Source organism: Streptomyces sp. NBC_01498, from assembly GCF_036327775.1.
Taxonomy (GTDB): domain Bacteria; phylum Actinomycetota; class Actinomycetes; order Streptomycetales; family Streptomycetaceae; genus Streptomyces.
In genome coordinates this window covers 6,092,280-6,148,408 of sequence record NZ_CP109598.1, presented here as the reverse complement: position 1 = coordinate 6,148,408, position 56,129 = coordinate 6,092,280, and the positions used below count along the sequence as shown (strand labels likewise).

Annotated in this window: 54 protein-coding genes and 1 pseudogene (1 of these 55 only partly in view); 16 read left to right on the top strand and 39 right to left on the bottom strand. The window is 72.5% G+C overall.

The features are described 5' to 3' along the window. The 7 genes from pheS to OG875_RS26220 all read right to left on the bottom strand — a co-directional run. A protein-coding gene (gene pheS / locus OG875_RS26250) for a phenylalanine--tRNA ligase subunit alpha (RefSeq protein WP_330176699.1) crosses the window boundary here: on the bottom strand, positions 1-199 show its 5' portion. Its footprint begins 932 nt before the window's first position; only the first 199 of its 1,131 coding nucleotides appear in the window; it begins with the start codon at positions 197-199; its stop codon lies beyond the left edge, outside the window. Between the two features lie 118 nt (positions 200-317). Further along, complete coding sequence (locus tag OG875_RS26245; RefSeq protein WP_330176698.1) at positions 318-1,475, bottom strand: sensor histidine kinase; 1,158 nt, start codon at positions 1,473-1,475, stop codon at positions 318-320. Between the two features lie 373 nt (positions 1,476-1,848). Then, entirely contained in the window at positions 1,849-2,682 is an 834-nt protein-coding gene (locus tag OG875_RS26240) for a TrmH family RNA methyltransferase (protein WP_330176697.1), read from the bottom strand. A gap of 330 nt (positions 2,683-3,012) precedes the next feature. After that, a complete protein-coding gene (gene rplT, locus OG875_RS26235; RefSeq protein ID WP_330176696.1) occupies positions 3,013-3,399 on the bottom strand; it encodes a 50S ribosomal protein L20 in 387 nt (128 codons plus the stop codon). Positions 3,400-3,517: 118 nt separating this feature from the next. Beyond that, a complete protein-coding gene (rpmI, locus tag OG875_RS26230; RefSeq protein WP_330176695.1) occupies positions 3,518-3,712 on the bottom strand; it encodes a 50S ribosomal protein L35 in 195 nt (64 codons plus the stop codon). 120 nt (positions 3,713-3,832) lie between these two features. Further along, complete coding sequence (gene infC / locus OG875_RS26225) at positions 3,833-4,534, bottom strand: translation initiation factor IF-3 (protein WP_330176694.1); 702 nt, start codon at positions 4,532-4,534, stop codon at positions 3,833-3,835. Positions 4,535-4,814: 280 nt separating this feature from the next. Continuing rightward, positions 4,815-5,006 carry a hypothetical protein gene (locus tag OG875_RS26220; protein WP_330176693.1) on the bottom strand — a complete coding sequence of 64 codons (192 nt, stop codon included), beginning with the start codon at positions 5,004-5,006 and terminating at the stop codon, positions 4,815-4,817. Between the two features lie 151 nt (positions 5,007-5,157). Between OG875_RS26220 and OG875_RS26215 the strand changes: the two genes are divergently transcribed. Then, positions 5,158-5,529 (top strand): DUF1844 domain-containing protein, encoded by a 372-nt coding sequence (locus OG875_RS26215; protein WP_330176692.1) that lies wholly within the window; start codon positions 5,158-5,160, stop codon positions 5,527-5,529. Here OG875_RS26215 and OG875_RS26210 read toward each other — a convergent pair. Continuing rightward, positions 5,520-6,266 (bottom strand): SseB family protein, encoded by a 747-nt coding sequence (locus OG875_RS26210; RefSeq protein WP_330176691.1) that lies wholly within the window; start codon positions 6,264-6,266, stop codon positions 5,520-5,522. The genes OG875_RS26215 and OG875_RS26210 overlap by 10 nt on opposite strands. A gap of 76 nt (positions 6,267-6,342) precedes the next feature. On the opposite strand from OG875_RS26210, the gene OG875_RS26205 reads away from it, so the two are divergent. Further along, a complete protein-coding gene (locus OG875_RS26205; protein ID WP_330176690.1) occupies positions 6,343-7,095 on the top strand; it encodes a serine hydrolase in 753 nt (250 codons plus the stop codon). Here the strand turns inward: OG875_RS26205 and mycP are convergent. Continuing rightward, positions 7,070-8,308 carry a type VII secretion-associated serine protease mycosin gene (gene mycP / locus OG875_RS26200; RefSeq protein WP_330176689.1) on the bottom strand — a complete coding sequence of 413 codons (1,239 nt, stop codon included), beginning with the start codon at positions 8,306-8,308 and terminating at the stop codon, positions 7,070-7,072. The two genes, OG875_RS26205 and mycP, sit on opposite strands and share 26 nt — an antisense overlap. Then, positions 8,305-9,399 carry a hypothetical protein gene (locus tag OG875_RS26195; RefSeq protein ID WP_330176688.1) on the bottom strand — a complete coding sequence of 365 codons (1,095 nt, stop codon included), beginning with the start codon at positions 9,397-9,399 and terminating at the stop codon, positions 8,305-8,307. The genes mycP and OG875_RS26195 overlap by 4 nt, the downstream gene beginning before the upstream one ends. 580 nt (positions 9,400-9,979) lie before the next feature. On the opposite strand from OG875_RS26195, the gene OG875_RS26190 reads away from it, so the two are divergent. Then, positions 9,980-11,182, top strand: coding sequence for an amino acid deaminase/aldolase (locus tag OG875_RS26190; RefSeq protein ID WP_330176687.1), 1,203 nt, complete (start codon positions 9,980-9,982; stop codon positions 11,180-11,182). A 146-nt stretch (positions 11,183-11,328) separates the two neighbouring features. Here OG875_RS26190 and OG875_RS26185 read toward each other — a convergent pair whose 3' ends face one another. From OG875_RS26185 to OG875_RS26175, 3 genes are read right to left on the bottom strand one after another with little or no spacing between them, the layout of a single operon-like run. Further along, positions 11,329-12,132: a 3-oxoacyl-ACP reductase gene (locus OG875_RS26185; RefSeq protein WP_330176686.1), complete on the bottom strand. Its 804-nt coding sequence runs from the start codon at positions 12,130-12,132 to the stop codon at positions 11,329-11,331. 3 nt (positions 12,133-12,135) lie between these two features. Beyond that, entirely contained in the window at positions 12,136-13,509 is a 1,374-nt protein-coding gene (locus tag OG875_RS26180) for an aldehyde dehydrogenase family protein (protein ID WP_330176685.1), read from the bottom strand. An 11-nt stretch (positions 13,510-13,520) separates the two neighbouring features. Next, positions 13,521-14,891 (bottom strand): glutamine synthetase family protein, encoded by a 1,371-nt coding sequence (locus tag OG875_RS26175; RefSeq protein WP_330176684.1) that lies wholly within the window; start codon positions 14,889-14,891, stop codon positions 13,521-13,523. A gap of 78 nt (positions 14,892-14,969) precedes the next feature. Here OG875_RS26175 and OG875_RS26170 point away from each other — a divergent pair, with 78 nt between their 5' ends. The 3 genes from OG875_RS26170 to OG875_RS26160 all read left to right on the top strand — a co-directional run bounded on the left by OG875_RS26170 (position 14,970) and on the right by OG875_RS26160 (position 18,193). Beyond that, positions 14,970-15,725, top strand: a complete 756-nt coding sequence (locus tag OG875_RS26170; RefSeq protein WP_330176683.1) for a FadR/GntR family transcriptional regulator — start codon at positions 14,970-14,972, stop codon at positions 15,723-15,725. Between the two features lie 154 nt (positions 15,726-15,879). Next, a complete protein-coding gene (eat, locus tag OG875_RS26165) occupies positions 15,880-17,385 on the top strand; it encodes an ethanolamine permease (protein ID WP_330176682.1) in 1,506 nt (501 codons plus the stop codon). Between the two features lie 100 nt (positions 17,386-17,485). Next, positions 17,486-18,193: a gamma-glutamyl-gamma-aminobutyrate hydrolase family protein gene (locus OG875_RS26160; RefSeq protein ID WP_330176681.1), complete on the top strand. Its 708-nt coding sequence runs from the start codon at positions 17,486-17,488 to the stop codon at positions 18,191-18,193. A gap of 357 nt (positions 18,194-18,550) precedes the next feature. On the opposite strand, the gene OG875_RS26155 is transcribed toward OG875_RS26160, so the two are convergent. Further along, entirely contained in the window at positions 18,551-19,474 is a 924-nt protein-coding gene (locus tag OG875_RS26155) for a LysR family transcriptional regulator (RefSeq protein WP_330176680.1), read from the bottom strand. 70 nt (positions 19,475-19,544) lie between these two features. Here OG875_RS26155 and OG875_RS26150 point away from each other — a divergent pair, with 70 nt between their 5' ends. Next, positions 19,545-20,735, top strand: a complete 1,191-nt coding sequence (locus OG875_RS26150; protein ID WP_330176679.1) for a TDT family transporter — start codon at positions 19,545-19,547, stop codon at positions 20,733-20,735. On the opposite strand, the gene OG875_RS26145 is transcribed toward OG875_RS26150, so the two are convergent. Together OG875_RS26145 and OG875_RS26140 are read right to left on the bottom strand one after the other, a co-directional pair. After that, positions 20,674-21,456 (bottom strand): helical backbone metal receptor, encoded by a 783-nt coding sequence (locus OG875_RS26145; protein WP_330176678.1) that lies wholly within the window; start codon positions 21,454-21,456, stop codon positions 20,674-20,676. The genes OG875_RS26150 and OG875_RS26145 overlap by 62 nt on opposite strands. Positions 21,457-21,467: 11 nt before the next feature. Continuing rightward, positions 21,468-22,016 carry a helix-turn-helix domain-containing protein gene (locus tag OG875_RS26140; protein ID WP_330176677.1) on the bottom strand — a complete coding sequence of 183 codons (549 nt, stop codon included), beginning with the start codon at positions 22,014-22,016 and terminating at the stop codon, positions 21,468-21,470. Positions 22,017-22,340: 324 nt separating this feature from the next. On the opposite strand from OG875_RS26140, the gene OG875_RS26135 reads away from it, so the two are divergent. The 4 genes from OG875_RS26135 (at position 22,341) to OG875_RS26120 (ending at position 25,970) form a co-directional block, all read left to right on the top strand. After that, positions 22,341-23,246, top strand: coding sequence for a 5'-3' exonuclease (locus tag OG875_RS26135; RefSeq protein WP_330177912.1), 906 nt, complete (start codon positions 22,341-22,343; stop codon positions 23,244-23,246). A 151-nt stretch (positions 23,247-23,397) separates the two neighbouring features. After that, entirely contained in the window at positions 23,398-24,243 is an 846-nt protein-coding gene (locus tag OG875_RS26130; RefSeq protein ID WP_330176676.1) for a siderophore-interacting protein, read from the top strand. Between the two features lie 393 nt (positions 24,244-24,636). Next, positions 24,637-25,221: a sigma-70 family RNA polymerase sigma factor gene (locus OG875_RS26125; RefSeq protein WP_330176675.1), complete on the top strand. Its 585-nt coding sequence runs from the start codon at positions 24,637-24,639 to the stop codon at positions 25,219-25,221. After that, a complete protein-coding gene (locus OG875_RS26120) occupies positions 25,218-25,970 on the top strand; it encodes an anti-sigma factor (protein ID WP_330176674.1) in 753 nt (250 codons plus the stop codon). The genes OG875_RS26125 and OG875_RS26120 overlap by 4 nt, the downstream gene beginning before the upstream one ends. 89 nt (positions 25,971-26,059) lie before the next feature. Here OG875_RS26120 and OG875_RS26115 read toward each other — a convergent pair whose 3' ends face one another. Genes OG875_RS26115 through OG875_RS26095 form a run of 5 tightly spaced genes read right to left on the bottom strand, consistent with a single transcriptional unit; the run spans position 26,060 to position 31,896 of the window. Further along, positions 26,060-26,866 (bottom strand): DUF1295 domain-containing protein, encoded by an 807-nt coding sequence (locus OG875_RS26115; protein WP_330176673.1) that lies wholly within the window; start codon positions 26,864-26,866, stop codon positions 26,060-26,062. Further along, entirely contained in the window at positions 26,863-28,347 is a 1,485-nt protein-coding gene (locus OG875_RS26110; protein WP_330176672.1) for a cyclopropane-fatty-acyl-phospholipid synthase family protein, read from the bottom strand. The genes OG875_RS26115 and OG875_RS26110 overlap by 4 nt, the downstream gene beginning before the upstream one ends. Beyond that, positions 28,344-29,666, bottom strand: a complete 1,323-nt coding sequence (locus tag OG875_RS26105) for a cyclopropane-fatty-acyl-phospholipid synthase family protein (protein ID WP_330176671.1) — start codon at positions 29,664-29,666, stop codon at positions 28,344-28,346. Before OG875_RS26105 ends, OG875_RS26110 begins: the two co-directional genes overlap by 4 nt. Further along, entirely contained in the window at positions 29,663-30,610 is a 948-nt protein-coding gene (locus tag OG875_RS26100) for a DUF1365 domain-containing protein (protein WP_330176670.1), read from the bottom strand. The genes OG875_RS26105 and OG875_RS26100 overlap by 4 nt, the downstream gene beginning before the upstream one ends. Next, complete coding sequence (locus OG875_RS26095; protein WP_330176669.1) at positions 30,604-31,896, bottom strand: NAD(P)/FAD-dependent oxidoreductase; 1,293 nt, start codon at positions 31,894-31,896, stop codon at positions 30,604-30,606. Before OG875_RS26095 ends, OG875_RS26100 begins: the two co-directional genes overlap by 7 nt. Before the next feature lie 154 nt (positions 31,897-32,050). On the opposite strand from OG875_RS26095, the gene OG875_RS26090 reads away from it, so the two are divergent. The 3 genes from OG875_RS26090 (at position 32,051) to OG875_RS26080 (ending at position 35,466) form a co-directional block, all read left to right on the top strand. Then, complete coding sequence (locus tag OG875_RS26090) at positions 32,051-33,730, top strand: molybdopterin-dependent oxidoreductase (RefSeq protein ID WP_443079201.1); 1,680 nt, start codon at positions 32,051-32,053, stop codon at positions 33,728-33,730. Positions 33,731-33,800: 70 nt separating this feature from the next. Further along, on the top strand, positions 33,801-34,451 hold the full coding sequence (locus tag OG875_RS26085; protein WP_330176668.1) for a fasciclin domain-containing protein: 651 nt from the start codon (positions 33,801-33,803) through the stop codon (positions 34,449-34,451). A 58-nt stretch (positions 34,452-34,509) separates the two neighbouring features. Then, the gene (locus tag OG875_RS26080; protein ID WP_330176667.1) at positions 34,510-35,466 is read left to right on the top strand and encodes an ADP-ribosylglycohydrolase family protein; all 957 of its coding nucleotides are present in this window, start codon (positions 34,510-34,512) and stop codon (positions 35,464-35,466) included. Between the two features lie 588 nt (positions 35,467-36,054). On the opposite strand, the gene OG875_RS26075 is transcribed toward OG875_RS26080, so the two are convergent. The 12 genes from OG875_RS26075 to OG875_RS26020 all read right to left on the bottom strand — a co-directional run bounded on the left by OG875_RS26075 (position 36,055) and on the right by OG875_RS26020 (position 48,215). After that, the gene (locus OG875_RS26075) at positions 36,055-38,883 is read right to left on the bottom strand and encodes a DEAD/DEAH box helicase (protein ID WP_330177910.1); all 2,829 of its coding nucleotides are present in this window, start codon (positions 38,881-38,883) and stop codon (positions 36,055-36,057) included. Positions 38,884-38,952: 69 nt separating this feature from the next. Next, positions 38,953-39,849: a diacylglycerol kinase gene (locus OG875_RS26070; RefSeq protein WP_330176666.1), complete on the bottom strand. Its 897-nt coding sequence runs from the start codon at positions 39,847-39,849 to the stop codon at positions 38,953-38,955. Positions 39,850-39,871: 22 nt separating this feature from the next. Further along, complete coding sequence (gene tatC / locus OG875_RS26065) at positions 39,872-40,765, bottom strand: twin-arginine translocase subunit TatC (RefSeq protein WP_330177909.1); 894 nt, start codon at positions 40,763-40,765, stop codon at positions 39,872-39,874. A gap of 113 nt (positions 40,766-40,878) precedes the next feature. After that, entirely contained in the window at positions 40,879-41,172 is a 294-nt protein-coding gene (tatA, locus tag OG875_RS26060) for a Sec-independent protein translocase subunit TatA (protein WP_330176665.1), read from the bottom strand. Between the two features lie 204 nt (positions 41,173-41,376). Beyond that, a complete protein-coding gene (locus OG875_RS26055) occupies positions 41,377-41,574 on the bottom strand; it encodes a hypothetical protein (RefSeq protein ID WP_330176664.1) in 198 nt (65 codons plus the stop codon). Between the two features lie 44 nt (positions 41,575-41,618). Continuing rightward, a complete protein-coding gene (locus OG875_RS26050) occupies positions 41,619-41,873 on the bottom strand; it encodes a hypothetical protein (protein WP_330176663.1) in 255 nt (84 codons plus the stop codon). Beyond that, positions 41,870-42,904 carry a helix-turn-helix transcriptional regulator gene (locus OG875_RS26045; protein WP_330176662.1) on the bottom strand — a complete coding sequence of 345 codons (1,035 nt, stop codon included), beginning with the start codon at positions 42,902-42,904 and terminating at the stop codon, positions 41,870-41,872. Before OG875_RS26045 ends, OG875_RS26050 begins: the two co-directional genes overlap by 4 nt. Before the next feature lie 18 nt (positions 42,905-42,922). Continuing rightward, on the bottom strand, positions 42,923-43,879 hold the full coding sequence (locus tag OG875_RS26040) for a helix-turn-helix transcriptional regulator (RefSeq protein WP_330176661.1): 957 nt from the start codon (positions 43,877-43,879) through the stop codon (positions 42,923-42,925). Positions 43,880-44,082: 203 nt separating this feature from the next. Beyond that, the gene (locus OG875_RS26035) at positions 44,083-44,457 is read right to left on the bottom strand and encodes an FKBP-type peptidyl-prolyl cis-trans isomerase (RefSeq protein ID WP_330176660.1); all 375 of its coding nucleotides are present in this window, start codon (positions 44,455-44,457) and stop codon (positions 44,083-44,085) included. Between the two features lie 43 nt (positions 44,458-44,500). Continuing rightward, entirely contained in the window at positions 44,501-45,436 is a 936-nt protein-coding gene (locus OG875_RS26030; RefSeq protein WP_330176659.1) for an FKBP-type peptidyl-prolyl cis-trans isomerase, read from the bottom strand. 148 nt (positions 45,437-45,584) lie between these two features. Then, positions 45,585-46,946 carry a Pup--protein ligase gene (gene pafA / locus OG875_RS26025; RefSeq protein ID WP_330176658.1) on the bottom strand — a complete coding sequence of 454 codons (1,362 nt, stop codon included), beginning with the start codon at positions 46,944-46,946 and terminating at the stop codon, positions 45,585-45,587. 9 nt (positions 46,947-46,955) lie between these two features. Further along, positions 46,956-48,215: an MFS transporter gene (locus OG875_RS26020; protein ID WP_330176657.1), complete on the bottom strand. Its 1,260-nt coding sequence runs from the start codon at positions 48,213-48,215 to the stop codon at positions 46,956-46,958. A gap of 185 nt (positions 48,216-48,400) precedes the next feature. Between OG875_RS26020 and OG875_RS26015 the strand changes: the two genes are divergently transcribed. After that, a complete protein-coding gene (locus OG875_RS26015) occupies positions 48,401-49,459 on the top strand; it encodes a LacI family DNA-binding transcriptional regulator (RefSeq protein ID WP_330176656.1) in 1,059 nt (352 codons plus the stop codon). A 116-nt stretch (positions 49,460-49,575) separates the two neighbouring features. On the opposite strand, the gene prcA is transcribed toward OG875_RS26015, so the two are convergent. The 6 genes and pseudogenes from prcA to arc form a co-directional block, all read right to left on the bottom strand. Continuing rightward, on the bottom strand, positions 49,576-50,349 hold the full coding sequence (gene prcA, locus OG875_RS26010) for a proteasome subunit alpha (protein ID WP_330176655.1): 774 nt from the start codon (positions 50,347-50,349) through the stop codon (positions 49,576-49,578). Positions 50,350-50,407: 58 nt separating this feature from the next. Continuing rightward, complete coding sequence (gene prcB / locus OG875_RS26005) at positions 50,408-51,253, bottom strand: proteasome subunit beta (RefSeq protein WP_330176654.1); 846 nt, start codon at positions 51,251-51,253, stop codon at positions 50,408-50,410. Further along, positions 51,205-51,408: pseudogene (locus OG875_RS26000) on the bottom strand (endonuclease domain-containing protein); the annotation flags it as partial. The pseudogene OG875_RS26000 and the gene prcB, both read right to left, overlap by 49 nt. 120 nt (positions 51,409-51,528) lie before the next feature. Next, on the bottom strand, positions 51,529-51,747 hold the full coding sequence (locus tag OG875_RS25995; protein ID WP_330176653.1) for a ubiquitin-like protein Pup: 219 nt from the start codon (positions 51,745-51,747) through the stop codon (positions 51,529-51,531). 134 nt (positions 51,748-51,881) lie between these two features. Then, positions 51,882-53,393: a depupylase/deamidase Dop gene (gene dop, locus OG875_RS25990; protein WP_330176652.1), complete on the bottom strand. Its 1,512-nt coding sequence runs from the start codon at positions 53,391-53,393 to the stop codon at positions 51,882-51,884. A gap of 243 nt (positions 53,394-53,636) precedes the next feature. Further along, positions 53,637-55,403, bottom strand: coding sequence for a proteasome ATPase (gene arc / locus OG875_RS25985; RefSeq protein WP_330176651.1), 1,767 nt, complete (start codon positions 55,401-55,403; stop codon positions 53,637-53,639). Between the two features lie 253 nt (positions 55,404-55,656). On the opposite strand from arc, the gene OG875_RS25980 reads away from it, so the two are divergent. Then, on the top strand, positions 55,657-55,977 hold the full coding sequence (locus OG875_RS25980; RefSeq protein ID WP_330176650.1) for a ferredoxin: 321 nt from the start codon (positions 55,657-55,659) through the stop codon (positions 55,975-55,977). The last annotated feature ends 152 nt before the right edge of the window (positions 55,978-56,129 follow it).

Below are 56,129 nucleotides of genomic sequence, written 5' to 3'. Positions count from 1 at the left end.
GCGGCAGGGCGCCGATCTCGCGGTTGGCGAGGGACAGGGGTGAGGTACCACCGGCGTGCGCCGTCTTCGCGTGGGCGAGCGCGTCGAGGTCGCCGGCGGCGGCGAAGGCGGCGAGCGCCTCGTCCCGCATGCGCTCGATCTCTTCCGGTTTCAGCGCCTCGACCTCGACTGGGTCGTACGACTTGTTGGGTGCCGACATCTCTTCCCGTACTTCCGATTGGGTGGGCGGAACGACCCCGCTCGATGTCCGAGGACGCAAAGGTGCCACAGGGGTCGAGTCTAGAGGCCGTACGGAGTGAAGAAGCCCGTGGGCGGTCTCACGCCAGATAGGCGGGGGCGCCGACGGGCAGGACGAAGCGGAACTGGGCGCCGCCGCCGGGCCCCCGGCCGACGGTGATCGTGCCGCCGTGCGCCTCGACGATGCCCTTGACGATGTAGAGGCCCAGGCCGGTGCCGCCGCGCTTGCTGCCCCGCCAGAAGCGGGTGAAGACACGGCTCATCGACTCCTCGGGGATGCCGGGGCCTTCGTCGCTCACGGTGACCGCTGTTCCTTTCGCGCCGCCGTCGGCGTGGGTGTGCTCGGCGTGCGCGTACTCGACATGCTTGACCTGGGCGGGTGCCACTTCGATGGTGACGGTTCCCTCGCCGTGGCGCACCGCGTTTTCCAGCAGGTTGCCCAGTATCTGGTCGATCTTGTCGGGATCGGCCCACAGATCGGGCAGCGGCTGCCGGACCCGTACGAGGAACCGGTCCGGCGACTGGCCGGAGGCGGTGAAGGACTGGATGTGGCGGCCGACGGCGGTGGCGATGTCGACGGGCTGGCGGCGTACCTCCAGGCGCCCGGAGTCGATCCGGGAGATGTCGAGGAGTTCGGCGATCAGCCGGGTCACGCGGTTGGCGTCGGCGTCGACGGTCTCCAGCATGAGGCGCTTCTGGTCGTCGGTGAACCGCTCCCACTTGGCGAGCAGCGTCGCGGTGAAGCCCTTCACGGAGGTGAGCGGGGAGCGCAGTTCGTGCGCGACGGTCGCGATCAGCTCGGCGTGGCTGCGTTCGGTACGGCGGCGGGCCTCGGTGCCGCGGATGCTGATGACGAGTCTGCGGACGGGGCCCTGGGGGCGGGTGCGCACGTAGCGGGCGGAGACCAGGACCTCGCGGCCGTGCAGCAGCAGGTTGCGTTCGGGCTGGCCGTAGCGGGTGAGCAGACCGCCGTACGGGTCGGTCAGCGCCCACCAGCGGCGGCCTTCGAGGTCTTCGAGGGGCAGCGCGCGTTCCAGGGGGCTGCCGACGGCCTCGGCGGCGGCGACGGCGGTGATGCGGGCGGCGGCGGCGTTGAAGCAGATCACGCGGCCGGTCTCGTCGGCGACGACGAGCCCGTCGGGGAGGTCGTCGGGGTCGACGCCGAGGTCCTGGACGGGGTTCGCGGTGGCGAGGGGGCTGCCGGGGTGGTCGGGGCGCGCGGTGGGGACGGGGCTCATGGTGCCTGCGGGGCTCCCGGTCGCGGCGGGGCTCCGGGTGACGGCGGGGCGCGCGACGGCGAGGGGGCTCGGGGTGCTTTCGGGGCCGGGGCCGGCGGGTGTTCCGCTGTTCTCCGGGCCGGGGCCGCCGGGCGATCCGCCGCCTTCGGGTCCTACGCGGCCTCCGTGACCCTCAGGGCCTTCCGCGTCCCCGGCGTCGGATGCGCCGGGTTCGCCCGGGTCCGGCCGGACAGGTCCCCGTGCGGTGGCCGACCCGCTCGCCCCGACCGTCATGCCCGCATCCCACCTCTTCCGAAGAGCACAGTGGGCCCCCGAGTTTCCGGTCACCCTACTCGCTCTCATCGCTCAAGGTGACCGCGCGGACCCCCTCAGCTCATGTGCGGACGCGCTGCGCCCTGGCCGAGGCGTAGAGACATACGGCCGCGGCGGTCGCCAGGTTCAGACTCTCGGCCCGGCCGTGGATCGGGACGCGTACGACGGCGTCCGCCAGCGCCCGTGTCCCGGCGGGCAGCCCCCACGCCTCGTTCCCGAAGATCCAGCCGGTCGGGCCGCCCATGGTGCCCGCGTCCAGCTCGTCGTCCAGGTCGTCGTCGCCCGCCCCGTCGGCGGCCAGCAGCCGGACGCCCGCGTCCCGCAGGCCCGCCACGGCCTCCTCGACGGGGACACCCACGACGACCGGCAGATGGAACAGCGAACCGGCCGACGCCCGGACCGACTTGGGGTTGTAGAGGTCCACGGACGCGTCGGTGAGGACGACGGCGTCCGCGCCCGCCGCGTCGGCGCAGCGCAGGACGGTACCGGCGTTGCCGGGGTCGCGTACGTGCGCGAGGACGGCGACCAGCCGGGGCCGCGCCCGCAGCACCGTCCCGAACGGCACGTCGAGGAAGCGGCAGATACCGAGGAGGCCCTGCGGGGTGACGGTCTGGGAGACGTCGGCGAGCACGGCGGCGTCCGCGTGGTGCACGCGCGCCCCGGCGGCGCGGGCGGCGGCGACGATGTCCGCGTACCGTTCGGCGGCCTCGACCGTCGTGAACAGCTCGGTCAGGGTGGGGACGCCGTCGTCGCCCCGGTGGCCGACGGCCTCGCGCACGGCCTGGGGGCCCTCCGCGACGAAGCGGCGTTCCTTGCCCCGGAAGGCCCGTCGGGCGAGCCGCCGGGCGGCGGTGACGCGCGGGGAACGCGGGGAGATCAGCTCGGGGGTGCCCATGGGCGGCGGCTCGCTTCTGTGGTTCTCGTGCGCTTCTCGTGTCGTCCGGTGCGGACCTACGCGCGTGCCTGTGCGGACCGCGCGTCCGGTGCGTCCCGAGCGTCCGGTGCGTCCCGTGCGGACATACGCGCGCGCGTGGCGCACGCGGGCGGTGTTACGGCCGCGGGACGCGCCCGACCGGGACGGCCGGCGAGGGGCGCGTGGCGTGCGCGGACGCGGGCGCGGCGTACGAATGCCCGTGGCCGTGCGTGGAACGCGCCGGACCCGCAGGCGGGCTGCCTGCGGGTCCGGCGGGACGTGCTGCGATCCGTGCCGCGATCGGGCGACGGCTCAGGCGGCGGCCCTGGGGGCGTTGACGTCGCTCGGCAGCGCCTTCTGCGCGACCTCGACCAGCGCGGCGAAGGCGGGGGCGTCGTTGACCGCGAGCTCGGCCAGGATCTTGCGGTCCACCTCGACGTTGGCGGCGTTGAGACCCTGGATGAGGCGGTTGTACGTCATGCCGTTCTGGCGCGCGGCGGCGTTGATCCGCTGGATCCAGAGCCGGCGGAAGTCGCCCTTGCGCTTCTTGCGGTCGTTGTAGTTGTAGACCAGGGAGTGGGTGACCTGCTCCTTGGCCTTGCGGTACAGGCGCGAACGCTGGCCGCGGTAGCCCTTGGCCTGCTCGAGGATCGCCCGGCGCTTCTTGTGGGCGTTGACTGCCCTCTTGACGCGTGCCACTTGTTAACTCCTTGTAGCGGGGCTGGGTTCGGCGGAATTCACTCGCCGCTCACCCGGCCCGGAAACGGATGGATCCCGGTCCTGGCGTCGCGCGCCCCCGTCACCGGGGGCCGCGACGTCACTTGCCGAGAAGCTTCTTGATCTTCTTGGCGTCGCCCGGGGCCAGCTCCACGGTGCCGGTCAGGCGTCGGGTCACTCGCGACGACTTGTGCTCGAGCAGGTGGCGCTTGCCGGCGCGCTCGCGCATCACCTTGCCGGAGCCGGTGAGCTTGAAGCGCTTGCTGGCACCGCTGTGCGACTTGTTCTTCGGCATGGCGCCGTTCTCTCCTCGTCAGTGGCGCTCCCACCGGACGGACCGGCTGCCGGGAGCGTCAGTTCTCTGTCTGGATATTCCGGGCGGAACCCGGGGGCGCCTGGCGGGCGGCCCCGTGGATCACGCGTCGGAGGACGTTTCGGCCGGGGCCTCGGCGTCTGCCTCGGCTTTGGCCCGAGCCTGCACGGCGTCCGGAGACTCGTCGACATGGTCGTCGGACGCGTGGCTCTGGCGCTCCGCCTTGCGGGCGGCCTGGGCTTCGCGGGCCTCGGCCATGGCTTCGGTCTTCTTCTTGTGCGGGCCCAGAACCATGATCATGTTCCGGCCGTCCTGCTTCGGGTTCGACTCGATGAAGCCGAGCTCCTCGACGTCCGAAGCGAGCCGCTGGAGCAGTCGGAAGCCCAGTTCGGGGCGGGACTGCTCACGACCGCGGAACATGATCGTGATCTTGACCTTGTCGCCCTGCTTGAGGAACCGGACGACGTGACCCTTTTTGGTGTCGTAGTCATGGGGGTCGATCTTCGGCCGGAGCTTCATCTCCTTGATGACCGTGTGCGCCTGGTTCTTGCGCGCCTCACGGGCCTTCATGGCCGATTCGTACTTGAACTTCCCGTAATCCATGAGCTTGCACACGGGCGGACGGGCGGTCGCCGCGACCTCGACCAGGTCCAGGTCGTACTCCTGCGCCAGCTCCAGGGCCTTCGCAAGCGGCACGATGCCGACCTGCTCGCCGCTGGGGCCGACAAGGCGGACCTCGGGAACACGAATCCGGTCGTTAATGCGGGGCTCAGCGCTGATGGATCCTCCTCGGTAGCACCACACGGCCGCCTGGCAGACAGCCGCGTAACGTCTGTTTCGTCAGACCAACCGCGGGGAGAAACGAAAAATGCCCCGACAGGACACAGGCGGGAGCTCCATGAATACCGGAACACCGCCGCGTCGAACCGCGGGGCGCATCGGGCGACTCCATCGTCCGTACGGAACGATGGCCGCCGCCTGACCGGTGACCCGCCGCCCCGAGGGGCAGCCAGGTGGGAGAACGGAGCCTCCACTTGTGGGTCGGTCACACACGTGTCCGACCGGTCGTAACACAAGGTTAGCATCAGGTGGAGGCAGGTGCTAACCCACGGGTCCGGGCCGGGTACGTGGCCAGGTCCGTCACCGACCGCTCCGCGATCAGGACCATGGCGGAGACCGGCCCCCGCTCCACCAGGAGGTCGAGCTCCGCCGGACGCGGGTCGGCCGGCTCCCCGCACTGTTCGGCGAGCCACGGGAGACCTGTCTCACCGGGCATCCTCGCTCCTCTTCCGTAGAACGCCCGCGGGTCTTCCGCAGCTTGTGGCCGGGTGGCCGTTCCGTACGGCACGGCCACGCTTCCGCCCCTGGTGCCGGAGGCCGGTGACCGGGGGCGGAGGCACCCCGTGGTGGGGCCTATCGTGGGCGGCATGAGCGACACGCCCTCTTCTTCCGACTCCCCTGTTTCCCCCGACTTCGACGCGATGACCCGCGACATCGCGGAGGTCCCCGCCGTCGAGGTGATCGTGACGGTCGCCGTCAATCTGATGAGCGCGGCGGCGGTGAAGCTCGGGCTCACGGAGGACGGTGACGCGCACAAGGACCTGGACGAGGCCCGGAAGCTGGTGCACGCGCTGGCCGGGCTGCTGGACGCGAGCACGACCGAGATCAGCTCCTTCCACGCGGCGCCGCTGCGCGACGGGCTGAAGTCGCTCCAGCTGGCCTTCCGCGAGGCGTCCCTGGTCCCCGACGGGGCCGGTCAGGGCCCCGGCGAGAAGTACACGGGTCCCGTCTACGGCTGAGCCGGCCCGTCCCGTACGAACAGGGGCTCGCCCGGAGGCGCGGCACCGGCCGGCAGCAGTGCCAGGTCCAGGCCGCGCACCAGGCGGGCCCTCAGCACGTCGTCCGCCGCCAGCGCGGAGGCGACACGGCGGACCGCGTCCGCCGGGGCGGCGTCCGGGAGCAGGACCAGGGCGAGTGTGCCGTCGGCCTCCCCCGGACCGAGGTGCGCCCTCCGTACGGAGGGCTCGGCGGCGGCCACCGCCCGCACGGCCGCGACGACGGCCGGGTCGTCCAGCGGGTCGGTGCCGGTGCGGCCCTCGGCGAGCGCGTACAGGGCCGGACCGGCCAGTTCGTACGGCACCGGACCCGCCAGGTCGATGACCACGGTGTCGGCCTTCTCGTGCGCCGCCGCGCTCAGCGCCTGGCGCAGGGGTACGGCGACGGGGCGCGCGCCGGGGTCCCACCGGGCAAGCGAGGCGGTCGAGGTGAAGGCGGGCAGGGCGCGCCGGCCGCCGGCCCGGAGCGTGGGAACGGCCATGTCGCTGTTCTTCTCGCGCCGCAGTCCCCGCTCGTCCTCCTCGGTCTCGCCGAGAACGGCGACGACGGGGACGAGCAGCCGGGCGTCCCGGAGAGCGGCCAGGACGCGCGGCTCGGCGGCGCGGTCGGCGGACCAGGCGGCGAGGGCCTCCGTGAGGACGGGGTCGGCGCTGCCGTCGTCGGCGGAGAAGCCGGAATCGGGAATGTTCTTGAGTGCCACGGGTCGAGCCTAGAGCCGTACTCCTCAGAAGGAGGGCGGGGGGCAGAATCGGCGGGGACGGACGGAGGGGGAGCGCATGCGCGACGGAAACGAACCGCTCGTCGGGACGGCCGGCGAGGGCGTCACGTACGACGTCGCCGTCCGGGACCCGGCCACCGGGGCCACCGCGGCGTACCGGCACGCGCCGGTGCCCACCCATCCCTCGGCCAGCGTCGTGAAGGTCGGCATCCTCGCCGCGCTGCTGCTGCGCTGCCAGGACACCGGCCGGGAGCCGTCCCCCCGGGAGCACGCGCGGGCGGCGGCGATGATCGAGCGCAGCGACAACGACGCCGCGACCGAGCTGTGGCAGGTGATCGGCGGGGCCGGCGGGCTGGACGCGGCGCACCGGCGGCTGGGACTGCGGGGGTCAACGGCGGCGCGGGCCTGGGGGCTGTCCCGTACCACCGCGACGGATCAGGTGGCGCTGCTGGACGCCGTGTTCGGCGACGGGCCGTCGCCGCTGGGTGGGCGTTCCCGCGCCTTCGTGGCGGATCTGATGGCGCATGTCGTGGCGGACCAGGCGTGGGGCGTCCCGGCGGCGGGGGACGCGCCTGTGGGGCGCGCGGCGGTGCCCGGCTCCCCGGGGCGCGCGGCGGCCGTCAAGAACGGCTGGATGCCGTTGAGCGCCACGGGGCTTTGGGTCGTCAACTCGGTCGGCCGGGTCGTCGCGGGGGGCCGTCCCGTCCTGGTGGCCGTGCTGTCGGGCGGGCACACCACGAAGGAGGCGGGGGTCGCGCTGGTCGAGGCGGTGGCGCGGGCCGCCCTCAGTACCGGGGGCGGCGTGCGCTGACCGGTCCGCCGCGCCAGAGCACCACCGCCGCGGCCAGCAGTACCGCGCCGAGGCCGCCCGCGAGCGGGGCGAGCCAGCCGGCCGGTTCGGAGTCCTCGGCGGTGTCGCGGGGTCCCCGGCCGAAGTACCGCTTGGTGTAGCCGGTCGCCTTGTCGGCCGTGGTGGCGTCCGCGACGGGTTCGACAGCCGCGTCGAGCGCCGCCGCCGGGTCGACGAAGCCGTAACCGGTGGCGTCGTCGCGTCCGCCGTCCGGGGCGTCGCGCGCGGTGTCGGTGAGCAGCTTCTTGATCTGCGCGGGACTGAGTTCGGGGTGGGCCGCGCGGAGGAGGGCGACGGCGCCGGAGACGAAGGCGGCGGCGGCGCTGGTGCCCCAGCCTTCGTAGTACCGGCGGTCGGGGTCCGCTATGACGACGTCGACGCCGGGCGCGCTCACGGTGGCGTACCAGCGGCGGGTGGAGAACGCCGCGTGGGTGCCGTAGCGGTCGACGGCCGTGACGGCGATCACGCCGGGGTACGCGGCCGGGTACGAGACGCGGTCGCCCTTCTCACCGCCGTTCCCGGCCGAGGCGACGACGGCGGCGCCCTTGGCCAGGGCGTACTGGACGGCGGCGTCCTCGGCGGGTTCGGGGTGGGCGGACTCGCTGTCGTCGCCGAGGGAGAGGTTGATGACGTCGGCGCCGTTGTCGGCGGCCCAGCGGATGCCGTCGGCGAGTGAACCGCCGCGTGACTTGCGGGCCTTGGCGCGGTCCGGGTCGGTGCCTTCGAGGATCACGCGGACCGGCAGGATCTTCGCCTCGGGGGCGATGCCGAGGACGCCGTCCTCGCCGCCGGGTCCGTGCCCGTGGCCCGCGATGATGCCGGCCATGGCGGTGCCGTGGCGGGCCCAGGCGCGGTCGCCGCTCCGGGCGCCGAAGCCGATGAGGTCCTTGCCGGGCAGGACCTGTCCGGCCAGGTCGGGGTGGGTGGCGTCGACCCCGGTGTCGAGGACCGCGACGGTGATGCCGTCGCCCTTGGTGGTGCGCCACGCCTCGTCGGTGTGCATCGCCTCCAGGGCCCACTGCTGGGCGCGGATGACGTCCGCGTGGGCGGGTGCGGCGGGAACGGCGAGCAGGAAGGAGGCTGCGGCGAGGGTGGCCGCGACGCGACGCGCGCGACGGCGGGACGTCGGTGCCGTCCGCCTCGGCGTGGTCGGTGCGGGGGGCTGCTGGGTCATCCGGGCGGCTCCGTTGCCGTGCTGACAGTCGTACGCAGGCCCCGCCCGATCCGCTCGGCGACGCCCTGGGCGTCGTGGCCGAGCCCGGCCTGGGCGACGGTGGTCCTCGCGCCGTCGGCGGCGGCCCGCGCGGCCGGCTGCGGGTCGCGGACGTCGCGCCCGTCGGCGAAGCCGGAGACGGCGTAGACGACGACGGGCGCCTCCGTGAGGACGTTCACCGTCCAGCTGGCGCGCTGCCCGTCTCCGAAGGAGGCGGCGACGGTGCCCGTCACCGGGTACGTACGGGGCATCAGGTCGGCGCGCTCGGCGAGCTTCTCGCCGGTGAACCGGGCGTCCAGCGCCTCCATGGCGGCCGGTTCGGCCTTGGTGAAGGCCATGCCGACGGTGACGACGGCGCTGTTGGTGACGTCCACGTAGGTCGCCCGCAGGACCCGTTCGCAGCCGACCGTGCGCAGCGTCTTCAGGAGGAGCGGGTCGAAGGCTCCGGCGCAGACGCCGTCGGGCGCGACGGCGATCCTCGTCCAGGTCCGGTCGGCGCCGCCGGGGCCCGCCGCGTCGCCCGTGAGGGTGGGCGGGAAGAAGGTGTCGACGGGGGTGCTGTGCCAGAGGGCGCGGAGCGAGGCGTAGCCCGCGGCCGACGCGGGGTCGGCGGACGACTCGTCGGTGAGCCAGCTGCCGGTGACGGCGCCGCCGATCAGGCCGACGCCGAGGATCACGCAGGCGAGCGCGGCGGCCGTCGTGCCGGGGCGGCGGGTGTACGGGGGGTGCGGCGGTCCGGCGGTCGCCTGTCCGGGGTCGCCGGGGTCAGCGGGGCCGGCCGGCCGGCGGTGGGACGGCGGCGGAAGGTACGGGGCGCCGGCGGGTCCTTCGGTGAAGGCACGGGCGGGCGGCTCCCCGGGGGGCCACGAGGGGCGGTGCGCGACCTTGAAGGCGGCCGGGGGTGGCGGGAGTTGGGGGCCGGGGGCGGTCGCCGGGGTGGTGAACGCGGCCGGTGGCGGGGCCGGGGGCCGGGTGGGGCGTGGCGGGACCGGGGCGACGGGCGGCGCCGGGGGGACGCGGCGCAGGCGGGCCGTGTCCTGGTCGGGCGGCACGGTGCCGGAGGGTGCGGTGGGGCGCGGGGCCGTCCGGGGCGGCGGGGTGCGCTGTGCGGGCGGTCCCTGCGGGGGCGGTCCGGCGGGGCGCGGGGGTATGCCGGGTTGTCCGCCGGAGGCCCGGCCCGCGGTGCCGGGGGGTGTTCCGGCCGGCCCGGTGGCTTGGGGCGGTCCCGGCTCCGTACGGAAGGGCCCGGCGGTGTTCGAGGCGGGCCCCTGCGGTCCGCCCGTTGCGCGGCCCCGCGTTCGCGAATCGTCGGCGGGGGAATCGGACGGGTCGGTTCCGGCAGATCCCGCGGATCCGGCGGGCCGGCCTGGCGGAGGTACGGAAGGGGGCTGGGGCGGTGGCCCGGAGGGGCGGGGCGGGACGGCCGCGCGCCGCGCTTCGGTACTCATCCGCCCCCCTGTGATCACGGCCCTGTCCACGGCGGATCGCCGCCCGGGGCAAGCCCGTTCGTCGCCGCGTGGGCGTCACTCTACGGGCTGGGGAGCACCCCGCGGGCACAGGTCCGCAGGTCGGGGCGGATCTGACCAGAACATCCCCCTACCGTCGGGTAAGCCCGTCTGGCAAGCTCGGACGATGACTCCCCGCGCCACCGACCGGGCCCGGTACGACCGGGCCACCGCCCATCTCGACGCCCCGTTCGCCGTGGTCGACCTCGGCGCCTTCGACGCCAACGCGGACGATCTCGTCCGCCGGGCGGCGGGCAAACCGATCCGGGTCGCCAGCAAATCGGTGCGCTCCCGCGCGCTGTTGGAGCGGGTCCTGGCGCGGGAGGGCTTCGCGGGCGTGATGTCTTTCACCCTGGCCGAGTCGCTGTGGCTGGCGCGGGCCGGTTTCGAGGACGTGCTGCTCGCGTATCCGTCGGTGGACCGGGGGGCGTTCGCGGAGCTGGCCGCCGATCCGAAGCTCGCCGCGGCGGTGACGGTGATGGTGGACGATCCGGCGCAGCTGGATCTGATCGATCTCGCGCGGTCGGGCGGGCGGGAGGAGATCCGGGTCTGTCTGGAGCTGGACACGGCGCTGCGGCTGTGGGGCGGGCGGGTCCGGATCGGGGCCCGGCGCTCGCCGCTGCGGGAGCCGGCCCAACTGGCCGAGCTGGCCCGGTCGATCGCGCGCAGACCCGGTTTCCGGCTGGTGGGGCTGATGGCGTACGAGGGGCATGTGGCCGGTGTCGGCGACGCGGTCGCGGGCCGGCCGCTGCGTTCGCGCGCGGTGCGGCTGATGCAGTCGGCCGCGCGGAGGGAGCTGGCGGAGCGGCGCCGGGCGGCGGTGCGCGCGGTGCGGCTGGTGGCGCCGGGGCTGGAGTTCGTCAACGGCGGCGGGACGGGCAGTGTGCAGCACACGGCCGCGGAGGAGTCGGTGACGGAGGTCGCCGCCGGTTCGGGGCTGTTCGTGCCCCGGCTGTTCGACCACTACACGTCGTTCACGGGCCGTCCGGCGGCGCTGTTCGCGCAGCCGGTCGTGCGCAGGCCGGGGGTGGGCGTGGTGACCGTGCTCGGCGGCGGCTATCCGGCGTCGGGCGCGCCGGGCCGGGACCGGCTGCCGGAGCCGTATCTGCCGGAGGGGCTGCGGTACGACCCGCAGGAGGGGGCCGGTGAGGTGCAGACCCCGCTGCTGGGCTCCGCCGCCGACGATCTGCTGATCGGCGACCGGGTGTGGTTCCGGCACGCGAAGGCCGGGGAGCTGTGCGAGCGCTTCGACGGGCTGCACCTGATCGAGGGCGACCGGGTGACGGAGACGGTGCCGACGTACCGGGGCGAGGGGCGTACGTACCTCTGACCTCGGGGGTCCGCGCTCGACGGCGCCCGTCGTCGGCTGCGCGTCGGGGCGTGGGTGCGTCCGACCACGAGTGGTCCGCGTGCCACCTCGCCGGACAGGCCGGGGCCCGTCCGGCGGGGTGGCACCACGACGGTGCGAGGGGGTCCCTACAGCGGTGTCACGTACGCGCCGCCGATGCCGCCGTCCACCATGAAGTCCGTCGCGTTGACGAACGACGCGTCGTCGCTGGCGAGGAACGCGACCGCCGAGGCGATCTCGTCGGCCTCGGCGAAGCGCCCGCCCGGGATGTGCACGAGGCGCCGCGCGGCCCGTTCGGGGTCGCTCGCGAACAGTTCCCGCAGCAGGGGGGTGTTGACCGGTCCCGGGCAGAGCGCGTTGACCCGGATGCCCTCGCGGGCGAACTGCACGCCCAGTTCACGGGAGAGGGCGAGCACGCCTCCTTTGGAGGCGGTGTACGAGATCTGGCTGGTGGCCGCGCCCATGGTCGCGACGAACGACGCGGTGTTGATGATGGAGCCGCGCCGCTGCTGCCGCATGTAGGGCAGGACGGCCTTGCAGCAGAGGTAGACGGAGGTGAGGTTGACCTCCTGGACCCGGCGCCATGCCTCGATGCCGGTGGTGAGGATCGAGTCGTCCTCCGGCGGTGAGATGCCCGCGTTGTTGAAGGCGACGTCGATGCTGCCGTAGGTGTCGAACGCCTTCTTGAAGAGGGCGTCGACCTGGTCCGCGTCGGTGACGTCGACGCGGACGAAGAGGCCGCCGACCTCGGCGGCCACGGCCTCGCCCGCCGTGGTGTCGATGTCGCCGCAGACGACGTGCGCGCCCTCGGAGGCGAGCCGTCGGGCGGTGGCGCGGCCGATGCCGCTGCCCGCGCCGGTGATGACGGCCGTACGGCCGACCAGTCGGCGGCAGACGGGCACCTCGGCGCCCGGGGTGGTCTCGTCGGGCATGGGTCACGCCTCCGTGCTGATGAAGATGTTCTTGGTCTCGGTGAACGCGGTGAGGGCGTCGGGGCCCAGTTCCCGGCCGACGCCGGACTGTTTGTAGCCGCCGAACGGCGTGGAGTAGCGCACGCTGCTGTGGGAGTTGACGGACAGGTTCCCGGCGGCGACGGCGCGCGAGACGCGCAGCGCCCGGCCGAGGTCGCGGGTCCAGAGCGAGCCGGAGAGGCCGTACGCGGTGTCGTTGGCCAGCCGGATCGCGTCCGCCTCGTCCTCGAAGGGGACGACGACGGCGACGGGTCCGAAGATCTCCTCGGTGACGGCGGGGTCGTCGGCGGGGAGGCCGGCCAGCACGGTGGGCGGGAACCAGAAGCCGGGCCCGTCGGGGGCGGTGCCCCGGACGGCCGTCCGGTCCTCGGGGACGTACCCGCGTACGCGCTCCAGCTGGGCGCGCGAGATCAGCGGGCCCATCTGGGTCTTCTCGTCCGACGGGTCGCCGACGACGACCGCGCGCACGGCGGGGGCGAGGAGGTCGAGGAACCGGTCGTACGCGGTGCGCTGGACGAGGATGCGGGTACGGGCGCAGCAGTCCTGGCCGGCGTTGTCGAGGAAGGCCATCGGGGCCTCGGCCGCCGCGCGTTCGACGTCGGCGTCGGCGAAGACGATGTTGGGGCTCTTGCCGCCGAGTTCGAGCGTCACGCGCTTCACCAGGCGGGCGCCCCTGGCCATGATCTCCTTGCCGACCGGGGTGGAGCCGGTGAAGACGATCTTGGCGACGCCGGGGTGGTCGACGAGGGCCCGGCCGGTGACGTCCCCGGCGCCCGGGAGCACCTGGAACAGGTGCTCGGGGAGCCCGGCCTCCAGGGCGAGTTCGGCCAGCCGCAGGGCGGTGAGCGGGGTGGTCTCGGCGGGCTTGAGGAGGACGGCGTTGCCGGCCGCGAGGGCCGGTGCGGTGCCCCAGGCGGCGATGGGCATGGGGAAGTTCCAGGGGGCGATGACGCCGACGACCCCCAGTGGTTCGAGGAGGGTGATGTCGAGGCCGCCCGCGACGGGGATCTGGCGGCCCGTCAGGCGCTCCACTCCCCCGGCGGCGTAGTCGAGGAGGTCGCGGACGTTTCCGGCCTCCCACCGGGCGTTCCCGAGGGTGTGGCCGGCCTCCCGGACCTCCAGCCGGGCCAGTTCTTCGAGATGGCCGTCGACCTCGGCGGCGAAGCGGCGCAGCAGGCGGGCGCGGTCGGCGGGGGCCGCCGCCGCCCAGCGGCGCTGGGCCGCGGCGGCGCGCGCGACGGCGGCGTCGACCTCGGCGCCGCCGGTCGCGGGGACGGTGGCGATGATCTCCTCGGTGGCCGGGTTGAGGATCCGGTGGGCGTCGGGCTGGTCGGGCACGGGGGTGTTCCTCACATGCGTTCGAAGGAGCGGCGCAGCTCCCAGTCGGTCACGGCGGCGTCGAACGCGGCGAGTTCGACGCGGGCCAGGTTGAGGTAGTGGGCGACGACCTCGTCCCCGAAGGCGGCCTTGGCGATGGGGCTGTGCTCCCAGAGGCCGGCGGCCTCGCGCAGGGTGGTGGGGACCTGCTCGTAGCCGGAGGTGTAGGCGTTGCCGGTGCAGGGCTCGGGGAGTTCGAGTTCCTGCTCGATGCCGTAGAGGCCCGCCGCGACCAGGCCCGCGACGGCCAGATGCGGGTTGACGTCGCCGCCGGGGAGCCGGTTCTCGAAGCGCAGGGAGCGGCCGTGGCCGACGACGCGCAGCGCGCAGGTGCGGTTGTCATTGCCCCAGGCGACGGCGGTCGGGGCGAAGGAGCCGGGCGCGAAGCGTTTGTAGGAGTTGATGTTCGGCGCGTACAGCAGGGAGAAGTCACGGAGCGCGGCGAGCTGGCCGGCCAGGAAGTGCCGCATCACGGGGGACATGCCGTGGGGGTCGTCGCCCGCCATGACGCTGGTGCCGGGCTCGTCGGCGGACTGGAGCGAGAGGTGGATGTGGCAGGAGTTGCCCTCGCGCTCGTTGTACTTGGCCATGAAGGTGAGCGAGACGCCTTCCTGGGAGGCGATCTCCTTGGCGCCGGTCTTGTAGATGGCGTGCTGGTCGCAGGTGAGCAGTGCCTCGTCGTACCGGAAGACGATCTCGTGCTGCCCCGGGTTGCACTCGCCCTTGGCGGACTCGACGGTCAGGCCGGCGGCGGTCATGTCGTTGCGGATCCGGCGCAGCAGGGGCTCGATGCGTCCGGTGCCGAGGACCGAGTAGTCGATGTTGTACTGGTTGGCCGGGGTGAGGTCGCGGTAGCCGCCGTCCCACGCCTGCTCGAAGGTGTCCCTGAAGACGATGAATTCGAGTTCGGTGCCGACGTGCGCGGTGTAGCCGTGCTCGGCGAGGCGTTCCAGCTGGCGGCGCAGGATCTGGCGGGGCGCGGCGACGACGGGCGAGCCGTCGTTCCAGGCGAGGTCGGCGACGAGCATCGCCGTGCCCTCGTTCCAGGGAACGCGGCGCAGGGTGGCGAGGTCCGGGTGCATGGCGAAGTCGCCGTAGCCGTTCTCCCAGGAGGACATCGCGTAGCCGTCGACGGTGTTGAGTTCCACGTCGACGGCGAGGAGGTAGTTGCAGCCCTCGGTGCCGTGCTCCAGGACCTCGTCGAGGAAGTACGGGGCGGCGAAGCGCTTGCCCTGGAGTCTGCCCTGCATGTCGGGAAAGGCGAGGACGACGGTGTCGATCTCGCCGCTCGCCACTGCGGCGCGCAGCTCCTCGACGGAGAGCGGGGGGTTTCGGTCTGCCACGGGACAACTCCTCCATCGGCCAGCCGGGGACCTTAAGGTATTCCGAGAGACCTTTGCTTGGGAAGGGGAGACGGCGACGTGGCCACGGAGGACGGGGCGCGGCGGAGTGAATCGTCGGCGGACAGGTTGACGCCTGTCCTGCGTCCCGTGCGTGCGGGCAACGGTTTCGAGGAGGCGCTGGAGCAGATCATGCAGGTGCTGCGGCTGGGGCTGGTGGCGGCCGGGGAGCGGCTGCCCGCCGAGCGGGAGCTGGCGGAGCGGCTGCGGATCAGCCGGGTCACGCTGCGCGAGGTGCTGAAGGTGCTGGGCGACCAGGGGCTGGTGGAGAGCCGGCGGGGCCGGTACGGCGGGACGTTCGTCCTGGCCCGTCCGGACACCTCGCGGCAGGGCGCGGAGGAGGAGCTGCGCCGCCGGGTGGACGGGGTCGACATCGAGGACGTGCTGCGTTTCCGTGAGGTGCTGGAGGTCGGCGCGGCGGGGCTGTGCGCGGCGGAGGGGCTGACCGGGGAGGGCGCGGCCCGGCTGCGTACGGCGCTGGCGGCGACGCACGACGCCCCGCTGGGCGAGTACCGGCGGCGGGACACGCTGCTGCATCTGACGCTGGCGGAGCTGTCCGGGTCGGCGCGGCTGACCGAGCAGTACGCGGCGGTGCGGGCGGGGGTCAACGACCTGCTGGACTGCATTCCGCTGCTGGTGCGCAACCTGGAGCACTCCCAGCGGCAGCACACGGCGCTGGTGGACGCGGTCCTGGCGGGCGACGCGGACGCGGCCCGCGGGGTGATGCGCGAGCACTGCGCCGGGACGGCCGCCCTGCTGCGGGGTTTCCTGGCCTGAGAGCGGGTAGCGGGAGGGTGGGCGAGCCCCGGGCGTACGCGTCGCGGATCCGTAACAGTCCCTTCACGCAGAGGGCTTGCGCCCCGGCGTTCCGGCCGCAATGGTGTGGCCTCACACCTTTGACGAGGCAGGAATCCCGAGGCAGGAGCGGCTCATGGCCGAAGGCACGGACTCCCGTATTCCACCCGCCGGTCCGCCCGGCGTCCCCGACCCTTCGGGGCCTTCGGATCCCAAGGCGGGCGGCTCCGCGGGCGACGCGGACTATCTGCGGCGCCGTACCCTGAAGCGCGGCAGCGCGGGCTGGCTGCTGCTGACCGGTCTCGGGGTCGCGTACGTCGTCTCCGGGGACTTCTCCGGCTGGAACATCGGCCTGTCCGAGGGCGGCTTCGGCGGGCTCGCCATCGCGACGCTGCTGATGGGCGCGATGTACGCGTGCCTTGTCTTCTCGCTCGCCGAACTGTCCGCGATCCTGCCCACGGCGGGCGGCGGTTACGGCTTCGCCCGCCGGGCGCTCGGCACCTGGGGCGGCTTCCTGACCGGTACGGCCATCCTCATCGAGTACATCCTGGCGCCGGCCGCGATCTCCATCTTCATCGGCGACTACGTCGAGTCGCTCGACCTGTTCGGGCTGGAGGCGGGCTGGCCGGTCTATCTCGCCTGCTTCGTGATCTTCATCGGCATCCATCTCTGGGGTGTCGGCGAGGCGCTGCGCTTCAGCCTGGTCGTGACGGCGATCGCCGTGGCCGCGCTGCTGATCTTCGCGGTGGGCGCGTTCGCCGAATTCGACAGCTCCGGCCTCAACGACATTCCCGTCCAGGAGGACGCCTTCGGCTCCAACTCCTGGCTGCCCTACGGGCTGCTGGGCATCTGGGCCGCGTTCCCGTTCGGCATGTGGTTCTTCCTCGGGGTGGAGGGCGTGCCGCTGGCCGCCGAGGAGGCCAAGGACCCGGTCCGCTCGCTGCCCCGGGCGCTGTCGATCTCCATGGGTGTGCTGGTGCTGCTGGCCCTGATCACGTTCTTCGCCGCTACGGGCGCCCGTGGCTCGGCCGCCGTCCAGGAGGCGGGCAACCCGCTGGTCGTCGCGCTCCAGGGCGACGGCGAACCCACCGCGCTCAGCCGGTTCGTCAACTACGCGGGTCTCGCCGGTCTGGTCGCGTCGTTCTTCTCGCTCATCTACGCCGGTTCCCGTCAGCTGTTCGCGCTCTCCCGCGCGGGCTATCTGCCCCGGTTCCTCTCGCTGACCAGCAGCCGCAAGGCGCCGTATCTGGGTCTGCTGATACCGGGGGCGATCGGCTTCGCCCTCGCCGCGGGCAGCGGCAACGGCGGGCGGATGCTGAACGTCGCCGTCTTCGGCGCCACCATCTCGTACGCCCTGATGGCCCTCTCGCACCTGGTGCTGCGGCGCCGCGAACCGGGTCTGCACCGCCCGTACCGGACACCCGGCGGCATGGTGACCTCCGGCACCGCGTTCGTGCTGGCGCTGTCGGCGCTGGTGGCGACGTTCCTGGTGGACAAGGACGCCGCGTTCATCGCGCTCGGGGTGTACGGGGTGGCTCTGGCCTACTTCGCCTTCTACAGTCGGCACCGGCTGGTCGCCGCCGCGCCCGAGGAGGAGTTCGCCGCGCTGGCGGCGGCCGAGGCCGAACTCGAACGGGACTGAGGACGGGCCCCGCCCGCCGCGCCCCGTACGAGGCACCACCGCAGGACGGCACCACCGCGCTACAGCACGACAGCACAGCACCACATCGGAGGAACGTTCAGTGAAGCCTCTCATCGGCGTCAGCACCTATCTGGAGACGTCGGCCAAATGGGGCGTCTGGGACATGCCCGCAGCTCTGCTGCCCATGGCGTATCCCCGGCTCGTCCAGCGGGCGGGCGGCATGGCCGTCATGCTCCCGCCGGACGGGGCGGCGACCGCCGCCCCGGTGGTCGCCCGCCTCGACGGGCTGGTCGTCGCGGGCGGCCCGGACGTGGAGCCCGTCCGGTACGGGGCCGAACCCGACCCCCGTACCGGACCGCCCGCCAGGGAGCGGGACGAGTGGGAACTGGCCCTGATCGGCGCGGCGCTGGAGTCCGGCACCCCGGTCCTCGCGATCTGCCGGGGCATGCAGCTGCTGAACGTCGCGCTCGGCGGGACGCTGATCCAGCATCTGGAGGGCCACACCGCCGCGACCCTCGGTGTGTTCGGCGCGCACCCGGTGAAGCCGGTGCCGGGCACCCGGTACGGCACGATCGTCCCGGAGGAGGCGGACGTACCGTCCTCCCACCATCAGGCCGTCGACCGGCTGGGCCGGGGGCTGGTCCCGTCGGCGTACGCGGGCGACGGGACGGTCGAGGCGGTGGAACTGGTCGACGGGCGCTGGTCGCTGGGCGTGCAGTGGCATCCGGAGATGGGACAGGACCTCCGGGTGATGGAGGCGCTGGTCGCGGCCTCGTCGCGGGTCCCGTCGGGCTCGGGTCACGCGTGACCGCCGTCTGACCCCCGGGCCTGACGGGGGACCGACCGTGCCGGGGGCCGCGCGTGCGGGTGCCTTCCCAGCGACGGCGGGAGGCGGCCCGCTGCCCGGCCCCGACGGGGACACCCCAGGGGGTGGCCGCGATCCCGGCGGGTGAGCCGAACGGCGCGCCGCCGGCGAAAAGGAGAGCGCGCACGGGTCCGCGAGGAACGGGTGGGCCGAGCACGGGCGACCGTCGACAGCCCAAGCGTCCCGGGCGCCCGCCCGTACGGGTGCCACGCCCTGATCGACGGCGAGAACGACGCAGTCCAGCCCCGGGCGCCCGCCCGTACGGGTGCCGCCCCGCCCGCATGGGGTGCCGCCTCCCCGCTACGCCGTGCGCGTCAGGGACAGCAGGTCGCGGGCCGGGCCGGTCGGGCGGTGGCCCGCCGGCCACACCGCGCGCAGTTCCCGGCCCAGCGCGATGCCCGCCACCCGTACCTCCGTAAGACGGCGGGACACCAGCTCCTCCCGCACGGCGAGTTCGCTGAGCACCGTGGGCCCCGCGCCGCTCACCACCGCGGCCTTGACCGCCGTCGTGGAGGAGAGTTCGAGGAGCGGTTCGGCGAGACCTCCGTAGGAGGCGAGCGCCGCGTCGAGCACCTGGCGGGTGCCCGAGCCCCGCTCACGGAGGATCAGCGGAGCGGACGCCAGTTCGGCGGGTGTCAGTGGCGTACGCCGTCCGCTCCACGGGTGCGCCGGGGCGACCACCACCACGAGCCGGTCGCGGCCGATCACCGTGCCGTCCAGTCCGCCGGGCACGTCGAGTCCCTCCACGAAACCGAGGTCCGCCTCGCCGCCGAGCAGCCGCGCGGCGACGGCGCCCGAGTTGCCGGCCAGCAGCGAGACGGCCGTCTCCGGCCGGGCCGCGCGCAGGGCGATGAGCCAGCCGGGCAGCAGATACTCGGCGATGGTCATGCTGGCGGCCACCCGCAGCCGTGAGTCACGGCGGTCGCGCAGCGCCTGTGCCCCCGCGTCGAACGCCTCCGCCGCCTCCATGATCCGCCGCGCCCAGTCGGTGACGAGGACGCCCGCGTCGGTCGGGCGGGAGCCGCTGGGCGAGCGGTCGAAGAGGCTGACGCCGAGTTGGCGCTCGACCGACCGGATCCGGCTGCTGGCGGCGGGCTGGCTGATGCCGAGTTCACGGGCGGCGCCGCCCATGCTGCCGTGCCGGGCGACCGCGATGAGCAGTTCCAGCGCGCCGAGCTCGGGCACCCGGTGGGCGAGGGTCGGCGACAGCGGCTCATCGGTCATACGTTCAGGTTATGGCCTCATAACACCTAAGGGCCTGGTGGGGAGGATGCCGAGCCAGGAGAGTACGACCATGCCCACCCCCGCCCCCACCGTGTCGGCGCCACCACCCCCGGCGCCCGCCGCACCACCCGCCGTGCCCCACCCCCGGCGCTTCCCCGCCCTGCGCCATGTCGGACCCAACTGGTACGCGAGCGTCATGGGCACCGCGATCGTCGCGATATCGGGCTCCGCGCTCCCCTGGTCCACGCCGCCCGCCCCCGTGGCCCGCTCCTTCTTCGTCGCGGTGTGGATCCTGTCGGCACTGATGCTGGCGGCCGTGTCGGCGGCCCGCGCCGGGCACTGGATCCACCACCGCGACCAGGCCCGCGCCCACCTTCTCGACCCCGCCGTGGCGCCCTTCTACGGATGCCTGGCCATGGCGCTGCTCTCGGTCGGCGGCGCCACCCTCGCCGTGGGCGGGCCGGTGATCGGCGGGGGCGCGGCCGTGGCCGTGGCCGCCGCGCTGTTCACCGCCGGCACCCTCGCCGGTCTGGTGACGGCCGTGGGCGTCCCGTGCCTGATGGTGGTACGCCGCCGGGTACGGCCCGCCGACGCCTCCCCGGTCTGGCTGCTGGCGGTCGTGCCGCCCCTCGTGTCGGCGGCGCTGGGCCCCGCGCTGATCCCGCATCTGCCCGCCGGACAGGGGCGGCAGGCGCTGCTGACGGTCTGCTGCGCCCTGTTCGCCCTCGGCCTGTCGGCGACACTCACCCTGCTTCCGCTGATCTTCCGCAGGCTGGTGCGGTACGGGCCGCTGCCGCTCGCCCTGACCCCGGCGCTGCTCCTCGTCCTCGGCCCGCTCGGGCAGTCCACGACGGCGGCCGGCCATCTCGCCCACGCGGCCTCCGGCGCGCTCGGCACGGTGTCCCCGCCCGTCTCCGCCCCGGCGGGGTTCGCGGTGCTGTACGGCCTCCCGGTCCTCGGCTTCGCCCTGCTGTGGCTGGCCCTCGCCGCCGCGGCGACCGTGCGCGCCCTGCGGCGCGGGATGCCGTTCTCGCTCACCTGGTGGGCGTTCACGTTCCCCGTCGGTACCTGCGTGACCGGCGCCGCCGGGCTGGCCCGTGCCACCGGCTGGGCCGCCCTGGACGGGCTGGCGGTGGGCCTCTTCGTGCTCCTGACCGCCGCCTGGGCGGTCGTCTGGGCCCGTACCGCGCACGGCCTGGTCAGCGGAGCGCTGCCCGCAGCACCGCCGGCGCCCCGGCCAGCGACGGCCCGTACCAGGTGAGGAACCGCCCGTCGACCAGCGCCGCCGGCAGCCCGGGGAACGCCTCGGGCCCGTCGTCGGCGGTGAAGCGGTACGGCTCGTCGGGCAGCACCACCAGATCGGCCCCGCAGGCCCGCAGTTCCTCCAGCGGGACCCGCGGATAGCGCTCGGCCCGGTCGGCGTAGACGTTGCGCACCCCGAGCCGGGCCAGCAGGTCCCCGGCGAAGGTGTCCCGGCCGAGCACCATCCAGGGCCTGCGCCAGATCGGTACGACCGCCCGGCGCCCCTCTCCGTACGGAGGCGGCACCGCCGCCCACGCGTCGCGGGCCTCCTCCAGCCAGCGCGGCACCGCGAGCCCGCACCCGGTCACCAGCATCCGTTCCAGTTCGGCGAACGCCTGGTCGAGGTCGCGCACCTCGGTCACCAGGACCTCGATGCCCGCGGCGCGCAGCGCGGCCAGGTCAGGCGCGCGGTTCTCCTCCTCGTTGGCGACCACGAGATCGGGGCGCAGCGCGACGATCGCGGCGACGTCGGGGTTCTTGGTGCCGCCGACGCGCGCGACGCCGAGGCCGGCGGGGTGGGTGCACCAGTCGGTCGCGCCGACCAGCAGGCCCGGCGCGCTGACCGCGACGGCCTCGGTGAGCGAGGGGACGAGCGACACCACACGGGGGCCGCGCGGACCCGCCGCAGACAGCGGCCCCGGCGGCACGCTCGCCCTCGGCACGCTGTTCCCGGTGGTCATGGCGGAGGCGCTCAGCGGCGGGTGTCGTACGTCGCGTCGATCTGCTCGGCGACGGCGACGACCAGGATGCGGGTGCCGGGCTCGGTGGCCCGCCAGCGGTGCCGGACTCCCCCGGAGAGGTACAGGGTGTCGCCCCGCTCCAGGCGGTAGGCGCAGCCCTCGGCCTCGACCTCCACCGACCCGTCGGCGATGTACATGACCTCGTCGTTGCGGTGCTGGTACTCGCGCCCGGTGTCCAGTTCGCCGGTGTACTCCTTGGCGTGCAGCTGGTGTCCGCCGCGGGCCACCCGGCGCACCCCGGGAGCGCCGTCCCCGGCCCGTACGACGTCGACGGTGCGTGCCGAGTCGGCCGCGGCGTGCAGCGCGGCCGTGCTGGTCTCCAGTGCGCCGGCCACCCGCTCCAGCGAGCGGGCGCTGGGCCGGGCGCGTTCGTTCTCGATCTGGCTGAGGAACGGTACGGACAGTCCGCTGCGGTCGGCGACGGCCGCCAGCGTCAGCCCCAGGGACCTGCGCCGCCTTCGGACGGCGGCGCCCACCCTGAGCGCTTCCTTGTCGTCCATGTCTGGGCTCCCTCCGGCCGGGCCGTCATCCTCTCAGAGTTGACGGCCTCGCAAGGGCGGTCCGCCCCACCCGCCGCCGATCCGCCTCCGGTACGAACAGGCGGGCGGACACGGCGGGGACGCTCCGGTTACTGCCACGTAGCGCCACCCTCCAACGTACGCCGCCGGGCACCGACCGCGCGCGGTCACGGACCGGAGGGGCGAGGGGACGAGCATCGGGGAACGGGGAGACGGGGGGGGACGGGGGCGGGTGCGCGGCCGGTGCGCACGTCGGCGGCCGTTGTCAGTGCCGTGGGGCATCATCGGGGTGTGACGCGACGCCTGATGCTCCTCGACACCGCCTCCCTCTACTTCCGCGCCTATTTCGGCGTCCCCGACTCGGTGCGGGCCCCCGACGGTACGCCCGTGAACGCGGTGCGGGGGCTGCTCGACTTCATCGCCCGGCTCGTCCAGGACCACCGGCCGGACGATCTCGTGGCCTGCTGGGACGCGGACTGGCGGCCCCAGTGGCGGGTGGATCTGATCCCGTCGTACAAGGCGCACCGGGTGGCGGTCGAGACGCCGGAGGGGCCGGACGAGGAGGAGACGCCCGACACGCTCGCGCCGCAGGTGCCGGTCATCGAGGCGGTGCTGGACGCGCTGGGCATCGCCCGCGTGGGCGTCGCGGGGTACGAGGCGGACGATGTGATCGGCACCCTCACGGCCCGCGCGTCCGGGCCGGTGGACATCATCACGGGCGACCGGGATCTGTATCAGCTGGTGGACGACGCGCGCGGGGTGCGGGTGCTGTATCCGCTGAAGGGTGTCGGCTCGCTCCAGGTGACGGACGAGGCGTGGCTGCGCGGGAAGTACGGGGTGGACGGGCCCGGTTATGTGGATCTGGCGCTGCTGCGCGGCGACCCGAGCGACGGGCTCCCCGGGGTGCCGGGGATCGGTGAGAAGACGGCCGCGAAGCTGATCGACGCGTACGGCGACCTGGCGGGGATCATGGCGGCCGTCGACGACCCCCGTTCCGCGCTGACGCCCTCGCAGCGCAAGCGGCTTGACGAGTCGCGGGCCTATCTGGCGGTCGCGCCGACGGTGGTGCGGGTCGCCGGGGACGTCCCGCTGCCCGCCTTCGATCCGGCGCTGCCCGCCGAGCCGCTCGATCCGGAGACCCTGGAGGCGCTGGCCTCCCGCTGGGGGCTCAACAACGCGCTGCACCGGCTGCTCGTCACGCTCGGGAAGTAGCGGCTCGGGGCGTCACGGCGGAGGCTGGAGGGACGGGAGTGTCCACCGGGAGCCGGACCGGAGGTAACCCCGGCGGCGGAGTGTTAGGTTAGGTAAACCTAAGCAACTCCCGCGCGTCGAGGGGCGCCCATACCAGTCAGGGGAGACCGCCGTGGCAGCACAGCAGACACGTACGTCACCGAAGGTCCGCGAGGCACGCGTGGTGAGCACCCGGCGGATCACACCGCACATGGTGCGCCTGGTCCTCGGCGGCGACGGAGCCGCCGGGCTGGACGCGGACGAGTTCACCGACCACTACGTGAAGCTGCTGTTCGCCCCGGAGGGGGTGAGCTATGCGGAGCCGTTCGACCTGGACCGGATCCGCGCGGAGCTGCCGCGTGAGCAGTGGCCCACCTCCCGTACGTACACGGTGCGCGAGTGGAACCGGGCCGCCGGCGAGATGACGATCGACTTCGTCGTGCACGGCTCCGAGGGCCTGGCCGGCCCCTGGGCGGCTGCCGTCCAGCCCGGTGAGACGGTGCGGTTCCTGGGGCCCGGCGGGTCGTACACCCCGGACCCGGCGGCCGACTGGCATCTGCTCGTGGGGGACGAGAGCGCGCTGCCCGCGATAGCCGCTTCCGTGGAGCGGGCCCCGGAGGGCGCCCGGATGGTGGTCCTCCTGGAGGTCGAGGGCCCGGACGAGGAGCTGAAGATCGCCGCTCCGCCCGGCGCCGACATCGTCTGGCTGCACCGCGGGGAGCGCCCGTTCGGCGCGGCGCTGGTCACGGCCGTGCGGGCGCTGGAGTTCCCACCCGGTGACGTGCACGCCTTCGTGCACGGCGAGGCCGGGTTCGTGAAGGAGCTGCGCCGCCATCTGCGGCAGGACCGCGCGATCCCGCGCGAGCGGCTGTCCATCTCGGGCTACTGGCGGCTGGGCCAGAACGACGAGGCGTGGCGCGCGGTCAAGCGCGAGTGGAACGAGCAGGTGGAGCGCGAGCAGGAGAGTCCGGCGGCCTGAGCCCCGGGCCGTACACGCCCTCGACCGCCGGACGGGATCAGCCCACCCCGTCCGGCGGTCGCGTGCTGTGCGGGGTCGGGGGCGGATCCCGTCCGCCGCCGGGTGCGGTACGCGGGCCGTCGAACGGCCGGGCGTCCTGTACGGGCCGTACGGCCGCCGCGTGCGGCGGTGCCCGTCCCGCCCCACCGGGTGCGGTGCGCGGAGTACGTTGGCGGGGCACGGCATCCCTCGCACGGGCGACCGGGGACGGGTGACCGGCGCACGGGCGTCCGCCGCACGGGCGACCGGCGAACAACCGGACCAATCCGATGCGGGACCGGCTCCGAACACACACGTGAAACCGTCCGCCGCGTCCGGACGGCCCGCCCGTCCGCACCGTGGAGGAACAGCCGCGTGAAACAAGCCGTGCATATCGGCGGCCCCGCTTCTGCCGGGCCCGACCTTCAGGAATTGCTGGGCCAGGTGGCCAGGGGCGACCAGGAGGCGTTCGCCCGGGTGTACGACCTGGTCTCGGGCCCCGTACTCGGGCTCGTCCGCTCCGTCCTGCGCGATCCCGCCCAGTCGGAGGAGGTGACCCAGGAGGTCCTGCTGGAGGTCTGGCGCAGCGCGCCCCGCTACCAGGCGTCCCGCGGCAGCGGCATGACCTGGGTGCTGACCCTGGCGCACCGGCGCGCGGTGGACCGGGTCCGTTCGGCCCAGGCGTCCAGCGACCGCGAGCACCGGGCGGCGCTGCTGGACCGGACACCGGCCTTCGACGAGGTCACCGAACAGGTGGAATCCCGGCTGGAGCGTGAACAGGTACGGCGCTGTCTCCGTACTCTCACCGAGCTCCAGCGCCAGTCGGTCACCCTGGCGTACTACCAGGGGCTCGCCTACCGCGAGGTGGCCGAACTGCTGTCCGTGCCGCTCGGCACGGTCAAGACCCGACTGCGCGACGGACTGATCCGGCTGCGCGACTGCCTGGGGGTGAGCGCATGAGCAGCACAGCCGAACTGCACACGTTGACCGGCGCCTACGCGTTGCACGCCCTGGCTCCCGACGAACGCGCCGAGTTCGAACGGCACTTGGGGGTGTGTCAGGCCTGTGCGCAGGAAGTGCGTGAACTGGCCGCCACCACCACCCGGTTGGGACTGGCCGTGGCGGTGACCCCGCCGCCGGAGCTGAAGGAGCGGGTGCTGCGGCGGATCGCCGCCGAACGCCAGGAGCCGCCGAGGGTCTCCCGGGAGTCCCGTGGCGGTGGCGGTGCGAAGGGCCGCGCGCTGTCGCGCTTCGCGCTCGCCGCCTGTCTGGCCGCCGCGGCCGGTTTCGGCGGGATCGCGGTGTGGCAGCACCAGGAGGCCCAGGACGCCCGTGCGCGGGCGAGCGCCTCGCAGCAGCGGTCCGAGGAGCTGGCCGCCGTACTCGCGGCGCCCGACGCCAGGATCAGGACGGGCGGGCTGACCGACGGGGCGACCGGCACGGTGGTCGTGTCGAAGGCCCGGGACAAGGCGGCGTTCATCGCGACGGGTCTGCCGAAGCCGCCCGGCGGCAAGGTGTACCAGCTCTGGTTCAACGACGACGGCACGATGCGGGACGCGGGTCTGCTGGATCCGTCCGTGACGTCGGACTCGGTGCTGATGGCCGGCGCCGTCGGCGAGGCGTCGGGCATGGGCATCACCGTGGAACCGGCGGGCGGCTCCCCGCAGCCGACGTCCGACCCGCTGGCGCTGATGAACTTCCCGACCTGACCGAGCCGTTGACCGTTGACCGGTGCCCCGGTGGTCCGCACCCCCCGTACGGGTGCGGACCACCGGGGCACCGTCAGGCAGCGGGCGTCTCAGGACGTCCCGCGCGGCGGGCGGGGAAAGAAACCACTCGTACGGGCGGCGTACGCGGCGAAGCCCGGCCGCCGCGCCATGTGCCGCTCCAGCAGCCGCTTCCCGCTGCCGAAGATCAGCAGACCGCTCATCACCAGCGGGCCGACCACCGTCGCCGCGGCAACCGCCGGGTCGTCGCAGACGATCAGGAACAGCCCCCACCAGACGCAGAAGTCACCGAAGTAGTTGGGGTGCCGGGTCCAGCTCCACAACCCCCGGTCCATGATCCGGCCCTTGTTCGCCGGATCGGCCTTGAACCGGGCGAGCTGGGCGTCCCCGACCGCCTCGAAGAGCAGACCGGCCAGCCACAGGGCGCAGCCGGCGTACGCGACGGGGCCGAGGCCGCCGGGAAGGTACTGCGCGGCCTGGACGGGCAGCGACACCACCACGACCAGCAGCCCTTGCAGCAGGTACACCATGCGCAGGGCGTAGAGGTTCCGGTTGCCCGGCGCCCTGGCGAGCATCGTCTCGTACCGCGCGTCCTCGCCGTGTCCGCGCCCGCGCCGCGCGATGTGCGCCGCCAGCCGCAGCCCCCAGATCCCGGTCAGTACGGTGACCAGCAGCCGCCGCGTGCCGTCGCCCTCGCCCGCCGAGGCCAGGAGGCCGGTGACGGCCACCGCCGTGAAGGCGATCCCCCAGGCGATGTCGACGATCCGGTGCAGGCCCTTGGCGACGGCCAGCGCGAAGGTCACCAGCATGACGGCCGCGGCGGCGAGCGCCGCGAGTCCGACGCCCTGCCCGAACGCGCCCCAGGGATACCCGTTCACCGTGTTCCACCCTCCCCGTACGCGAGCGCCCCGTACCACTCCCCCGGCCGGGGCGGCAGATCGCCGGGCCCGCGCTCCGGGGGGCGTACGGCCAGGATCTGGTCCACGCCCATCCGGCGTTCCTCGAACGCGAGGGCGCTGCCGACCAGATACAGCCGCCAGACCCGCGTGGTCTCCTCGCCCACGAGCGCGACGAACGCGGGCAGGCGCTCCTCCAGTGTGCGGTGCCAGGCCCGGATCGTCCGCGTGTAGTGCTCCCGCATCGCCTCCACGTGCCGCACTTCCAGACCGGCTCCCTCCAGCAGCGAGACGGTGTCGCCGAGGGGCCGCATGTGCATGTCGGGCGCGATGTACGACTCGATGAACGCGCCGCCGCCGGGCGCCACCGCGCCCCGTGACATCTGCTGCACCAGCACCCGTCCGCCGGGCCGCAGCATCCGGTGGAGCGTGGCGGTGAAGCCGGGGTACTCGGCGTCGCCGACGTGTTCGCCCATCTCGACGGTCGACACCGCGTCGTAGGAGCCGGGCGCGATGTCCCGGTAGTCCGTGTGCCGCACCTCGACCAGGTGCTGAAGGCCGCGTGCCGTGACCTGTTCGCCCACGTACCGGGCCTGTTCGGCGGCGAGCGTCACGGCGGTGACCCGTGCGCCGTGCGTCTCGGCGGCGTACAGGGTGAGGGAGCCCCAGCCGCAGCCGATGTCCAGGAGCGTGGAGCCCGGTCCGAGCCCGAGCTTGCGGCAGATCAGCTCCAGCTTGTCGCGCTGGGCGTCGGCGGGACCGTATCCGGGCCCGTCCGCGCGCTCGTCCCCGCCCGTTCCGTCGTCAGTGTCCCGGCCCCCGGCGGTGTCGCCGCCCGTGGCTGTGCCGTCGGCGGCCTCGTCCTTCGTCCAGTAACCGCAGGAGTACGCCATGGTCTCGTCGAGCAGCAGGGCGTAGAAGTCGTTGGACAGGTCGTAGTGATGGCTGATGGCGGCCCGGTCGCGCGCCTTGCTGTGCCGTGCGCCGGCCAGTGTGGCCTGCGAGGACGGAGCGGGCGGGCGCGGTCCGAGCGCGCCGAGGCGCCGCAGGGTGCGCACGGCGCGGGCCCGGTCGGCGAGGGTGAGCCGCGCCGGGTGCGGGCCCCGGGCGCGGAGCGCGCCCCAGATGGTGCGCAGTCCCTCCGCGAGGTCGCCGTCGATGTCGAGGTCACCGGTGATGTACGCCTGGGCCAGGCCGAGTTCGCCGGGCGACCAGAGCAGCCGGCGCAGGGCGCGGGGCGAGCGCAGGACGACGGCCGGGGCGCCCTCGGGGCCGGCGGTGCTGCCGTCCCAGGCGCGCAGCCGCAGCGGCAGCCGGGTGCCGAGGACGCGCTCGACCAGCGGCAGGAGCAGGTGCGCGGCCCCGGTGCGCGGGGCGCCCGCGGCGTGCGGCGGGGTGGGGCCGGAGCGCGGCCCGGGGGTGGTGGCGGGCCGATCGCCCGTGGTCGGCCGGAATCCCGTCATCGGGTCGTTCCCTCCCTGGCCAGCACCAGCTGCTGGACGTCGAGATAGCCGGAGCGGAACCCGGCCTCGGAGTAGGCGAGATAGAAGGTCCACATGCGCCGGAACGTCACGTCGAATCCCAGCGCGTCGACGCGCGCGGCCTGTTCGGCGAACCGTTCGCGCCACAGCCGCAGCGTCTCCGCGTAGTGCGGACCGAACGCGTCCCGTTCCACGACCCTCAACGACGTGTGGGAGGTGGTCAGTTGCTCCATCACCTCGACCGAGGGGATCAGTCCGCCGGGGAAGATGTACTTGCCGATCCAGGTGTGGGTGGTGCGGGAGGCCAGCAGCCGGTCGTGCGGCATGGTGATCGCCTGGAGCGCGATCCGGCCGCCGGGTGCCAGCAGCCGGTCGAGGGTCGTGAAGTACTCGGGCCAGAACTCCTCGCCCACGGCCTCGATCATCTCGACACTGACGACGGCGTCGAAGGTGCCCTGCACCCGCCGGTAGTCGCGGAGTTGGACGGTCACCCGGTCCTCCAGACCGGCTGCCGCGATCCGCTTCTCGGCCAGGGCCAGCTGTTCGGCGGAGAGGGTCACGGTGACGACCCGGGCCCCGCGTTCGGCCGCCCGTATGGCCAACTCGCCCCATCCGGTGCCGATTTCGAGGACCCGGGTGCCGGGTCCCACCCGTGCCTCGTCGAGCAGCCGGTCGATCTTGCGGTGCTGCGCGGCGGGCAGCAGCGACGCGTCGGCGGGGAACCCCCGGAAGAGGGCGGAGGAGTACGAGAGGGTCTCGTCGAGGAAGAGAGCGAACAGGTCGTTGGACAGGTCGTAGTGGTGGCTGATGTTGTCCCGTGAGCCCTCGGGGGTGTTGCGCTGGGCGTCGGGCCGCTTCAACGCCCAGACACGGCGCAGCCGTTGGAGCGGTGCCGGGACGAGGACGGCGGCGTTCGAGGCAAGGACCGTCAGAACACCGACGAGGTCGTCGGCCTCCCACTCGCCCGCCATGTACGACTCGCCGAAGCCGATCAGTCCGGTGGCGCCGATCCGCCGGAAGAACGCGCGCGGGTCGTGGACGACCATCAGCGGTCCGCCGAGGCCCAGCGTCTCCTTCTCGTCCCCCAGTCTCACCCGCAGGGCGAGACGGCCCAGCGCGTGGCGGACGACGCGTTCGGCGACGGCCGTGCGCGGCCACGAGGTCCGCGGCGCCCGCGCCACGTCCGGCCAGCGCCGCGCGTCGACGCGGGCCGTGCCGGGCGGCACGGGGGGCGCCGGTACGGCCGGGGAGACGGGCGACGGCGGGGTCGGGGACGACGACGGGGAGACGTACAAGCTCATTTCACACCCTCCTGGGGGCGGTGACGGGGACGGGGGCGCACGGGAAGTCCGCGCAGGTAGAGGCGGATGCCGTGGTAGCGGATGCCGGCGGACACGACGGCGGTGGACAGGGGGTGGCGCAGGGCGGCGCGCAGCAGCGCCGAGGGGGTGGCGGCGCGCCGGTGGCCGCGCACGGTGGCGGTGAACGGCCGCCCGCCGTCCCGTTCCAGATGGACCGTCAGCTTCAGCCGCTCGCCGGGTTCGGGGAGCCGCATCCGGTAGCCGCCGTCGACGGGGAAGAACGGCGAGACGTACAGCTCCTTGTCCACCCAGAAGGTGTTCTCGTCGGCCCCAACACGCCCGCCCGCCCGCGCGCCCGCCCGCTTGCCGGGCCGGCCACCGAGCGCGTCGCCCGGCCGCTCACCGGAGCGCTCACCGGACTCCTCGCCGGGCCGCCCGCCCTGCCGGTCGCCGGGGCGCAGCAGATAGCAGTGCCGCTCGCCGTAGGTGTTGTGCACCTCGGCCACGACGCAGAGCGGTTCGCCGGCGGGCGTGTGGCACCAGTAGAGGGTCAGCGGGTTGAAGACATGGCCGAGGACCCGGGCGTGCGCGAGCATCACCACCCGCCCGCCGGCCAACTCCACGCCCCGTGAGGCGAGATACGTCTCCAGTCCGGCCCGGATCGTCGGTGACGTACCGCCGAAGTGGTCCCGGGCGTCGAAGCGGGCCAGCGGGCGCAGTACGCGGGGCAGCCGGGGCGGGCGGTCCGGGTCGATCAGCCACAGATAGGTGCGCAGCCGCAGGTCGTACCGGGTGGGCGCGGTACGGGTGTGTGTGACGGTGCACGGGTAGAGCGCGGGAACAGTGTCCGGAACAACGGTCGTCGGGGCGCCGCTCCCCGGACTGCCGGGCACCGGACCGCCGTTCTCGGGGATGCCGCTCTCCGGGATGCCGGCGCTCACCATGTCACCCCGAGCGCGGCGGCGGCGTCGACGCCCGAACGGCAGCCGTCCTCGTGGAATCCCCAGCCGTGGTACGCCCCCGCGTACGCCGTGACGGGTCCGCTCAGCGCGGGCAGCCGGCGCTGGGCGGCGACCGACTCCGGTGTGTAGACGGGGTGTTCGTACGACATCCGGGCGAGCACCCGGTCCTCGTCGATGCGGTCGGCGCCGTTCAGCGTCACCACGAAGGTCTCGGCGGCGTCCAGGCCCTGAAGCCGGTTCATGTCGTAACTGACCTGTACCCGGCCGGAGTCGGCCGTGCAGGAGGGCAGGGTCAGATTCCAGGAGGCGCGGGCGCCCCGGGCACGGGGCAACGGGCTCGTGTCGGTGTGCAGCAGGGTCGCGTTGCGCGAGTAGCGGAAGGCACCGAGCACCTTTCGCTCGTCGGGGGTCGGATCGGCGAGCAGCCGCAGGGCCTGGTCGGGATGGACGGCGACGACGACCGAGTCGTGGTGCCGGGTGGTGCCGTCGGCGGTGGTGATCTCGACGCCGGACCGGGCCCGCCGCAGCGAGTGGACGGGCGCCCCGGTGCGGACGGAGTCGAGCTGCTTGGCGACGCGGTCGACGTACTCGCGTGAACCGCCGGTGACCGTGCGCCACACCGGGGACCCGGTCACCGACAGCAGACCGTGGTGGTCCAGGAAGCGGAAGAGGTAACGGGCCGGGTAGCGCAGGGCCGTTCCGGCGTCGCAGGACCAGACGGCCGAGACGAGCGGCGTCAGGAAGTGGGCGGTGAAGTACGGCGAGAAGCCGCCCTCCGCGACGAACTGCCCCAGCGTCGTGGCCTCGTCGCCGCCGTCCCCGGCGGCGCTCTCGTCCGCGAGGAGCCGCCGGGCCCGGCGGTGGAAGGCGGGCACCTCGGTGAGCATCCGCAGATACCGCCCGCGCAGCAGCTGCCCGGGGCGCGGGAACAGTCCCGGCAGCCCCCGGGCCCCGGCGTATTCGAGCCCGCAGCCGTCGCACCGTACGGACATGCTCATCTCCGACTCCCGCGTCTCCACGCCCAGTTCGCGGAACAGCCGCAGCAGCAGCGGATAGGTGCGTTCGTTGTGGACGATGAACCCGGAGTCGACCCGGTGCGCCCGGCCGTCGGCCGAGACGAGGTCGTGCGTGTGGGCGTGGCCGCCGAGCCGGTCGTCGGCCTCGTACAGCGACACCTCGTGCGAGCGGCTCAGGACGTACGCGGCGGTCAGCCCCGCCACTCCCCCACCCACGACCGCCGTTCGCCGGCGTCGGCCTTCCCCGCTCATACAGCTCCCTCCGGTCGGGCTGCGGGCACAGCCCTCGGGAAGGATTCGAGCCAGGTCGGCCGGTGGATTGGTCAAAGTGGCGATCTTTCTTCCGCCAGTCCTACTTTTCATTCCTTCGGGTGATGGACCAATCCGCCTTGCATCACTGCGCCGAATGGCCGGTGTGAGCGAAGATGAGAAGGATCCGACGAGCGGGGCCGGCCGGGGGCCGCGTGGCGTACGAGTGCTGCGTGCCGGCCTGGGCGCGCTCGGCGGGCTCCTCGCCGGGCTCACGGCGCTCTGCGTCGCCGAGCTGGTCTCGGCAAGCGTCCGGCCCGAGGCGAGTCCGGTCACGGCGGTGGGCGGTGCGGTCATCGATCTCACGCCCGCCCCGGTGAAGGACTTCGCCGTCCGTACCTTCGGCGAGGACGACAAGCTGGTGCTGCAACTGGGCATCCTGGTCCTGCTGTCGCTGTTCGCCATGGCGGTCGGAGTGGCCTCGCTGCGCTACCGGAAATCGGGCTCGGCGGCCGTTCTGGTCTTCGGCGCGATCGGCGCGCTGGCCGCGGTGCAGCGGCCCGACGGCCGCCCGGTGGACGCCCTGCCGTCGGTCGTGGGCGGTCTGGCCGCCTGCGGAGTGCTCTACCTGCTGGCCGGTCGGCTCGCCGACCGGCCTGCCCCGCGGGGGAGTTCGGTACCGGACACGGCCGTCACCGGGCCGGACGCACCCTCGGCGGAGTCCGGCGGCGGCGCGTCCCCCGTCGCCTTCGACCGGCGCGGCTTCGTCATCGCCGCGACGGCCGCCGCCGCGGTGTCGGCGGGGGCGGGCCTGCTCGGCCGGCAGCTCAACGCGTCGGGCGCGGCCGAGGCCGCGGCCACCCGCCGGTCGGTCGTCCTGCCCGCCCCGTCCTCACCGGCCCGCCCGGTACGGCCGGGAGCCGCGCTCGACGTCCGGGGCCTCAGCTCCTTCACCACGCCCAACAAGGACTTCTACCGGGTGGACACCGCCCTGGTGGTGCCCCGGGTGGACGCCGACCGCTGGCGTCTGCGCATCCACGGCAAGGGCGTCGCCCGGCCGCTCACGGTCAGCTTCCGGGATCTGCTGCGCCGGGAGCTGATCGAGCGGGACATCACCCTGACCTGTGTCTCCAACGAGGTCGGCGGCCCGTACGTGGGCAACGCCCGCTGGATCGGTGTCCCCCTGGCCGCTCTGCTGGCCGAGGCGGGCGTCGTACCGCCCTCGAAGGGCGGGCCCGCGAACCAGCTGGTGTCCCGCTCCGTGGACGGCATGACCATCGGCACCCCGGTGGAGGCGGTCATGGACGGCCGGGACGCGATGCTGGCGGTCGGGATGAACGGGCAGCCCCTGCCGTTCGACCACGGATTCCCGGTCCGGATGGTCGTCCCGGGCCTGTACGGCTACGTGTCGGCGTGCAAGTGGCTCCAGGACCTCGAACTGACCACGTTCGCCGACTACGACGCCTACTGGGTCAAGCGCGGCTGGTCCCGGCAGGCGCCCATCAAGACCCAGTCGCGGATCGACACGCCGCGCCCGTTCGCGTCCCCGAAGGCGGGCACCGTGCAGGTCGCCGGGGTCGCGTGGGCGCAGCACCGGGGCATCGAACGGGTCGAGGTGCGTGTCGACGGCGGGTCGTGGAACCGGGCGAAGCTGGCCGCCGAGGACAGCGAGGACACCTGGCGGCAGTGGCTGTGGGAGTGGCCCGCCACGTCCGGCAGCCACACCTTGGAGGTCCGCGCCACGGACCGGGACGGCTCCACCCAGACGGACAAGCGCGTGGGGACGGTCCCCGACGGCGCGACCGGCTGGCACTCGGTGGTGGTCGCCGTCGACTGAGCCCCCACCACCCCACCGATCACCCCATGTGACACCTGAATCAACAGCACTGTTTTCCAAGGAGATTGACATGAAGATCACCCGTATCCAGCGTGCCGCCGTCACCGTCGTCGCCGCCCTCGCCCTTCCGCTGACCCTGACCGCCTGCTCGGGTGAGGAGAAGGACAGCGCGGCGGAGTCCTCGTCCGCCGCCGAGGACACGTCGGCGCCGGACGACACCGCGGACGACGCGGCGGGCGACACCATGGACGCGCCGTTCGGCCCGGCCTGTGCCTCCGTCCCGAAGACCGGCCCCGGCAGCTTCGAGGGCATGGGCCAGGCCCCGGTCGCGACGGCCGCGTCCAACAACCCGGAGCTGTCCACCCTGGTCACGGCGGTGAAGAAGGCCGGCCTGGTGGACACCCTCAACACGGCGCAGAACATCACCGTGTTCGCCCCCACCAACGACGCCTTCGCCAAGCTCCCCAAGGCCGACCTGGACGCCGTGCTCGCCGACAAGGCCATGCTGACCAAGATCCTCACCTACCACGTCGTGGGCGAGAAGCTGGCCAAGAAGCAGCTGGAGAGCGGCACGTACGACACCCTCCAGAAGAGCACGCTGACGACGGCCGGCTCCGGCGACTCGTACAAGGTCAACGACTCGGCGGCCGTGGTCTGCGGCGACGTCCCGACGTCCAACGCCACGGTGCACATCATCGACACGGTCCTGATGCCGAAGTAGTCCCGCTCGCGGGAAACACCGACGCACGGAGGCCGTCCGGCCCGCCTAGGCTGGCCGGATGACCTCCGCGGATCGTCCGTACGCCCCGGATCCGGCACGTACGGACCGGGTACTCGGAGCGGTCGTCGGCTCGGCCGCCGGCGACGCGCTCGGGGCGCCTTTCGAGTTCGGTCCGGCCGGCGCCTTCGGCGCCCGATTCCCCGGCGGGGCGGGCGAGATGGGCGGCGGTGGCGGCTGGGACCCGGGCGAGGCCACGGACGACACCCAGATGGCGGTCCTCGTCGGCGAGTCGCTGCTGGAACGCGGCGGCCTCGACCTTCCCGACCTCTTCGACCGGTTCCGCCGCTGGGCCGCGGCCGGCCCCCACGACATCGGGCTCCAGACCGAACAGGTCCTGCTGAGCGGCGAGCCGTGGGACCGCGCCGCCTCGGTCCACTTCCGGCGCTCCGGACGGGCCGCGGGAAACGGCTCGCTGATGCGGGCCGCCACCCCCGCCGTGCACTTCGCCGCCTCGGGACGGGCCGCCACCATGTCGGCGGCCCGCCGGATCGCGGCACTCACCCACGGCGACCCGGCGGCGTGGGAGGGCACGGCGGTGCTGCACGAGCTGATCCGGGTGGCGCTGGACGGCGGCGATCCGGTGGCCGCCGTACCCGGCGCGCTCGACGGCGTACGGGAGGACCGGCGTGCGCGCTGGGCCACGGTGCTCGACCCGGGCTGGCACCCGGACGACGCCACGGAGTTCAACGGCGCGGTGTGGCCGTGTCTGGGCTCGGCGCTCTGGGCGCTGCGCACCACACGGTCCTTCGAGGCGTCCCTGACGGCGGCGATCGATCTGGGTGGCGACACGGACACGGTCGCGGCGGTCACCGGCGCTCTCGCGGGCGCCGTGTACGGCTTCACCGCGATCCCCCGCCGCTGGACGGACGTCCTCCACGTGACGCTCCCCGGGCACGGCGACCGCGTGCTGCGCACCCCGGAACTGGTGCGTCTGGCAGAGCGGTTGACCATCTGACACCCGCCGGACCGGGCCGGTCCGGCGGGCTTTCACCCACCCGGAGCGCCCCGTACCCCCGGGGAGTACGGGGTGCTTCGCGTTGCCCGGGTCCCACGCGTACGCGAGTACGTCCGGCACGAGCACGAGGGCCCGCCTCGCGGCGAGACCCGGCCACCGGTCCGCGAGGACCCGCCGGACACCGGCGGAGGCCCCGGCCAACGCTCCCCACCGGCCGAGCCCACCGCGCTGGACCCCCGGGACGCAGCACCCTCCCCCGTGCCTACCGGGTCCCGCGCGTACGCCCGGCAGGAGCACTACGCACCGCGCCCCCGTGGCATCGGCCGCCCGGCGGCGAGACCCGGCCACCGGTCCGCGAGGACCCGCCGGACACCGGCGGAGGCCCCGGCCAACGCTCCCCACCGGCCGAGCCCACCGCGCTGGACCCCCGGGACGCAGCACCCTCCCCCGTGCCTACCGGGTCCCGCGCGTACGCCCGGCAGGAGCACTACGCACCGCGCCCCCGTGGCATCGGCCGCCCGGCGGCGAGACCCGGGCACCGGTCCGCGGGGACCCCGGCCACCGCTCCCGCCGGTTCACCCCGCCGGTTCACCCCACCGAGCTGTACGCCACCACTCCCCGCAGCACCGCGTCGACCGCCTTGCGCGCGTTCTTCCCGATCGTGCTGTTCTCGCGGGGCGCCGCCGCGGCGATCTGCCCGAGGACGTCGATCACCTGCTTGCACCACCGGACGAAGTCACCGGCCGGCATCTCGGCGTCGCGCAGCACCTCGTCCAGACCCTTGCCCGACGCCCACAGGTGCACGGCCCACGCGAAGCCCAGGTCCGGCTCCCGCTGGCCGACCCCCTCGGCCTGGTTGATCTTGAAGTCCTCCTCCAGGGCGTCGAGCCGGCCCCAGATACGGACCATCTCGCCGAGCGCCGCCTTGGCCGCGCCACCGGGCACCCGGGGCGATACGGCGTCGTCCGACTGACGGGCCTCGAAGACCAACGCCGAGGCGCACGCGGCCAGTTCGGCCGGGGAGAGCCCCTCCCACACCCCTTCGCGCAGACATTCGCTGGCGAGCAGGTCCAACTCGCCGTAGAGCCGGGCCAGACGCCTGCCGTTGGCGGTGACCTCGTCGCCGCGCAGATAGTCCATCTCCGTGAGGAGGGCGACGATCCGGTCGAAGGTACGGGCGATCGTGTTCGTCCGGCCCTCGATCCGCCGCTCCAGCTGCCGGGTGTCCCGTTGCAGCCGGTGATAGCGCTCGGCCCACCGCGCGTGGTCCTCACGCTCGTCGCAGCCGTGGCAGGGGTGCGCCCGCAGTTCGGTGCGCAGCCGGGCGATCTCCCGGTCGTCGGCGGCCGGGGCACGCCCCTTGCGGTGCCGCTCCGGCGCGAGATGACCGGCCTTGGTGCGCAGCGCCGAGGCCAGATCCCGGCGGGACTGGGGCGAACGCTGGTTGAAGCTCTTGGGAATCCGCATCCGGTCCAGCGCCTCGACCGGGACCGGGAAGTCCATCGCCGCGAGCCGCTTGACCTGCCGCTCGGCGGTCAGGACCAGCGGCCGGGGACCGTCGTGATACTCCACGCCCCGGTGCCCGTTGGCGCGCCCGGCCGGCAGACCGGGGTCGAGCACCAGCGCGAGCCCCGCGAACTTGCCGGTCGGGACATGGATGACATCGCCGGGCTTGAGCTTCTCCAGCGACGTCGCGGCGGCGGCCCGGCGCTGTGTGGCGCCCTGCTTGGCCAGCTCCGTCTCCCGGTCCTTGAGTTCGCGGCGCAGCCGCGCGTACTCCCCGAAGTCACCGAGATGGCAGGTCATGCCCTCCCGGTAGCCCTCCATCCCGTCCTCGTTCTTCTGCACCTGCCGGGAGATCCCCACCACCGACTTGTCCGCCTGGAACTGCGCGAACGACGTCTCCAGCAGCTCCCGCGACCGGTGCCGCCCGAACTGGTGCACAAGATTGACGGCCATGTTGTACGAGGGGCGGAAGCTGGAGCGCAGCGGATACGTACGGGTGCCCGCGAGTCCCGCGAGCGCCCCCGGGTCCATGCCGCGCTGCCACAGGACCACCGCGTGGCCCTCGACGTCGATGCCGCGCCGGCCCGCCCGGCCGGTCAGCTGGGTGTACTCGCCGGGCGTGATGTCGGCGTGCTGCTCGCCGTTCCACTTGACGAGCTTCTCCAGGACGACGGACCTGGCGGGCATGTTGATGCCGAGCGCCAGCGTCTCGGTCGCGAAGACGGCCTTGACCAGCCCGCGCACGAACAGCTCCTCGACGACCTCCTTGAACGTCGGGAGCATCCCGGCGTGGTGGGCGGCGATACCGCGCTCCAGGCCCTCCAGCCATTCGTAGTACCCGAGGACGTGCAGGTCCTCGGTGGGGATGGACGCGGTGCGCGCCTCCACGATCCGGCGGACCTCGGCGCGCGCGCCGTCGTCGTTCAGCCGCAGTCCCGCGAACAGGCACTGCTGTACGGCCGCCTCGCAGCCGGCCCGGCTGAAGATGAAGGTGATGGCGGGCAGCAGGCCCTCGGCGTCCAGCCGCTCGATGACCTCGGGCCGTCCCGGCGTCCAGATCCTGCCGCGCTGCCGGCGCTCGCGCTCCCGGTCCGCCTCGCGGACCATCTTGCCGCGCCGGCGCTCACGCGGGTTGTACGTGCGCTGGTTCTCCATCCGGGCCAGCCGGACGAGGTCGGGGTTGACCTCGCGGCGCGCCCCGCCCCGGCCGCCGTGGTCGGTGCTCTCCTCGAAGAGGTCGTACATGCGGCGGCCCGCGAAGACGTGCTGCCACAGCGGCACGGGCCGGTGCTCGGAGACGATGACCTCGGTGCTGCCGCGCACCGTGTCCAGCCAGTCGCCGAACTCCTCGGCGTTGGAGACGGTCGCCGACAGGGAGACCAGGGTCACGGACTCCGGCAGGTGGATGATCACCTCTTCCCAGACGGCGCCCCGGAACCGGTCGGAGAGGTAGTGGACCTCGTCCATCACCACATAGCCGAGCCCGGACAGCGACTGGGAGCCCGCGTACAGCATGTTGCGCAGGACCTCGGTGGTCATGACGACCACCGGGGCGTCGGAATTGACGCTGTTGTCGCCGGTGAGCAGTCCGACCCGGTCCGCGCCGTAGCGTTTCGCCAGGTCGGCGTACTTCTGGTTGGACAGGGCCTTGATGGGGGTGGTGTAGAAGCATTTACGGCCCTCGGCGAGGGCCAGGTGCACGGCGAACTCACCGACGATCGTCTTGCCGGAGCCGGTGGGCGCCGCGACCAGGACGCCCTTGCCGGACTCCAGCGCCCGGCACGCCTCGATCTGGAACGGGTCGAGCCCGAAGTCGTACATCTCGCGGAACGGGGCGAGTGCGGTGGCCTGCTCGGCTGCGCGGGTACGGGCGGCGGCGTACCGCTCGGCCGGTGTGAGGTCCTCTGTCATCTTGCTCACGAGCCTACCCGGCACCTCTGACAGTCGTCGCGATCTTTACGGGCGCGGTACCGGGGCCGGTCAGGGGCCCGGTATCAGCACCCGTACGGCCCCGGTGACGCACTCGGCGGTCAGCGGCAGCGGGCCGAGCGGCTCCCCGTCGGCGTAGCCGGTGAGGCCCGGGGCGGCGAGGGTGATCGTCCGGGTGCGGTGGACGGTGACCCGGGGATGGTCCAGGTGGGTGCCCCGGTAGACACGCGGGAAGACCGTCAGCAGGGTGGCGCGCCCGCAGTCGCCGACGACGGTCACGTCGAAGAGCCGGTCGTCCATGGCGGCGCCCGCGCAGATCCGCATGCCGCCTCCGTAGGAGGTGCCGTTCCCGACGGCGACGAGGGTCGCCTCGATCTCGCGCTCGACGCCGTCGTCCAGGGTGACGCGGTAGGGCACCGGCCGGAACGCGGCCAGTTCGGCCAGCATCGCCAGGTCGTACTTGAAGCGCCCGTTCGGCCAACGCATGCGATTGCCGCGGTCGTTGACGCGTGAGTCGAAGCCGGAGGCGAGGACCGTACCGAACCAGCGGCCCGCGACCCGCCCCAGGTCCAGTTCCCGGGCCCGGCCGTGTGCGAGCGCGTCGGCCGCGATCCGCCCGGCCGCCGCCGGGTCCCGCACCGGCAGCCCGAGCGCCCGCGCGTAGTCGTTGCCGGTGCCGACGGCCACCACACCGAGCGGGGTGTCCGTACCGGCGACCGCCTGGAGCGCGAGGGAGACCAGCCCGTCCCCGCCGACGGCGATCAGCGCGTCCGTACCGGCCGCGACGGCCTCACGGGCCCGCCGCAGCGCGTCGGCGGCGTCGGTGCCGACCACCGTACGGACGGAGTACCCGGCGTCCCTGAGCGCGCGGGCGGCGGGCTGCGCGGCACGCGCGCCCCGGCCTCGCCCGGCGACGGGATTGACGAGCAGGCTGATCTCGCTGGTCACGGTCCGGCCGGTCCGATCCCGCTCAGGTGATGTCGTCGTAGCCGTTCACACGGCTCGACCGGCTGCTGTCCGCCTGCTCCGGCAGGACGGCGGTGGCGGACACCGGCTCGACCGCGCCGACATGCTCCGGCAGGTGGTTCAGGTCGGACGCCTCGTCGTCGTCCAGTTCGGTGTCGGGATCTCCCCGCCGCCTGCGCCGGTCGTTCACGAGGGAGAAGCCGACCGCGCCGAAGTAGAGGATCACGATCGGTCCGGCAAGCGCGAGCATGCCCACGGGGTCGGTGGTGGGAGTGATCACGGCGCCGAAGACGAAGACACCCATGACGACGCCCCGCCACCAGCCGGCCATCCGGCGGCCGGTGACGATGCCGGTCATGTTCAGCATGACCAGCACCAGCGGCAGCTCGAAGGCGAGCCCGAAGACCAGCACCATGCGGGTGGTGAAGTCGAGGACCTCGTCGAGCGAGAGGATGTTGGAGGAGCCCTCCGGCGTCAGGCTGATGAGCACCTTCACGCTGATGGGCAGGATGATGTACGCGAGGTAGGCGCCGGCGGTGAACAGCGGCACGGCGCTCGCCACGAACGCGTACGTGTACCTCTTCTCGTTCTTGTGCAGGCCCGGCGCGATGAACGCCCACAGCTGGTAGAGCCAGACCGGGCTCGCCACGATGACGCCGGCCGTGAGGCTGACCCGGATCGTCGTGGTGAAGGGCGAGGTGAGGGTGTTGAACGAGACGACCGCGCAGTTGCCGCCGTCGCTCTCCTGGAGCCCGTTCTCACACTTGGGCACCGACTCGGAGAGGAACGACATGATCTGCTCGCTGTAGAACACGGCCACGATCGTCACCACGACGATCGCGAGCAGCCCCTTCGACAGCCGGTTGCGCAGCTCACGAAGGTGCTCCACGAGCGGCATGCGCCCCTCGGGATCCTTCTCCTCGGTGCGGGCAGACTTGGGCAACCCACGTCCTCATCTCGTGCGGCAGGCCGTCACCGTGCCCGGTGCGTGCATCGGCCCAGGGGGTCGGATCAGCGCTTGGTCGAGTCGGTGGGCTCGGCGACGGGACGCGAGCTGGTGACATCGCCGGGCGCGGCCTGGATGGTCCGGGGCGCGGGCTGCTCCGGGTCGGCGGGGGTCGTGGTCGGCGGGTCGGTCGGAACCGTGCCGCTCTTGTCGTCGGACTTCATCGCCTTGGCCTCGCTCTTGAGGATGCGCGCCGACTTGCCGAGCGAACGGGCCATGTCGGGAAGCTTCTTCGCACCGAAGAGCAGGATGATGACGACAAGAATAAGAATGATCTCGGTGGGGCCGAGCCTACCCATAGCGTTACCTTCTTCACCGAGGCGACAGGAGTCTGGGACCACGGACGGCCAGAAGTCGACCGTCACGCTGGCAGCGATCGTAACCCGCAGGGGTAAACGCAGGGCAATGCCTGTGCGTACTCCCGCCGACGGCCCCCGCCTCCGGTACGGGACCGCTTCGTCACCCTACCGCCCGCACCGAGGATGCCGGGAGGGTGCACTCATCTACCGGACGGCGTCCCCGGTCCGCGCCAGACGCGTCGCGGCGATCTCCAGCTCCTCCGCCGCCCGGTCGATCCGCCGGGCCGTGGCGGCGACCTGGTCACCGAGCCGCCGCGCCTCGACGAACACCCGCGTCGCGAGAACACCGAGGACGACGATCCCGCAGAATCCGAGAGCGACGGCGAGCATGGCCCAGAACATGCGCGGAGCCCTTTCGTTGGAGGGTCGGAGGCCGGACAGAAGGGTCAGGGCGTCGAATGGAGCCGCAGCGTCCGCACCCCACCGCCGGTGAGCAGCTCGACGATGCGCTCCCCGGCGGGCCTGCGCACCGCCGCTTCGCACTCGGGACAGGTGAACGAGTAGAACGTCGTACGGCGGCTCGCGCCGATCGCCAGCCGCAGCGCGCCCGGCGACAGCTCGAAACGGGCCCGGCACTCGGGACAGGCCGCCTGGAACAGGACCGGCGCCCGGGACTCCGGCACCGGAAAAGCACTCCTCACGGACCTGTTCCCCCGACCCCCGGGTCCCGGTCCTGGTCCCGGCCCCGCTCGCGGTCCGGTGCCCCGACCGTGTCGGTCCCGACCGAGTCGTACGCCGCCAGCGCCTCACCGGCCGCCCGCCGCGCGCTCTCCGCCAGCTCCGGCGGCGAGGTGATACGGCCGTCGCCGCCCAGCCGCAGCGCGAGCCGCCGCAGGGACGCGGGCGCCGGGGTACGCAGGGTGATCCGCATCCCCCCGCCGGGCAGCTCCTCCGCGCTGTCGTGCGGGTAGTACTCGGCGACCCAGCGTCCGCCCGGCCCCACCTCGACCACCACCTCAGGGTCCTCCGCCGACGGCTGCACCAGCCCCTCCGACAGATCCCGCAGCTCCAGCTCCGGGGGCGCGGCCGGCGCGTCCAGGAGGCGGATCTCCGCCACCCGGTCCAGCCGGAACGTACGCCGCGCCTCCGACAGCCGGCACCACGCCTCCATGTACGTGTGCCCCACCGCGAACAGCCTGATCGGATCGACCTCACGCTCGGTCAGCTCGTCCCGCGCCGGTGAGTAGTAGCGCAGCCACAGCCGCCGCCGCTCCGAGATCGCCCGGTCGACCTCGGCGAACACCCCGCCCTCGGACTCGAAGATGACCGACAGCCGCGAGCTGGCACCGGCCGCCTCGCCCGCCGCCGCCTCCAGCTTCGCCGTGGCCCGCAGCAGCGCCTGCCGGTCGCTCTCCCGCAGTCCCGGCAGCGTGGCCACCGCGCGCGCCGCCACCAGCAGCGCCGTCGCCTCGTCCGCCGCCAGCCGCAGCGGCTCCGCGACGTCGTCCGGGTTGTGCCACCAGATCCGGTCGCCGTCGGTGTCGATGTCCAGCAGATCCCCGCCGCGGAAGCTCGTCCCGCACATGGGCAGCACGTCGAGATCGGAGATCAGCTCGTCCTCGGTGATCCCGAAGGCCCGCGCCACATCGCTGACATGGGCGCCCGGCCGCTCCCGCAGATACGTCACCAGCGACAGCATCCGCCGCGTCTGGTCGATGGCGTTGGCAGCCATGATGTGTACGAGTCCCCCTCAGCCCTTGGCCACGGCGCGCAGCCGCTCCACGACATCGGCCCGCAGGTCCGCGGGCTCCAGCACGACCACGTCGGGGCCGAACTCCACCAGCCAGGCGTCCAGCCCGTGACCGTACGGAATCTCCAACTCGTCCCAGCCGTCGCCCAGTTCCCGCGAGGAGACCGCCCGCGCCCGCAGCGGGTAACCGCTCTCGGTGCGCAGCCGGATCAGCGCCGAACGCGTCGCCGTCTCCCCCGCCCAGCTCTCCACCGTCTCCCGCACCGTGACGACGTCCGGCACCGGCACCGTGAACGCCCCGGTCCGCGCCCGCACCCGGCCACTGATCCGGGACAGCCGGAACACCCGCTCCGCCCCGCGCTCCCGGTCCCATCCGGCGAGATACCAGTGGCCCCGCCAGCACTCCAGCGTCCACGGCTCCACCTGGCGCTGCTCGGGCCTGGCCGCGTTCGCCTTCCGGTAGTCGAAGACCACCGGCCTGCGGTCCCGGCACGCCAGCATCAACGGCTCGAACGCCGCCTCGTGCACCGGAATACGGGGCTCCAGGGCGCTGTGGTGGGCCTCGTAGGCGTCCTCGGCCTCCGGCATCCCCGCCGCCCGCAGCTTCTGGAGCGCGCCGCTGGCCGCGCCCGCGAGCCGCGCCTGCTGCCACACCTTCGCGGCGAGCCCGAGCGCCGCGGCCTCCTCGGCGTCGAGGGTGATGGCCGGCAGCCGGTTGCTGTCCCGGCGGGCCAGATAGCCGATCTCACCGTCGAGGTTCTCCACCGTCTCGATGACCAGGCCGAGTTCGCGGAGATCGTCCTTGTCCCGCTCGAACATCCGGTTGAAGGAGTCGTCCGAGCCGGCTTCCAGATACGCCTCGATGGATTCGCGCAACTCGCGCTTGCTGAGCGGGCGCCGGGTGCCGAGCAGGCACAACGCGAGATTCATCAACCGCTCGGCCTTGGCAATGGCCATCGACGCCCCACACCTCATCAGATCGTGCCGCATCCGCGCGTCGACCGTACCGCCCGGCGCCCCCGCGACAAAGCCGAGGGCCCACGCCGGACGGCATGGGCCCTCGTACGTCCACGACCGGTCGGACAACGACACCGATCGGACACCGCCGGACAGCGCTCACACGGCGCGCACCGGGCGGTCAGGCAGCGACGGGACGGTGATCAGGCGGAGACGAGATCACAGACGAAGATCAGCGTCTCGCCCGGAGCGATCGCGCCACCGCCCGCGCCGCGCTCGCCGTACGCCAGGTGCGACGGGATCGTCAGCTGACGACGGCCGCCGACCTTCATGCCCTGCACACCCTGGTCCCAGCCGGAGATGACCTGCCCCTGACCGAGCTGGAAGCGCAGCGGCGTACCCCGGTTCCAGGAGGCGTCGAACTCCTCACCCGTGGAGAACGCCACACCCACGTAGTGGACGGAGACGGTGTCGCCCGCCTTCGCCACGGCGCCGTCGCCCTCCCAGATGTCCTTGATCTCCAGGTCGGCCGGCGGCTCGCCACCCGGGAAGTCGATCTCGGGCTTCTCGATGCTCACTGAACTGCTCCTCTAAATGATGAACGCGGCAACCGGGACAGTGTTACACCTTCGCCAGGATGTCCACGGCGAACACCAGAGTGGAGTTCTTCGGGATGCCCTGCTGCTCCTTGTCCCCGAACCCGTCGGCGGGCGGGATCACGACCAGCACACGGCTGCCGACCTTCTTGCCCACGACACCGTCCTTCAGCCCCTTGAGGGTCAGCTGCGGCAGCGGGAACGTGACGGTCTTCCCGTTCTTCCAGGTGCTGTCGAAGGTCTTCGCGCCCTTCCACACCAGCGCCTCGTAGTTCAGCACCACCGAGTCGGTCGCCTTGACGGCCTCGCCCTTGCTCTCCAGCACGTAGTTCGAGACGAGCTTCGTCGGCGGGTCCGACTTCGGGATCGTGACCGTGGGCGCCTTGCCGTCGTCGTTGACCCCGACCTTCGGCAGATCGATGTTGTCCTGCGCGACCTCGGTGCCCTTCGCGGTGGTCGGGACCTGAGTCGCCTTCAGGATGTCCACGACGAACACCAGCGTCGCGTTGGGCTTGATGTCGCCCTGGCCCTGCGCCCCGTAACCCAGCTCCGGCGGAATGCCGAGCATCACACGGCTGCCGACCTTCTGGCCCTCCAGACCCTTGTCCCAGCCCTGGATGACCATCCCGGCGCCGAGCGTCAGATCGAAAGGAGCCTTGCGATCGAAGCTGTTGTCGAAGGGCTTCGTCGAATCCCACGACTGACCCAGGTAATTGACCTGAATCGCGTCGCCCTTCTTGAGCGTCGCTCCGTCACCCTCACTGATGACATCGGTTTCCAGCTCCTTCGGCGGATCACCCTTCCCCTTCGTCAGCGTGGGCTTCTCACCGAACTTGGCACCCGCGGTGATCTCGGGAAGCCCGTTCTTGGACGAGGTGGAGTCGGAGCCTCCGTCGTCACCGCAGGCCGCTGTGGACAGCAGCAGGAGGGGGATGACGATGAGGCCGGCAAGTCGGCGCACGAATTCCTCAGATCTCAGGCGGACGGTTGTGGTCGCCCGCCACTCTAGGCCCTGCCCGGCGGACAGCACCGGAGCCATGACAAGGGCCCCGCACGAGAACGTACGGGGCCCAGGACACGTTCCGGACAGCCGTCGGCCGCCCCGGCCGTCACATGCCGGCGATCAGCTTCTCCACCCGGTCGTCCACCGAACGGAAGGGGTCCTTGCACAGCACCGTGCGCTGCGCCTGGTCGTTGAGCTTGAGATGGACCCAGTCGACGGTGAAGTCCCGCCGCTGCTCCTGGGCCCGCCGGATGAAGTCCCCGCGCAGCCGCGCCCGGGTGGTCTGCGGGGGCACGGACTTGCCCTCGAAGATCTTCATGTCGTTGCAGATCCGGGCCGCCTGGCCGCGCTTCTCCAGCAGGTAGTAGAGCCCCCGGCGGCGGTGGATGTCGTGGTAGGCGAGGTCTATCTGCGCCACTCGCGGGTGGGACATGGTCATGTTGTGCTTCGCCCGGTAGCGCTCCAGGAGCTTGTACTTCATGACCCAGTCGATCTCCGTACCGATCCGGTCCAGGTCCTCCGCCTCGATGGCGTCCAGTGCCCGGCCCCAGAGCTCCAGGACCTGCTCGACGGTGCCGGTGCGGATGCCCCGGCGGTCCACGAAGTCCACGGCCTTCTCGTAGTACTCCCGCTGGATCTCGATGGCCGACGCCTCACGCCCGCTGGCCAGCCGCACCTTGCGCTGACCGGTGATGTCGTGGCTGACCTCGCGGATCGCCCGGATCGGGTTCTCCAGCGTGAGGTCACGCATCACCGTGCCCGCCTCGATCATGCGCAGCACGAGATCCGTCGCGCCGACCTTGAGGAGCATCGTGGTCTCGGACATGTTCGAGTCGCCGACGATCACATGCAGCCGGCGGTACCGCTCCGCGTCCGCGTGCGGCTCGTCACGGGTGTTGATGATCGGCCGGGAACGGGTGGTCGCGGAGCTGACCCCCTCCCAGATGTGCTCGGCACGCTGACTGACGCAGTAGACCGCGCCGCGCGGCGTCTGGAGCACCTTGCCGGCCCCGCAGATCAACTGCCGGGTGACCAGGAACGGGATGAGGATGTCCGCGAGCCGGGAGAATTCCCCGTGCCGGGCGACGAGATAATTCTCGTGGCAGCCGTAGGAGTTTCCGGCCGAATCGGTGTTGTTCTTGAAGAGATAGACGTCGCCCGCGATTCCCTCCTCGTGCAGGCGGCGTTCGGCGTCGACGAGCAGCCCTTCCAGAATGCGCTCGCCCGCCTTGTCGTGCGTGACCAGCTCGGTCACGTTGTCGCATTCGGGTGTCGCGTATTCCGGATGCGACCCCACGTCGAGGTAGAGGCGGGCGCCGTTCCGCAGGAAGACGTTGCTGCTGCGGCCCCATGACACAACACGGCGGAAGAGGTAGCGCGCCACTTCGTCAGGTGACAGCCGGCGCTGCCCCCTGAAGGTGCACGTGACGCCGTACTCGTTCTCCAGCCCGAAAATGCGTCGGTCCATGTCTGAACATTACGCCTGACGGCCTGAGCTGAAACCGGGTTGGGCCGCACCGTTGCGATCATTTTCGTCTCCGGCGCCTTCGGCGGTCTCTCCACCGGGAGCCGTGAGGACTCCCCGGGTGGCCAGCAGGACCAGCAGCGCCGCGACACCGCCCGCCCCCGCCACGGCGAAGCTCGCCGAGGTCCCGGCCAGCTCCACCGCCGGGCCCGCCACCCCCGTACCGAACGCGGCGCCCACCCCGAACGTCGTGACCAGCCAGGAGAACGCCTCCGTGACCGTGCCGCGCGGGGCGTGCCGGTCGACCACGATGAACGCGCACGCCAGCGCGGGCGCCAGGAACACCCCGGACAGCACCGCCAGCCCGGTCATGGCCACCACCCCGGGAGTCAGCGCCAGCGGCAGATAACCGGCCGCGAGCAGCGCGACGATGCCCACCAGCCGGCGTTCGGGGCTCCCCGTCCACTGCCGCGCGCCGTACGCCAGCCCGCCCACCAGCGCGCCCAGGCCGAGCGCGGCCATCAGCCAGCCGTACACCGACTCGCGTCCCTGGTCGTCCGCGTACGCCACCCCTGCCACGGTGATGGAACCGAGCGCAAGACCGACGAAGAGGAACGCGGCGAGGAGGGCGAGCAGTCCCGGCGAACGCAGCGCGCCGAGCCAGTGCGCCTCACGGGGCGCCGAACGCCAGGCGCGCGAGGGTTTCGACAGGACGACGGAGAGCGCGCCGAGGACACCGATGGCGTTGATGACGAGCAGCGCGGCGCCCGGCGACCACAGCGCGACGAGCAGGGTGACGAACAGCGGGCCCGCCGTGAACATCACCTCCTGCGCCACGGCGTCCATGGCGTACGCGCGGTGCACCCGGTCCTCCCGCTGGAGCACGCTCGGCCACAGCGCCCGCAGACCGCCTTCGAGCGGCGGGGTGAAGAATCCGGCGACCACCGCGGCCGCGTAGGCCAGGGGCAGCGGGTCGATGCCCGTGACGGCGAGGAGGACCATGCCGAGGGCGGACAGCACCGCGGCGGGGAGCTGCACGCGCGGCTGGCCGAACAGGTCCACGGCCCGGCCGAGCAGCGGCTGGCCGACCGCGGTCGACAGCCCGTAGACCGCCGCGAGGGCGCCGGCCAGGGTGTAGCCGCCGCCCGCGTCGCGGACGAACAGGACGATCGCGATGTGCCCCGTGGCGCTGGGCAGCCGCCCGACGAGCGTGCCGGCCAGCAGCCGCGCGGCGTACGGCGTCCCCAGAATGTCCGCGTAGCCCGCGGCCATGGCTCCCCCTTCGGTCCCCCGGTTCACCCGGCATCATCAAGTTGTACGTATAACGTCCGCCCTCATACGTACCATGTCCGATGCCCGCCGGTCCACCGGATACGGGCCCCGGCCGGGAGGACACGCGCTCCCCCGCACGCGCTCCGGCCGCCGCCGGGCCGCAGTCACCACGGAGGACGACACCCATGGCAGAGCCGCCGCCCGGAGGCCACCGGCCCGGCCCCGGCCCTTTCCCCGGCACGGCCGCCCGCCCCACCAGCAGGGACGTGGCACGCGCCGCCGGGGTGTCCCAGGCCACCGTCTCCCTCGTGCTCGGCGACAAGTGGCCCGGCCGGGTCTCCGAACGCACCGCCGGACATGTCCGCGACACCGCCCGCGAACTCGGCTACCGCCCCAACCTCGCCGCCCGCAACCTCCGCCTCGGCCGCACCCGGACCGCCCTCCTCGTCGTCCCCGCGCTCCCCCACGAGTTCTTCGCCCGCGTCTACACCGGCGCCGCCACCGTCGCCGCCGCGCACAGCTTCGGCGTCGTGATCTACCCCTCGCCCGAAGGCATCGGCCCCGCCAAGGACCCCTTCGCCAACGCACAGGCCGCCCTCGACGGCGTCATCGCCTCCTCCATCCCGGCCGACGCGCTCGCCGCCCTGCGCGGCACCGACCTCCCCCTGGTGATGCTCGACAGCGACCCGGACGAGTCCGGCGCCGCCGCACACGTCAACTTCGACATCGCCGGCGCCATGCGCATGATCACCGACCATCTGCTGGGGCTCGGCCACCGGCGCCTCGTCCACCTCGCCTCGGCCGTGACCTCCTGGACCTTCGCCGAACGGGCCGACGCCCTCGCCCGGTCCGTACGGGACACGCCCGGCGCCCTCGTACGCACCGTCACCTCACCCCTGGAGGTGCACGAGGCCCGCCGGGCGGCCGAACACGCCCTCAGCGGCCCCGGCCCCCGGCCCACCGCCCTCGTCTGCGACAGCGACATCCTGGCCGCCGGCGCCGTCAAGGCCGCCCGGAAACTCGGCCTGCGCGTGCCCGCCGACCTCTCCGTCACCGGCTTCGACGACCTCGCCCTCGCCACGGCGGTCGAACCCGAACTGACCACGGTGCGGCTGCCCGCCGAACAGGTCGGCGAACAGGGAATGGCGGCGCTGCTCGCCATCCTCGACGGCCGCGCACCCCGGAACACCGTGCTCCCCGTCACGCTGGTGGAACGCGGCTCGACCGCGCCCCCGCCCCACTGAAAACCGACCACTGAACACCGACCACGACGCCCCGGACAGACCGGTGCCCCGGACCGCCGCACAGGCGGTCCGGGGCACCGGGAGAACCACGCGCTCTCACCGCTCCAGGACAGTGCTCACTTCTCGGCGTCGCCGGACCCCTCGGAGCCCTCGACGTCCGACGGGGCGTCCGTCGGTGTGGACGCCGCACCGTCCGCCTCCAGCAGCCGGGCGAGCTGACGGCCCACCACACGCTTGAACTTCCGCTGCTGCGGTCGCGTCCGGTCCAGCACCGCCACCTCCAGCCGCTCGGCGGGAATCTCCCGCTCACCGCCGTTGGTGTCCCGCGACAGCGCCTGCACGGCCAGCTTCAGTGCCTCCGCGAGCGACATGCCGTCACGGTGCCGCTGGTCCAGGAACGTACTGATCTGCTCCGAACTGCCGCCCACCGCCACCGAACCGTGCTCGTCCACGATCGACCCGTCGTGCGGCAACCGGTAGATCTGGTCCCCGTCGGCCGTCGCACCCACCTCCGCGACGACCAGCTCCACCTCGTACGGCTTCTCACCGGCGCTGGAGAAGATCGTGCCCAGCGTCTGCGCGTACACGTTGGCCAGCCCACGGGCCGTCACATCGTCACGGTCGTAGGTGTATCCGCGCAGATCCGCGTAGCGGACCCCGCCGATGCGCAGATTCTCGTACTCGTTGTACTTCCCGGCGGCGGCGAAACCGATCCGGTCGTAGATCTCGCTGAACTTGTGCAGCGCGCGGGACGGGTTCTCACCGACGAAGACGATGCCGTCGGCGTACTGCAGCACAACCAGGCTGCGACCGCGGGCGATGCCCTTGCGGGCGTACTCCGCCCGGTCGGCCATGGCCTGCTGGGGTGAGACATAGAACGGCGTCGACACCGGCTATCCGTCCCTTCCTGTCAGTGACATGTCTGATCCGATCAGAAGAGGCCGGGCCTCAGAGCAACTCGGCGCGCGGACCGTCCGGCTGCTCCAGCCGGCGCTCGATGATCGCGCGGGCGGTCCGCGAGGACTCCTCGTCGGAGACCCGGCGGAAACCCTCGTCACTCATGATGTTGACGAGGGGATAGATCTTGCGCGCGACATCCGGGCCGCCGGTGGCCGAATCGTCGTCCGCCGCGTCGTACAGGGCCTGGATGACGAGCGTGACGGCCTGCTCCTCCGTCAGCCCCTCACGGAACAGCTTCTTCATCGAACCGCGCGCGAAGAGCGAGCCGGAGCCGGTCGCCGCGTACCCGTGCTCCTCGGAACGGCCGCCCGTGACGTCGTACGAGAAGATGCGGCCCTTCGCCCGGTCCACGTCCCAGCCCGCGAACAGCGGCACCACGGCCAGGCCCTGCATCGCCATGGCCAGATTGCTGCGGATCATGGTGGAGAGCCGGTTGGCCTTGCCCTCGAAGGACAGCTGCGCGCCTTCGACCTTCTCGAAGTGCTCCAGCTCCAGCTGGAAGAGCTTGACCATCTCCACCGCGAGACCCGCCGTGCCCGCGATGCCCACGGCCGAGTACTCGTCGGCCGGGAAGACCTTCTCGATGTCGCGCTGCGCGATCATGTTGCCCATGGTGGCCCGCCGGTCGCCGGCCAGGATGACCCCGCCGTCGAACGTCACGGCGACGATCGTCGTCCCGTGCGGCGCCTCGATCGCACCCTGGACGGGCGGCAGCACCCGGTTGCCCGGCAGGATCTCCGGCGAATGGACGGACAGGAAGTCCATGAACGAGGCCGAACCGGGCGTCAGGAAGGCAGCCGGCAGACGCCCGGTGCTACGAGTGTTGGCTTCCACGCGTTTCCCTCCAGATATGCGATGGCACGGCGCGGCGGGTCGGGATCGTCCCCCAACGTGCCCATGGCCGAATTGCAGTTGAAGCACCGTACGCTCCGGACCCTACCCGTCTCATGGCGGTGATCCACCTGCGCCGCAGGAGCGGGGGACGGATGACGCGCGCGGCACGGGAAGCCTTCCCCGCACCACGCGCCCCTTCAGCTCCTGGCACTCACGGCAGCGGTCCGCCGAGCATGTCGCGCGGCCCGTCGCTCAACCCGGGCAGTCGGCGACGACTACTCGCCACCTTTTTGAACAAATGAGCGAACAAAGTCCTCGGCGTTCTCCTCGAGGACGTCGTCGATCTCGTCCAGCACGGAGTCCACGTCGTCGGACAGCTTTTCCTGGCGCTCCTTGAGGTCCTCGGACTGCTGTACGTCCTCGGTCTGCTCCTCGACGTCCTCGGTGGAACGCGTCGCCTTCTGCTGGCCGCCGCCGGTGTCCTTGGTCGCCATTTCCCTCACCCCGCTCGGTTCGCCCCGCTCGATGTGACCTTCAAGATCCGACCCTACAAGCAGGGTCCGACATCGGCCCCGCAGTTCTCGCAACGTCCGGGGGCCATCTCCATGATTCCCGCACCGGGACCGTTTCAGCCGCCCGAGAGCACCCGGACCAGGTCTTCGGCCGAGCGGCACCGGTCCAGCAGGTCTTTCACGTGCTCACGGGTGCCCCGGAGGGGTTCCAGGGTCGGTACCCGCTGGAGCGAGTCGCGGCCCGGCAGGTCGAAGATGACCGAGTCCCAGGAGGCCGCGGCCACGTCGTCCGCGTACTGCTCCAGACAGCGGCCCCGGAAGTAGGCGCGGGTGTCCTCGGGAGGCTTCGCCTCGGCCCGTTCGACGTCCGGTTCGTCCAGCAGCCTGCGCATCCTGCCGCGGGCCACCAGACGGTTGTACAGGCCCTTCTCGGGGCGCACGTCCGCGTACTGGAGGTCCACCAGGTGCAGCCGCGCGGCGTCCCAGTCCAGGCTGTCCCGGCGGCGGTAGCCCTCCAGGATCTCCTTCTTGGCGACCCAGTCCAGCTCGCCCGACAGGCTCATCGGGTCGTTCTCCAGCCGGTTGAGCGTGTCCTCCCAACGGCCGAGTACGTCCCTGGTCTGCTCGTCCGCGTCGGCGCCGTAGCGCTCCTCGACATATTTGCGCGCCAGTTCGAAATACTCCATCTGGAGCTGTACGGCGGTGAGTGTCCGCCCGCTGCGCAGCGTGACCAGCTGGGCCAGGGTCGGGTCGTGCGAGACCTGGTGGAGGGTGCGTACGGGCTGGTCGACGGCCAGGTCGACGTTGATGAAACCGTCCTCGATCATGGCGAGGACCAGGGAGGTCGTGCCGAGCTTGAGATAGGTGGAGATCTCCGAGAGATTCGCGTCGCCGATGATCACATGGAGTCTGCGGTATTTCTCGGCGTCGGAGTGCGGCTCGTCCCTGGTGTTGATGATGGGCCGTTTGAGTGTGGTCTCCAGCCCGACCTCGACCTCGAAGTAGTCGGCCCGCTGGCTGATCTGGAAGCCGTGCTCGTGGCCGTCCTGGCCGATGCCGACGCGGCCGGCGCCGGTGACGACCTGGCGGGAGACGAAGAACGGGGTCAGGTGCCGCACGATGTCCGAGAACGGGGTCTCCCGTTTCATCAGGTAGTTCTCGTGCGTGCCGTAGGAGGCGCCCTTGTTGTCGGTGTTGTTCTTGTAGAGAAGGATCGGCTGGGCGCCGGGGAGCTGTCCGGCCCGTTCGGCGGCCTCGGCCATGATGCGCTCGCCGGCCTTGTCCCAGAGGACGGCGTCGCGCGGGTTGGTGATCTCCGGGGAGCTGTACTCGGGGTGCGCGTGGTCGACGTACAGCCGTGCGCCGTTGGTGAGGATCACGTTGGCCAGCCCGATGTCCTCGTCGGTGAGCTGGCTGGACTCGGCGGCCTCGCGGGCGAGGTCGAAGCCTCGTGCGTCCCGCAGCGGGTTCTCCTCCTCGAAGTCCCAGCGGGCGCGGCGCGCCCGGTGCATCGCCGCCGCGTAGGCGTTGACGATCTGGGACGAGGTGAGCATGGCATTGGCGTTCGGTTGGCCGGGGACGGAGATGCCGTACTCCGTCTCGATACCCATTACTCGCCGTACGGTCATGCGGCCCTCCTTGCCCGGCGGCGCTCCCGTTCGGGAACGGCGCTCAAGTACCGCTGTCTCTCCGGTGCGCGTGCGGTGCCCGTCCCCGCACTGCGGCACGCGGCGGTACCGCAGAGCCTAAACGCCTCTGCACTGGTGGGGAGATCGTTTCCGTCATTGCCTGTGTCGTGGCCCGTGCCGTGGAAGGTGCGGAAAGCAACCGGCTGCGGATGCCCTTCCGGACATCCGCAGCCGGTCTGTGTCCTAGAGGTACTGCCCGGTATTGGCCACCGTGTCGATGGAGCGTCCGGTGTCGGCGCCCTGCTTTCCGGTGACGAGGGTGCGGATGAAGACGATCCGCTCGCCCTTCTTGCCGGAGATACGGGCCCAGTCGTCCGGGTTGGTGGTGTTGGGCAGGTCCTCGTTCTCCTTGAACTCGTCCACGCATGCCTGGAGGAGATGGTTGACGCGGAGTCCTCGCTGGTTCTCGTCGAGGAAGTCCTTGATCGCCATCTTCTTGGCACGGTCTACGATGTTCTGGATCATCGCTCCGGAGTTGAAGTCCTTGAAGTAGAGGACTTCCTTGTCACCGTTGGCGTAGGTGACCTCCAGGAAGCGGTTCTCCTCGGATTCGGTGTACATGCGCTCGACCACCGACTGGATCATGCCCTGGACGGTGGACTCGGGAGAGCCGTTGTGCTCGGACAGGTCGTCCTCGTGCAGGGGCAGCGAGGACCGCAGGTACTTCGCGAAGATGTCCTTGGCCGCCTCGGCGTCCGGGCGCTCGATCTTGATCTTGACGTCGAGCCGGCCGGGCCGCAGGATCGCGGGGTCGATCATGTCCTCGCGGTTGGAGGCGCCGATGACGATGACGTTCTCCAGGCCCTCCACACCGTCGATCTCGGCGAGCAGCTGGGGGACGATGGTGTTCTCCACGTCCGAGCTGACACCGGATCCGCGGGTGCGGAAGAGGGATTCCATCTCGTCGAAGAAGACGATGACGGGAGTGCCCTCGCTGGCCTTCTCACGGGCCCGCTGGAAGACCAGGCGGATGTGCCGCTCGGTCTCGCCGACGTATTTGTTGAGGAGCTCCGGACCCTTGATGTTGAGGAAGTAGCTCTTGCCGGCGGGCTTGCCGCTGACTTCGGCGACCTTCTTCGCGAGTGAGTTGGCCACGGCCTTGGCGATGAGTGTCTTGCCGCAGCCGGGGGGGCCGTAGAGCAGGATGCCCTTCGGCGGGCGGAGTTCGTGCTCCTTGAAGAGGTCGGGGTGGAGATACGGGAGTTCGACGGCGTCGCGGATCATCTCGATCTGGCCGCCGAGGCCGCCGATCTTGTCGTAGTCGACGTCGGGGACCTCTTCGAGGACGAGCTCCTCGACTTCGCTCTTGGGGACCACTTCGTAGACATAGCCGGAGCGGGGTTCGAGCAGCAGGGCGTCACCGGCGCGGATGGTGATGTCGAGCAGCGGCTCGGCGAGCCGTACCACCCGTTCCTCGTCGGTGTGCCCGACGACCAGGGCGCGCTCGCCGTCCTCGAGGATCTCCTTGAGGGTGACGATGTCCCCGGCCCGTTCGAACTCCATGGCCTCGACCACGTTGAGGGCCTCGTTGAGCATCACTTCCTGGCCGCGCCGGAGCTGTTCGAGCTCGACGCCGGGGCTGACGTTCACCCGGAGTTTGCGGCCTCCGGTGAAGATGTCGGCCGTGTCGTCCTCGTTCGCCTGTAGGAAGACGCCGAATCCGGCGGGGGGCTGCGCGAGTCTGTCGACCTCTTCCTTGAGGGCGACGATCTGGTCGCGGGCCTCACGCAGCGTGTTGGCGAGCCGCTCGTTCTGGGCGGACACGCCTGCCAGATTTGTCTGCAGTTCGACGATGCGCTCTTCGAGAATTCGCGTATGCCGCGGAGAGTCGGCGAGCTTACGTCGCAGGACGGCGATTTCCTGCTCGAGATAGGCAACCTGGCCGGCCGGGTCTTCAGACCCTCGCCCGGGCCGGATGCCGCGGTTGATGTCGTCGTCGTGGGCTGCCACGGTCCTCACCTCCTCCAAGGGGAGCTGGACGCTTCCTGACCCTACCTGGGTAGGTGGTGATTAAAACCCCTAGATCACAAAGACGGTCGGGGTGTGTCCGATCTTCACCCTTGCGCTCTCCCTCACGCCAGGGGAATACCCACCGTTCAACATCGGAAAGCGGCCGGTTGTATCGTCGGGATGGTCAACACCCGTCAGGGCTGGCATGACTTGCCCGAGATCGTCTCATCCGACGCAGGAAACGGCAGGAGATATGACCGTGCAGCAGCAGGCTCCGACCGAAGTGGCCACAGGGGTCGGTGAGGCGCTGGAGGTCTGGATCGATCAGGACCTCTGCACCGGTGACGGGATCTGTGCGCAGTACGCCCCGGATGTGTTCGAGCTGGACATTGACGGGCTGGCGTACGTGAAGAGCGAGGACGACGAGCTGCTACAGGCTCCGGGGGCCACGACGCGGGTGCCGCTGCCGCTGTTGCGGGACGTGGTGGATTCGGCCAAGGAGTGCCCGGGTGACTGCATTCATGTGCGTCGGGTTTCGGACAGGGTCGAGGTGTACGGGCCCGACGCGGAGTAGCCGCGCGGGGGGCCGACCCGGTCGGCGGGGGTCGGGTTACGCCGTCGGCGTAGTCCCGCCGGTGTCACGGACTGTCACCGGACACGGTGCACGGTGACGCTCCGACGCGAGTGGTGACTCCTCGCCGTCCGCCGGGTGGATCCCCGCGACCG

Excerpts from the sequence above, each read along its gene's own strand:
- OG875_RS26245 (WP_330176698.1), bottom strand. The coding sequence starts at position 1,475 with ATGAGCCCCGTCCCCACCGCGCGCCCCGACCACCCCGGCAGCCCCCTC.
- OG875_RS26240 (WP_330176697.1), bottom strand. The coding sequence starts at position 2,682 with ATGGGCACCCCCGAGCTGATCTCCCCGCGTTCCCCGCGCGTCACCGCC.
- rpmI (WP_330176695.1), bottom strand. The coding sequence starts at position 3,712 with ATGCCGAAGAACAAGTCGCACAGCGGTGCCAGCAAGCGCTTCAAGCTC.
- OG875_RS26220 (WP_330176693.1), bottom strand. The coding sequence starts at position 5,006 with ATGCCCGGTGAGACAGGTCTCCCGTGGCTCGCCGAACAGTGCGGGGAG.
- OG875_RS26215 (WP_330176692.1), top strand. The coding sequence starts at position 5,158 with ATGAGCGACACGCCCTCTTCTTCCGACTCCCCTGTTTCCCCCGACTTC.
- OG875_RS26205 (WP_330176690.1), top strand. The coding sequence starts at position 6,343 with ATGCGCGACGGAAACGAACCGCTCGTCGGGACGGCCGGCGAGGGCGTC.
- mycP (WP_330176689.1), bottom strand. The coding sequence starts at position 8,308 with ATGACCCAGCAGCCCCCCGCACCGACCACGCCGAGGCGGACGGCACCG.
- OG875_RS26190 (WP_330176687.1), top strand. The coding sequence starts at position 9,980 with ATGACTCCCCGCGCCACCGACCGGGCCCGGTACGACCGGGCCACCGCC.
- OG875_RS26185 (WP_330176686.1), bottom strand. The coding sequence starts at position 12,132 with ATGCCCGACGAGACCACCCCGGGCGCCGAGGTGCCCGTCTGCCGCCGA.
- eat (WP_330176682.1), top strand. The coding sequence starts at position 15,880 with ATGGCCGAAGGCACGGACTCCCGTATTCCACCCGCCGGTCCGCCCGGC.
- OG875_RS26155 (WP_330176680.1), bottom strand. The coding sequence starts at position 19,474 with ATGACCGATGAGCCGCTGTCGCCGACCCTCGCCCACCGGGTGCCCGAG.
- OG875_RS26150 (WP_330176679.1), top strand. The coding sequence starts at position 19,545 with ATGCCCACCCCCGCCCCCACCGTGTCGGCGCCACCACCCCCGGCGCCC.
- OG875_RS26145 (WP_330176678.1), bottom strand. The coding sequence starts at position 21,456 with ATGACCACCGGGAACAGCGTGCCGAGGGCGAGCGTGCCGCCGGGGCCG.
- OG875_RS26140 (WP_330176677.1), bottom strand. The coding sequence starts at position 22,016 with ATGGACGACAAGGAAGCGCTCAGGGTGGGCGCCGCCGTCCGAAGGCGG.
- OG875_RS26135 (WP_330177912.1), top strand. The coding sequence starts at position 22,341 with ATGCTCCTCGACACCGCCTCCCTCTACTTCCGCGCCTATTTCGGCGTC.
- OG875_RS26120 (WP_330176674.1), top strand. The coding sequence starts at position 25,218 with ATGAGCAGCACAGCCGAACTGCACACGTTGACCGGCGCCTACGCGTTG.
- OG875_RS26110 (WP_330176672.1), bottom strand. The coding sequence starts at position 28,347 with ATGACGGGATTCCGGCCGACCACGGGCGATCGGCCCGCCACCACCCCC.
- OG875_RS26105 (WP_330176671.1), bottom strand. The coding sequence starts at position 29,666 with ATGAGCTTGTACGTCTCCCCGTCGTCGTCCCCGACCCCGCCGTCGCCC.
- OG875_RS26100 (WP_330176670.1), bottom strand. The coding sequence starts at position 30,610 with ATGGTGAGCGCCGGCATCCCGGAGAGCGGCATCCCCGAGAACGGCGGT.
- OG875_RS26095 (WP_330176669.1), bottom strand. The coding sequence starts at position 31,896 with ATGAGCGGGGAAGGCCGACGCCGGCGAACGGCGGTCGTGGGTGGGGGA.
- OG875_RS26090 (WP_443079201.1), top strand. The coding sequence starts at position 32,051 with ATGGCCGGTGTGAGCGAAGATGAGAAGGATCCGACGAGCGGGGCCGGC.
- OG875_RS26085 (WP_330176668.1), top strand. The coding sequence starts at position 33,801 with ATGAAGATCACCCGTATCCAGCGTGCCGCCGTCACCGTCGTCGCCGCC.
- OG875_RS26080 (WP_330176667.1), top strand. The coding sequence starts at position 34,510 with ATGACCTCCGCGGATCGTCCGTACGCCCCGGATCCGGCACGTACGGAC.
- OG875_RS26075 (WP_330177910.1), bottom strand. The coding sequence starts at position 38,883 with ATGACAGAGGACCTCACACCGGCCGAGCGGTACGCCGCCGCCCGTACC.
- tatC (WP_330177909.1), bottom strand. The coding sequence starts at position 40,765 with ATGCCGCTCGTGGAGCACCTTCGTGAGCTGCGCAACCGGCTGTCGAAG.
- tatA (WP_330176665.1), bottom strand. The coding sequence starts at position 41,172 with ATGGGTAGGCTCGGCCCCACCGAGATCATTCTTATTCTTGTCGTCATC.
- OG875_RS26055 (WP_330176664.1), bottom strand. The coding sequence starts at position 41,574 with ATGTTCTGGGCCATGCTCGCCGTCGCTCTCGGATTCTGCGGGATCGTC.
- OG875_RS26045 (WP_330176662.1), bottom strand. The coding sequence starts at position 42,904 with ATGGCTGCCAACGCCATCGACCAGACGCGGCGGATGCTGTCGCTGGTG.
- OG875_RS26040 (WP_330176661.1), bottom strand. The coding sequence starts at position 43,879 with ATGGCCATTGCCAAGGCCGAGCGGTTGATGAATCTCGCGTTGTGCCTG.
- pafA (WP_330176658.1), bottom strand. The coding sequence starts at position 46,946 with ATGGACCGACGCATTTTCGGGCTGGAGAACGAGTACGGCGTCACGTGC.
- OG875_RS26020 (WP_330176657.1), bottom strand. The coding sequence starts at position 48,215 with ATGGCCGCGGGCTACGCGGACATTCTGGGGACGCCGTACGCCGCGCGG.
- OG875_RS26015 (WP_330176656.1), top strand. The coding sequence starts at position 48,401 with ATGGCAGAGCCGCCGCCCGGAGGCCACCGGCCCGGCCCCGGCCCTTTC.
- OG875_RS25995 (WP_330176653.1), bottom strand. The coding sequence starts at position 51,747 with ATGGCGACCAAGGACACCGGCGGCGGCCAGCAGAAGGCGACGCGTTCC.
- dop (WP_330176652.1), bottom strand. The coding sequence starts at position 53,393 with ATGACCGTACGGCGAGTAATGGGTATCGAGACGGAGTACGGCATCTCC.
- OG875_RS25980 (WP_330176650.1), top strand. The coding sequence starts at position 55,657 with ATGACCGTGCAGCAGCAGGCTCCGACCGAAGTGGCCACAGGGGTCGGT.